The following is a 57,671-nucleotide window of genomic DNA, read 5'->3' on the forward strand; positions in this document are numbered from 1 at the left end:
CATTTGGCCATTATGGAAAAGCAATGTACAATTTATTTAGATACTTAGGTGTCAAAGAATTATCATTTAATCAACCAAAAGGAATGCTTTACAAATCAGAAAATCCATTTAAATAATAGATTAGCAAATGTCGTGAAATTTATAAGCGACTTTATACAGCATAAAACCTGAGTTGATTTATTTAAAAGATAGAATTAAAATCTAGGAGGACGTAAAAATGAAATTATTTATTGATACAGCAAATGTTGAAGATATTCGTGAAGCGAGTGATATGGGTGTTATTTGTGGTGTAACTACTAATCCATCCCTAATAGCAAAAGAAGGTAGAGACTTTAATGAGGTTATAAAAGAAATAGCATCTATTGTTGACGGACCTATAAGTGGAGAAGTTATTGCATTAGATTCAAAAGGTATGATAAAAGAAGGAAGAGAAATAGCTAAGATTCATAAAAACATGATTGTTAAAATTCCAATGACAGAGGACGGTCTAAAGGCTGTAAAAGTACTTTCTAATGAGGGAATAAAAACAAATGTAACCTTAATATTTAGTGCAGGACAAGCGCTTCTAGCTGCAAGAGCAGGGGCTTCTTATGTAAGCCCATTCATTGGAAGACTTGATGATATAAATGCTAATGCTATGGATTTAATAAGAACTATTGTTACAATATTTAAAGTACATGCCATAGACACTGAAATAATTGCTGCGAGCATAAGAAATCCAATGCATGTTACAGATGCTGCAGTTGCAGGGGCGCATATTGCAACAGTACCACTTAAAATTATTAAACAAATGATAAAACATCCATTGACAGATGCTGGGATAGAAAAATTCGCTAAAGATTGGAAAGAAACTTTTGGTAAATAATAAGGAGGTGCACATAATGAATGTAGATAATTTAGCTATTAATACTATAAGAGTACTTTCAGCAGAAGCGGTGCAAAAAGCAAATTCTGCTCATCCAGGGTTACCACTTGGATGTGCGACCATGGCTTATACTCTATGGGCAAAGCAAATGAAACATAATCCCAAAAATTCAAAATGGGAAGATAGAGATAGATTTGTACTATCAGCAGGACATGGGTCTATGCTTCTATACTCACTTTTAAACGTATTTGGATATGACTTAAGTGTTGAAGATATAAAAAATTTCAGACAGTTTGGAAGTAAAACACCAGGGCATCCAGAATATAAACATACAGACGGAGTTGAAACAACTACAGGACCACTCGGACAAGGTATTTGTAATGCAGTAGGTATGGCTATTTCTGAAAGCTATCTTGCAGAAAAATTTAACAAACAAAATTTTAAGGTTATAGATCATTATACATATACTATAGCTGGAGATGGATGTTTAATGGAAGGGATTTCAAGTGAGGCATCTTCCCTTGCAGGAACACTAGGACTTGGAAAACTTATAATGATGTATGATTCTAATAATATATCGATTGAAGGAAGTACCGATATTGCTTTTAGAGAAGATGTCGCTAAAAGGTATGAGGCATATGGTTGGCAGGTTATAAAAGTAGCTGATGGAAACAACACAGAAGAAATAAATACTGCTATAATTGCTGCTAAAAAGGAAGATAAAAAGCCAACAATTATAATAGTAAAGAATATAATAGGATATGGTTGCCTTGCTAAGCAAGGCAAAGCTTGTGCACATGGGGAACCACTTGGAGTAGAAAATATTATTGCATTAAAGGAAAATATAGGATGGGATTATGAACCTTTTACTGTTCCAGAAGAAGTTAAAAAACAAATGGAAGGTTTTAATAAAGTAGCAGCATCTAAAGAAGTAACTTGGAACAAGTTATTTGAAGATTACAAAATAGCTTACCCAGAACTTGCAAAAGAGTGGAAACTTTGGTTTAGTGGTAAAATAGCCACTGATTTATTAGAGGATGAAAGTTTTTGGGGTTTCGATAAACCAATGGCAACGAGACAAGCATCCGGAGTGCTTATTAACAGGTTAGCAAAGATTGTACCAAATATAATTGGAGGCTCAGCAGATCTTGCTCCTTCAAACAAAACATATATGAAAGATAGAGGAGATTTCTCAGCTGAGGATAGATCTGGAGCAAACATGCATTTTGGAGTAAGAGAACATGCAATGGCGGCTATTGCTAATGGAATATATCTTCATGGTGGGTTAAAAGTATTTGTATCTACATTCTTCGTATTTAGTGATTACATGAAGGGAGCCATGAGACTTAGCGCAATAATGAAATTACCAATAACTTATGTACTTACTCACGATAGTATTGGAGTTGGAGAAGATGGTCCAACACATGAACCTATTGAGCAATTAGCTGCTTTAAGAGCTATGCCAAATATGGTGGTGTTTAGACCAGCTGATTCTAAGGAAACAGCTGCAGGTTGGTACCTAGCAATAGCAAAATCAGAAGGACCAGTGTCTCTTGTATTAACAAGACAAACTTTGCCATTATATAATGGCTCAAGTAAGGAAGCTCTTAATGGCGGATATATTCTTAAGGATTCTGTAAAAGAAACACCCGATGTAATATTAATTGCTTCTGGTTCAGAGGTTGAACTAATATTTAAGGCATCAGATGAATTAAAGAAAAAGGGAATAGATGCGAGAGTAGTAAGTATGCCTTCTTTCGAGTTGTTTGATAGACAAAGTAAAGAATATAAGGAAAAGATATTGCCTAGAAATGTAAGATCAAGAGTTGCAGTAGAGGCAGCATCTTCCTTTGGTTGGCACAAATATGTAGGACTTGATGGAGCCGTAATCTCAATTGATCACTTTGGTGCATCAGGTAAAGCAGAAGTTTTATTTGAAGAGTTCGGATTTACAGTTAATAATGTGGTTGATACTGTATTGAGATTGAAAAATAAATAATATAATATTAAAAAAGGATATATTACAAAATATTGAGATATAAGCATATAATAAAATTAATTTAAGCGGCTAAAGTCCTAAATTGCAGGGGACTAAGGCCGCTTAATCTTTTTTGTAATCTCTTGGTATTGTAGAAGATGATATATTTATCAATTGCATTATAAAGATGATAAAATACAAAATTTTCTATAAAAGGTATATAAATTAACTTCTAAAAAGCAAACAAATAGTATATAATAGTATTACGAACATATGTTCTAAGATTTAAAAGTGAATATTAAAGAAAGGAAGAGGGTTATGAGTAGATTGATATTTCATATAGATGCTAATAGCGCTTATTTATCATGGGAAGCTGCTTATAGACTTCAGCGAGGTGAGTTATTAGATCTAAGATTAGTTTCTTCTGTAATAGGTGGAGATGAAGAAAGCAGGCACGGTATTGTTTTAACAAAATCAATTCCAGCTAAAAAATTCGATATTCACACGGGAGAAACTTTATATAGTGCTAGGGCGAAGTGTCCTAGTATTGTAATAGTGCCACCAAGATATTGGTTGTATATGAAGTGTAGTGCAGCTATGAATCAAATATTTGAAGAATATACTCCAAAAATTCAGCGGTTTAGTATAGATGAAAGTTTTCTTGATTTTTCTAACATGGAAGGTTTGTATCCAGATTATATGAAGCTCGCTGAAATTATAAAAGAGCGGATAAATAAGGAGCTTGGGTTTACAGTAAATATAGGGATATCAAATAATAAACTGCTCGCAAAAGTAGCCTCAGATTTCAAGAAACCAAATAGAATACACACTTTATTTCCCAGGGAAATTAAAAGTAAAATGTGGCCATTACCAGTTGAAGATCTATTTATGGTGGGTAGAGCAACGACACCTAAATTGCATGGTTTAAACATTAATACTATTGGAGAATTAGCAAATTATGATTTGAAAATCTTAAAGAATAAATTTAAGAGTCATGGACTAGTTATTTGGAATTATGCTAATGGCAACGAATTTTCCGAGGTTAGAAGGAGTAATTATATTGAAATGAAGGGAATAGGCAATTCTACTACCACACCCTTTGATGTTTATGATAAAGAAACAGCTCATATAGTATTGTTATCATTATGTGAAACAGTATCTATGCGTTTAAGGGATTCAAAGAACTGTTGCACTGTGGTAAGTATAAGTGTTAGAGGAAGTGATATGATATCTTACTCTCGTCAGAAAAAATTGGCGGTAGCAACTGATTCTACTCGTAAAATACATGAAATAGTTTGTTATCTATTTGATAATGTTTGGAAAGGTAATCCAATAAGGCATCTGGGAGTACATATAACAGACTTTTGTGGTAATGATTTTTATCAGTGTTCTTTACTTGATACTTTTAATTATGAGAAAGATAGCAATCTTAATAAAACAATTGATGAAATTAGGCTAAAATATGGTTCTAAAGCTATCAGTAGATCTTGTTTTCTTCATTCAGGGTTAAATAATATGTGTGGCGGAATGGCAGATGGGGAGGAAGAATACCCATTAATGAGCGCAATGCTTTAAAAGGAGGTTAAATAAATGAAAGTTTTAGCATTAGCTATAGAAATGATTTCTTATACAGATAACAAAGGAAACATAAAACCTGTAAGGTTTAGAATGCAAATAGATGATGAACCTATGCAAGTTATAAAAATAGATAAAGTTATAGTAAAGGATACGCAGAGATTTGCAGGTAATATTATGACTGTTTATAAATGCCAAAGTTTGATTGATAATTCTATAAAGTTATTTGAGATTAAATATGAGCTTGCAACATGTAGGTGGATATTGTATAAAATTTAAAGTGAAAAATCATGTAATAAAAGATTGTAAAAAGACACGGTAAAGAATGATGAAGATAAAAACAGTAGTTAATGCCACTGCTTTTATCTTAGCTCTCATTTCTTCTAGTGAAAATTTTTAAAAGCAACTAAGAAAATATATCTGAAAATTCAATTTTAATTTTCTCTATAGGATCATTTATATTATAATTTTTATTCCTGGGAGACATCTGAGATTCTATGAGCTTAATAGGTAATTTGATATTAAATTCACTTCCAACACCCAATTCACTTGTAACACTTATTTCTCCTCCATGCATTTCTACCAATGATTTTACTAATGATAATCCTATCCCATTGCCTTCCACAGTCCCTCTAAGAGAATCATCAACCTGGATATATGTGTTGAAAATTTTGTTTAACATGTTCTGTGGTATTCCAATTCCTGTATCCTTTATTTTTATAAGTATATAGTTTTCATTATCGTAAATATTTACATTTATTATACCGTAAGCTTCAGTAAATTTAATTGCATTTGATAATATATTCAGCATTATTCTTTCCAATTTACATGAATCAAAAGATGTTATTTTTTCCTCTATATCCGTATCAAACACTATAGTTATTTTCTTCGCTTTTGCATAAGTAACTACAGATAGGGTGATGTCTTCAATAGTTTTTACAATATTGCCATTTGCTAATTCTAATTTGAAAAAACCAAGTTCAATCTTATTCATATCTATAAGATTATTAATAAGCCTTATCAATCTATAGCAATTTTGTTTCATTACTTTTGAATATTTAGAAAACATCTCATAATCAGGAACTATGGACTTAGTATCATATTTACTTTCTAGTACCTGTAATGCACTAAAAATAATATTAAGTGGTGTTTTTAATTCATGCGACATAGAAGAAAACATTTCTGATTGATCCATATTGTATTTTCTAGATTCCTCTAATAATTTGTTTTGATTTAAAATACTGTTTTTCATTTTTTTTGCATCTAATTTTAGATTTAATTTTTCATAGCCCATTTGTGAAATTGAATTGGCAATAATAAATATAGTTTCTACAGCCAATTTCAATTTTTGTTCTTCTATAACATTAATTTCTCTAAGTGCCTCTAAAAATCCATTTTCACTAGTAGTTTGTTCTTTTATTGTATTTTTAAAATCTGAAGCTGATGGTTTGTTTATTAAAAATTGCCCGCCCAATATAGTTCCTATATGCTCTCCATTTACTAAAATTGGAGCCGCAAAATCTATCAAACCAGCATGACAACTGCTGATGTATGGTTTACCTGATTTTGCAGCACCTTCTCCACATTTTCGATGAGATTCTGAACATTTATTATTCCCCAATACTGAATTTTGAATAAAATTTGTGCAAAAATTTGTATATTTACTAGGTTTTGTAACAGGATTACCATTTATATCTACAATAACGCTTGCAATGTCCATATTTTTTGAAAAGTTATCTTGAAGCTTCTGGAGTAATTCAACATCTAAAATATCTGTGATTTCTAGTCGTGCTTTATTTATCATTTTCCCCCTCCTAAAACTTTTCGTATATTCTATAATCATATAATTATTTTTTTGTTTTGCATAATTTTCATTATTTCCTATATATTATAACATAATTGTTAATGAAATAATAAAATTAATCTTTCTATGTCGAATGCTAATTTCACGTATGCAAACACAAGTAAACCCATATCATTAGATGTGGGTTTACTATACTTAGAATATATTAATCTTACTTATAATATAAAATAAAATTTGAAGCTTTCTGCTTTAATTTTTCTTAGTAGCATTTTTGTTAACTGTACTATTAACGTTATCTGGAGATATACCCATTATTGTAAACAACTCAGAAAATATCTTTTTTGATGCTGGTACTGCTGTCTGGGCTGCATAATAGTTATCTGAGTTTGGTTCCTCTATAGTAACTATTAAGCTTACTTTTGGATTACTGGCAGGAGCCATGCCTGCAAATGATGATATGTATTTACCGGAGATATAGCCACCGCTGACGCTATCAACTTTATTAGCAGTTCCTGTCTTACCACCTATATGATAACCAGCCATATAGGTTCCAGCGGCAGTTCCTTTTTTAACGACAGTTTCCAAATATGTTCTTAATAAAGCCGATTTACTACTGCTCATTATAGTTCTTTTGTTAAAATTACTATATTTATTGTCCACAACTGTTTTACCGTTTACGTTATGAGATATTTCTTTCATAACATGTGGCGTTATCAATGTACCTCCATTAGCAACTGCATTAAATGCTGCCATATACTGTATTTGGGTAACTGCAACACCTTGTCCATATGACATCGTAGCAAGATCAAGTGGTGTAATACTTTTTAAATCTTTTATTAACCCAGTGCCTTCTCCAGGCAAGTCTATATTAGTTTTTTTACCAATTCCAGCGTCTTTTGCAAACTTATAAAGATTCTCTTTTCCAATCATTTGTCCAAGATTTATAAACCCAACATTGTCGGAATTTTTTAATATATCTGAAAAAGTTTCAACACCATACTTTTCTTTATTATCGTTGTACAATGTTTTATTGCCAATCTTAATACTGCCATTGTTTGTAAAAAGATATTTATCAGTCACAGAATTATATTGGAGTCCAGCAGCAGCCATTATAACCTTGAAGATTGATCCTGGCTCAAATACATCGCTTACAGCTGTATTCCTCCATGTAGCCTCTGCTTGACTACTTGTATTACCCTTTGCATAAGGCTCATTTAAATTATAACCAGGCGAATTTGCCATTGCTAAAACCTCACCATTATTGGGATCCATAATTGTTATACTTACAGATTTAGCACCATTTTCTGCTAAAGTTTCCTTAGCGACTCTTTCAGCTAACTCTTGAACTTGTTCATTTATAGTTAATGTCAAATTCTTTCCATTTATAGGATTAACCGTCACAGCTTCGGTATAAGGCAATTCGTTACTATATCTGTCCAGCTGAACCACTTTCACACCAGGGATACCTGCTAAATAATTGTTATAGCTCAGCTCTACACCATTAACTCCAGAACCATTTAAATTAATATGACCTAGTACCTGAGAGAGAAAAGTATCATTTGGATATATTCTTTTAACATCACTTGAAATTATTATTCCTTTGTATTTCAAATTATTAATAGAATCTACAACCCCTTGCTCAACCTGCCTTTTAAGCGATACGAATTGAAGTAATTTGCCTTCACTATTCTGGGTATTTAATATTTTTTCAACATCGCTGTTTTTAATATTAAGAATTTTTGCCAATTTTTCAGTGGCTTGTCCTTCGGGTATTTTATTATCAACTAAATATTTATTTAATACAGTTAAATCAGCATCTACCCTATAGACATTAATGCTTAATGCCAATTGCAGGCCATTTCTGTCTAGAATTTCTCCTCTATAAGGAGCTATTGGTATACTTTTAGTTTGCTGCTGTACTGCTAGTGTTCTGTAATTAGAACCATGAATGCTCATTACATAAAATAATCTGCCCACTAAAGTGCTAAATAATAAAGAAAATACTATACCTATACTAAAAATCCTTTTACATCGAGGCTTTTTTCTTTTCAATTTGTTCACCAACCTGCCTTATATTTTAGTTTAAAAATATGTATATTAAATCATTTTTCATTAATATATACTACATTATACTACATTACACACAAAAATAACTACAATTAAGATGCTAGAAACAGAAAACTGTTCTATTAAAATTATTTAAGGTAAATATTTAATATCTGATATGTTATAATAAGGTATAGCATGTTGAAGAGAGATAGATGACTTTGAATTGTATAATGAAAATTAGGAGGAGATAATAATGGAAGTAATATCAAGTTTTCAAGTTAATCATATTAAATTATTAAGAGGTTTTTATGAATCAAGGATAGATGGAGATATCATTACTTATGACCTTAGAATGAAAGAACCTAATAGAGAACAAGTTATGTCAACAGGTGCTTGTCATACTATTGAACATATAGGTGCCACATATTTAAGAAATCAAGATATAGCTAAAGATGTTATCTACTTTGGACCTATGGGTTGTAGAACAGGTTTCTATATGATCATGAGGAATATAGATAAGACAAAGGGTCTTGAGGTAGTAAAAGATATGATGAAATTTGTAATAGCATTTGAGGGAGAGATACCAGGAGCACAACCAGATCAGTGTGGTAATTATTCAGATATGGATCTAATAGGAGCAAAGAAAGATGTACAAGAATATCTTGATACTCTTCTTAATGCAACTTCTTTAAATGTAACTTATCCAGAAATAAAATCTTAAGATCTCAACGCTAATTATGTATATAGGCAGTGCTAAAAATTTAATAGAATATCTAAATAAGAAAGATATACAAATTATATTGTGTATCTTTCTTATATTTTATAATGTAGTATATACATTATTTTAAATACATTACAATAAAGGGGGAAAGCTTATATGAGTTTTCAATTACCAAAGTTCGTACCGCCAGATTTCTCGCAGAGTGTTTTTGAGAACGCGCCAGATGTTAAAGTAGGAGAAGTTAAGAAAGATGGAGTTGCACCTATTGGCTTCTTAATAACTTCTATATTTCCTGAATATTTTAAAATTAAAGGACAATGGGTGCTACCAAATCAAACATCTATAGAATGCACTGCAGTTGTTCGTGGTAACAATACCGTAGAAATTGTGGAATTTAGAAATCTTAAAACTCATGACAAAGTTGTTTTAGGGAAAGTTAAAGATGGAAGTGAAGGTGTATATAAGCATACTAGTGGATTTGATAATTTACAAAGTATTGGAACAGGGAGATCTGTTGAATCTTCATTTTCAAGGGATTATAAAGAATTATATGAATTACTAGAATATGAAAAACAAAATAATGGATATATAGTTTGGGTTCTAGGCCCAGCTGTAGTTTTTGATTATGATACTAGAGCCGCTTTATCTGTACTTTGTTCCAATGGGTATGTTGATTCTCTTATGGCTGGGAATGCCATGGCGACTCATGATCTAGAGGGAGGGTTACTAGGGACAGCCCTTGGTCAAAATATATATACTCAAGAATCTGCTCCAATGGGTCATTATAATCATTTAGATCTAATAAATGAGGCTAGACGCGCAGGTTCGATAGAAGCATTACTTGATGAAGGAAATATAAAAGATGGATTTATGAAAACCGCGATGGAGAAGAAAATACCTATAGTCCTTGCTGGGTCTATAAGGGATGACGGGCCACTTCCTCCGGTTTATCATGATGTATCTTGCGGACTTGATGCTATGAAAGAAGAAACCGATAAAGCAACAGTAATAATTTGTCTTGCTACTGTTCTTCATTCAGTTGCAACTGCAAATTTGACTTCATCTTATAGAGTTTGTGATGGAAAAGTAAGACCAATATATTTTTACTGCGTAGACATTTCTGAATATGCTGTTAATCAAGTATCAGTTGCCAGAGAATACATAGGTATTAAAACGATAGTTACTAATGTTCAAGATTTTGTAGTTAAAGTTCAAAAAAACTTATGTTAATATTGCACTAAAATACATTATTATATCAATTAGGGGGAGAATTTAAATGACTTTTGAGCTACCAAAGTTTACACCACCAGATTTCGGACATGAATTTTTTATTAAATCTCCGAACTGCAAAATCAAGAAAGTAATTAAAAAAGGGGTTGCTCATAGTGGTTATCATGCATTATCAATATATCCTGAGTATTTTAAAATAAAAGGTAATTGGATACTCGCGAGTGGAAGCCGTATGGATAGCGTTGCAATTGTTACTCCAAGTGGTGGCATAGATATTGTAGAATTTAGAAATTTAAGAATTGGAGATAATGTTGTCGTAGGAAGATCTGAAGATGGAAGTGAAGGTATATATATGTATACTAATGGTTTTATTACTCAGAAGGGAGAGGCTGATACCTTTGCATTTAGAACCGGGAGATCAAGAGAAACAGCCTTTTCTAAAGATTACGATGAATTATATAAGATTATGCAATATGAAAAGGACCACGAGGGAAAAATAGTTTGGGTCCTAGGACCCTCAATTGCATTAGATTATGAATCAAGAGCTGCTTTTACTTTAATTGTTGAAAATGGTTATGCTCAAGCTGTTTTATCTGGAAATAACTTTGCTACCTATGATTTAGAAAAGGCAATGTTCAAAACAGTTTCAGGTCAGGAAACCTTTGAGTCACGCGAAACTGCTCATTATAACTATATTGCAACTATAAATGAAGCTAGAAGAATAGGAACGCTTAAAGGATTGATAAATTCAGGGTTAGTTAAAGACGGTATATTAAAAGCTTGCCAGGAAAATGATGTTCCTGTAGTACTTGCTAGTAGTATAAGAGATAGGTATACATTACCAGATGTTTATGATAATGTGTATGAGTCTCAAGATGCTATGAGAAAACATACTAGAAATGCAACTATGCTCATATGTTTATCATCAGTACTCCACACGATAGCAGCAGGAAATATGACTCCATCATACACTGTAAAAGATGGGGTTGTTAGACCGGTATATATATATTCTATTGATATACAAGAGTTCTCTGTTAACAAATTATCTGACAGAGGAACATTAGAAGTTAAAACATTGGTTACAAATGTCCAAGATTTTATAACAAATGTAGCGGAAGGATTAATAAAATAATATTTACAATTATGTTTGCTTAAATGATAGGTATTAAAGGTATATATGTTTGTATAAAGAAAGGAAGCTTTTGTAAGCTTCCTTTCTTTCATTATTTATTAAGCTTCTTATTGAAGTCGGAAACAACATCAAGCATGGTAACATTTTTTAGAACATTTTCCATTGATTCTTGTGCATTAAACAATGTTACTTCAATAACAGATTGAATGTTTGCACCTATGGGACAATTTATATTTGGATTTTGATGAACTTGAAATAAACCACCAGTGTCCACTACATCTACCGCTTTGTATACTTCTAATAAATTTATATCTTCAATATGCTTAGTAAGATATGAACCTCCTGTTCCACGTTTCATATCAACAAGTCCTGCACTTTTAAGCATTCCAAGTATTCTTCTAATTACCACTGCGTTAGTATTCACACTGCCTGCAATCATATCTGAAGTTTGCAATGGATTTGGATAAATGGATAGAAGAGATAGTATGTGGACTGCTACAGTGAATCGACTACTTATTTTCATAACCAAACTCCTTTTTAGCTAAATTCAGCTTTTAAATATTATTACATAAATTTATTTTTTCAATAATTTATTTCCTTAATAGAATTTTATCAAGTTCTTCAAAACTGCTATAGCCTTGAGCGATGATTGTCCTTTTGTTTCCTTTTTCAAGAATAACTGTTGGAAAACTCTGTACCCCTAATTTTTGACCTTTTTTAAAGCATTCAAAAGTTTCTTCACTCAATTCTTGTGAAAGAAATATTTCTTCAAAGTCTCCTTTAGAAATACCAAAACTTTCGGCGATTTTAGTATAAACAGTAATATCATTCATATCTTGACCGTTTACGAAAAATGCTTCTTGTATTTTTTTTAGGAAATCAAAGGCCATATCTCTATTTAATTTTTGAAGGAGAAACATTGCCTTTGCACCTGGCAAGCTATCTAGAACTCTATTACCACCCCCTAATACATTTTCATTAAAGGCTTCACCGAAGTGAACACCAGTTAAGGCCTCTACTCTAACGTTGTTGATTTTTATATATTCACCTAAAGAAGTATCCATTTTTTTAACTTCATCACCTACCCACATACCTCCAGGTATTATTTCAAAGTCATATTTATCCTTATGTTTTCATGGATTTTAGTAATAACATCACTAAAACCATAACACCATCCACACATTGTATCCATAACATAATATATTTTATTTTTCATGTCTTGTACCTCCTAAAATATTAGTATCCGATAGTAAATCTTTCACGAGAGAATTTTGGATTTTCAACTTCGTCAACAAGAGCCAGTGCATAGTCCTCAAATGAAATTTTGCTTTCTCCTTGCTCATCTACAATTAAAGTATCTTTGCCAATGTTATATTTCCCAGTTCGGATTCCGGCTTCAAATAGTGCTGCTGGGCTTAAAACTGTCCAGTCAAGTTCATTTTCATTTTTATAAAGTTCTAAGGCACCACTGTGTGCTAAGCCGATTGGTTTCCAGTCAGTAGGAAAGCTTTCTGAATCAACCAGTTTTAAACCAGGAGCAACATATAAACTTCCTGCTCCACCGATAGCGATAAGTCGAGGTACCAAAGCTTTTTTTGTTGCATTTATTAGATTTTTTGTAACAACTAGTAAACTACCTTCGTCGCCTGGCTTAGGTCCAAAGGCACTAATAACAAGGTCATTTCCTTTTATCGCATTTACTAAGCTTTTTTCATCAAACGCATCTGCCTGAATTATTTTTAAATTGTCATGCTCATTTATATATTTTGATTGATTATGGACAATTGCTGTAACCTCATAATTTCTTGATATAGCTTCATTCAATATCACCTTACCTACATTCCCATTTGAACCTATAATTACTATTTTCATATATATCATCCTCCAATTTATAATTTTAAGCATTAAGTTATAACTTAATGATGTAACTATGATGATTACAATTACTGTTGTACTCATTATAGTTACAACTTAAAAGAATGTCAATTATTTTTTTATTTCTAATACAGTTTTATTTAAGGAAGTCTATTATAGAACTTTATTTAATATAATATTTAAAATAATAATATTAAAAAGGTAGGAAATAGATGAACCCTATAAAATTAAATGAGAATAATATTTTTAAAATTATTATTGGGTTATTAACAGTTTTATTATTAACATTAATTATTTCCATTGTATATTATCAAAATAGAAATCCTATAAAGATAACAATGGGAGGACGGTTTTATAAGCAGTTTAGTGATAGGGAAGGAAAAGATACAGATAAATATTTTAGACCATCAAAATTACCTTCTATTAATGATAGGTTTAATGATTATAGATTTTTTGATAAGTTCTACGGTAAAAAGCCCTCTGAAATTACATTACCCAGTAGTCTTTTTAAAACTCCAGAAGACACAATAATTAATTATTTCAGTCTTTTAAGGGAAGCGGCAAATCCAGTGGAAGGGAAAGGAGCAGGCTGCGGAACACTTGGAAATGCTCAAATGCCATATCCAGTGGCATATAATTTTTTATCATCTAAATATAGAGATAAGTTAAATTATACTGAGTACCTTAAATCTTTTGAAAATAATCTTCATATAAATCTAATAAAACTAAAAAAAGTTCCTGAATTAAGAAAAAATTTAAATACAATTAAATACTTTGTTGAGATTGAAACCATTAAAGGGACAGAAAAAAACATCTCTAATTTTGCTTATTATTATGGTTTTATTGAAATATCGAAAGAAGGCAATTTGTATAAGATTTCGGATGTACAATTTTTTGAAGAGGATTTTTTATGTGCACCTTATCATGGTTGGAGTCATAATGCTGAATATGTAGTGGATATTAAATATGGAGATTGGTGTAAACTCGTAAAGGAAAGGTATCCAACAAAACAAGAAGGATATGTAAAAAATATATATTTCAAAGGTACAGATGGTAATGATTATAAGTTTATATTTTTTCAATTAACTAATGATACTGATATAGAGATAGCACAATATGAAAAGGATAAAAAGGAGAATTGGAATTTAATAAAGATTGATCCTGGAAAATGTTTATAGAAGAATATATATACATAATTAATGGTAATTATAGTATAATTATCTAAAGATTTATGTATAGTTTGTAGAATAAAATGTAATAAAGTTTATTAATCTAATTTTTATGGAATTGGAGGAATATTAATGTCCCTTAAAATTGATAAAGATAGCAGTATAACTATTATAAAAAGCAGAGTAGTAAAATTAACGGATGATAAACGTGAAGAAAAATTCCAACAGACCGTGCAAGAATTTCACTATCAAGTATCACAATTGACACATTAACGATAGCATAAATTCTTGTAATCTACAATAAATGCTTCACATTTTTTCATTGAAATATTACCTGAACTATAAGGTTTACCCTCCACGGTTATATAAACTTTTTTCACCATATAATAATCACCAAATGTATTAGTAATACATTGAAGTATCTGATTTTCATAAGCACTGTAGGCATTCATTTCCTGCGTGAATTCCTTTGAAAAGTCAAGGTATACCATATTATCTTTATTTAAATAAAGACTTTTTATTTTAGTGTTATCACTAATTAATTTTCCTACATTATTATTTGGAACTTCTCTTAAATATTTCTCAAATGTTTTTTTTGTTATATCATTTGTATTAAAGGAAAGTTTTTTATCTGTAACATAATTCATACTGTTCTTTCCATTTGGATAATAGAATTTAACTGTTTGAACGAGGGGTACCTTTTTCTCTATCTTACTTAATGAAGAAGTTACGTTACCATCATTTGTGTACATTGTCTTAACTAATCCTATATTAGCTGCATAATAATCTTTGGTTGTGTTTTCTTTTCTCACAGTTGTAACCTCTAAACATTCATAACTAGCTAATGGAGTTTTTATAGCAACTTTAACATTGGTTATAGTCCGTTTACTGCCATCTTTCAATGTCCAAGAAGTACCTTTAATAAGTGGCTGCTTTAGTAAAATTTCAGGGTTATTATTAATTTGGCAAGTGAAATTTTCTCTATAATAAATCTCATTTTTGGAAGAGATAAGTCTTAATTCTCCATCTTTATTTTCGAGTACTTTTATCGCCTCTGTATCACCATTGTTAACTATAATCTGTTCTCGGTTTCCTATTAAATAGTCCACATAGATAGAATAAGTGTTATATTCATTGCCAGCACCAGTGTACATATACTTTGTGCCTTTTTCAAAAGGATAGTAGTCACCTATCTTAGCTGCTCGGGAAGTCAACTTTGAATTGCAAGCTTTAGGCGTTGTACTACTTGTGTTATTTGAAATAGTATTTTTAACTGTTGATCCTTTGTAACAACCAGTTAGTAAAACAAATGCAACAATAACTAATAAAATGCGAATGCTTTTTCTCATATCAGCACATGCCCCCTGTTTCCTTCTTTATATAAATTTAAATTTACACTAATATTGTACCCATTACTATTAGCTATTATAATAAAATACAGTTTTAATTGTGGAAGAGGGCTGTTACATTGATTATTTTTAATATTCATTTGCATAATATTCTAATATATAATTATCTAATATTTGGCTTAATTTTAATACAGATGTATGACTTAAGCCTTTTAATACGATAAGGTTTTCTAATTCTTCTCTTAAGTTTTCTATAGTAAGCATGATATTACTCATTAACATCATTCCCTTCATAACTTATAATAACTTTTTATCAACTAATAGATTAACAATGATTGCACTAAAACAGAAATTTATTCTTATTTATAAATACGTTAGGGAAGTTAAATTTAAGGGGGGAAAACAGTAAAAAAACTAATAATATTTTAATTACGTAAAAGTAGGAAGATGTAGAATTTAAAGATTGACAATTATTTACTTAATGTGTAATATATTGAATATGAATATACATTGTGATCAAATGTATATTTTTAAATCAAACAAAGTAAACGCTTTCAAGTTAACGTGAACAAAATAATAAGAGGGGGTAATCAAATGGTAAAAAAACCATTAACAAGTGATCAAGTTAAAAAAATTTCAAAACAAATAATGTTAGCTGTATTAGCATCATCAGTGGTTATGACAACATGTTTAAGTGCCAGTGCTTCAACCTATAATTTAAATTCTGTATCATTAGAAAACACACAAAGTGTGGGAAATACAGTATCAATATTAGAAAGTAATGGGTGGTTGGAGTCAGCAAATGTTGAATGGGCTGAGGCTAAAGGTGCAACTGGGTACAATGTTTATTGCAAATTAGCAAGTGCAACAGATTCTGAATATAAACAATTAGATAATCAATTAATTAGAAAATATTCATCATATTTTAGAGCCGATGTCTTAGGTCTTTCACAAGGCAATTATGTGATGAAAATAGTGCCTACTATAAATAATAAAGAAGCTAGCTTAGAACAAGTAATTACAAAAACTATTAAAGTAAAAGCAAATACAAGAGAAGGGTTTGCTTTTGCTTCTGGATCACCGATGGGTACAGGCTCAGGTGGATATAAAGATGATGGTACAGTAGCAAGTAATGCTCAAATCGTGTATATTACAGCAAGTAATGTAAATAAAGTAACAGCAAATGTTATAACAAATATTAAGGGAACTGAAACACTGTGTACAGGCATTACTGATATTTTAGCAAAACGTCAAAAGGGTTATGATAAACGACCACTTATTATTCGTATGGTAGGTGAAATCAAAGCTGCTGATATTACTGGTCTTAACAGTACTGGATATTTACAATTAAAAGGGTGTTATAATGTTACATTCGAGGGAGTAGGGGAAGATGCTACTGCTTATGGATGGGGAGTTCTTATTAGAGACTCTCACAATGTAGAACTTAGAAATATGGGTGTCATGTTATTTCCGGATGATGGAATTTCACTTGACACAGGAAATGAAAACATCTGGGTCCATAATAATGATATTTTTTATGGGGCAGCTGGAAGCGATGCTGATCAAGTAAAGGGAGATGGCTCTTGTGATGTAAAAAAATCAACTTATGTTACAGTTGCATACAATCATTTTTATGATTCTGGTAAATGTTCACTTTGTGGTATGAGTGACACGGAAAATTTCTATGTAACTTATCATCATAATTGGTTCGATCATTCAGATTCAAGACAACCACGTATTAGAGTTGGGACAATTCACATTTACAATAACTATTTTGATGGAAATTCAAAATATGGGGTTGGGGTTACAAAAGGTGCGTCAGCTTTTGTAGAAGATAACTATTTCAGAAATTGTAAATACCCAATGTTATCATCGCTACAAGGTTCTGATATTTCTGGTGGAAGTGTAGGGACCTTCTCAGGTGAAGCGGGAGGTATGATTAAGGCATATAATAATAAAGTAGAAGGAGCTACAACGGTTGTTTATTCTAAGGATAATGCAACTCAATTTGATGCATATTTAGCATCAGCAAGAAATGAACAAGTTCCAAGCACATATAAGTCTGTAAGTGGAGGAAATATGTATAATAATTTCGATACAAGTTCATTAATGTATAAATATGTACCAGATGCACGAGAAAATGTAGAAAGTAACGTTACTACCTATGCAGGAAGAGTAGATGGTGGAGATTTTAAGTGGAATTTCACAGATGCTGATGATGTAAAATCTGAAGTAAATACTGAATTAATGACTAAAATTAAGAGTTATAAGAGTGATTTAGTATCTGTTGGAGGAAATTCAGTAAGTGAAACAGCAGCTTCAGTTAATGCAACTACAATTTTAAGTTCTGGTGATAAAGTTACAACAAGTGGTTTAGTTTTAAAAACTGATGCTAACATTGCAAATGCAATTTACACTTCACCTTCAGGGACAACAACAGGGACTGGAACACAAGAAAGTCCAATGTCACTTGAAACTGCAATCGCAACAGTTAAAGCAGGAGGAACCATTTTATTGATGAATGGTACTTATTCTTATAGCAAGCAATTAACAATACCGGTAGGAAACAATGGAACGGCTAACGCATATAAGACAATAAAACCTTGCCAAGGTGCAAATGTAACATTAGATTTTTCATCACAACCATATAATATGATAGATACAAGTTTAAACGCTAGGGGTCTTCAAATGGAAGGGAATTACTGGCACGTATACGGCATAAGAGTAACTGGGGCAGCTGATAATGGTATATTCCTATGTGGTAACAATAATATTGTAGAATACTGTGTATTAGAAGCCAATAGGGATTCAGGACTACAAATTAGCCGCCGTAGTTCTAACCTTGCAACTATGGATTTATGGCCTACTAATAATCAAATCATTAATTCTACATCATTTAATAATTCAGATCCTAAAACTGGAGAAAATGCTGATGGCTTTGGAGCAAAACTAACATGTGGTGAAGGGAATGTATTCGATGGTTGTATTTCATACAATAACGTAGACGATGGTTGGGATTTATTTTCTAAATCAGAAACAGGTCCAATAGGTGCAGTAACAATTAAAAATTGTATTGCTTTTAGAAATGGACAAACAACGGCAGGTAAATACACAAAAAACAGTGATGGTAATGGATTTAAATTAGGTGGTTCAGGTATTGCAGGTGATCACTCAGTTATCAACTGTATTTCATTTGAAAATAAGAACCATGGTTTTACAGATAATTCTAACCCTGGAACAATCACAGTAAAAAATTGTACATCATTTAATAACAGTCAAGCTGATGGTAAAAAGTCAAACTTTGACTTTGCTAGGACATCTGCTTCACATAATATTTTTGAGAATTTAATTTCTTTTAGCAACACAAAAATTTCAAGTGATAAATATATTGGTGTTGCAACAAACTGTAGTTTTCAAAATGGTGGCAAATATTTTTTGATAAAAGATAAACAAAATGTATACTCAAGTAATTTGGCAACTAGAGGGACACTAAACTCAGCAGGTGTTAGCGCAGCAGATTTTGTAAGTATAACATCTCCAGCACTAGGTGCAAATGTTCATAAGTTATGGAGAAATGCAGATGAAACAGTTAATACTCAAGGATTACTAATGATGGCAAATTCAAGTCAATACAAAACAATGGGTGCTGTATTTGGTGCATCAAAATAAGTAAAAGCGAAAACTTATAAATAGTAGAGTTATTTACAGTAATAATTACAACAAAAAAGGTATGGTAAATTAATAATTTACCATACCTTTTTTGTTGTAATTAATATTGTTTTAAGAAAGTAACTAAGTATCTCTGTTACTAAAGTTAAAATAGTTCCAACTGCAATTGTAAATAGATAACCTATAATACTGGTTAAGTCACTCGCCCAGGTGAAGTATTGAGCAGCACAATAAACATATAAATGATAGCTACTATGGTACAAAGTGTATAAATTATGAAGAAAATCCGGTTACCTAAAAAACCATCTAAAAAAATATTCAAGAAAAAGCTAATGCTTTAGAAATGGTATCACAAGGCAATGAGGAGTTCGTAAAAGAAGTAATTAGGAATAATTGCGTAATTATGAGAAATTAGTAGATATAGTTAATTTTTTGTTTATGTAAAGGTAACTAATGTGACTTGTGTTAGTTGACTAGTGTTTATTATGTATGATAATCTTAAGCAGAACTTGTCATATAATGTTATAATATAGGAAAAATGAAAGAAAAAAAGGACATAAGGGGGTTTGAACGATGAAAAAGTCAAAAATAGGAAAAATTATTTTTAGCATTTCTTTAATTAGTTGTTTGATAGGAGGTGGCTCTCTGACGTTTGCAAAAAATGTTAGCGGGGATTACAAGGAAACTTATGACGTTTCCCATATGACTCGTACTGACATGCTGAAAATACCAAAGCAACAAAGTAGTGCACAATTTAAGGTGCCTCAATTTGATGCATCTACAATAAAAAATGTTCCTTCGGCAAAAGGGTACGATAAGAATGGTAATTTAATAGATTTAGATGTATGGGATAGCTGGCCGCTTCAAAATGCGGATGGAACAGTAGCAAATTATCATGGATACCACGTACTTTTTGCTTTGGCTGGAGATCCTAAAGATGGAAGCGACACGTTTATTCACTTGTTTTATCAAAAGATAGGTGACACATCCATTGATAGCTGGAAAAGTGCTGGTAGAGTATTTAAGGATAGTGATAAATTCGTTCTAAACGATCCTTTCCTAAAAAATCAAGCAGAAGAGTGGTCAGGTTCTGCAACATTAACATCTGATGGAAAAGTTCGCTTGTTTTATACAGATCGAGATAGCTGGGCACCAGATTCTGAACATTATGGTAAACAAACATTAACAACGGCTCAAGTCAATTTATCTAGGCCGGATGTTAATACGATTAAGATTGATGGCGTAGAAGATTTAAAATCTATTTTTGATGGTGGAGACGGTACAATCTATCAAAATGTTATGCAAGGTATATCACAGAATGATAATCATACATTAAGAGATCCTCATTATGTTGAAGACAAAGGTCATAAATATCTTGTCTTTGAAGCTAATACAGGAACAAAAGATGGTTATCAAGGTGATGAATCTCTATTCAATAAAGCTTATTATGGTGGAAGTAAAACTTTCTTCCAAGCAGAAAAAAATAAACTGTTACTAAGTTCTAAAAAACAAATTGCATCATTAGCGAATGGTGCACTAGGTATTATTGAATTAAACGATGACTATACTTTGAAAAAAGTAATGAAACCATTGATTACATCTAATACAATAACAGATGAAATTGAACGTGCCAACGTATTTAAAATGAATGGTAAATGGTATTTATTCACAGACTCAAGAGGAAGTAAAATGACTATTGATGGAATAGGTGCAAAAGATGTATATATGTTAGGATATACCTCAAATTCATTAACAGGATCATACAAACCTTTAAATGGAAGTGGACTTGTATTAAATATGGATCGTGATCCTTCTGACCTCACATTTTCTTATTCTCACTTTGCTGTGCCACAACCTAAAGGTAATAAAGTGGTACTAACAAGTTATATAACAAATAGAGGTATGTTTGCAGATCAACATGCTACCTTTGCGCCAAGCTTCTTACTGAATATTAAAGGATCAAAGACATCTGTTGTACCAAATAGCATTCTTCCACAAGGACAAATGACGATTGATACCCAAGAACAAAAAAAATAAAATTAAAGCCTTGAATTGAAAAAACATAAATAAATTTTAAAAGTGCCGATTGAATATCGGCACTTTTTTTACATATAATATTTACGTTCTTATGTATTAAAATCATTTAAAAGATTACAACGGTAGTCAGAATGTGAATCAGCAAAGTGGAGGTGTTTATTTGCGAAAAATAAAAATTGATAGAAAAGTATATAAATTACTAGTAATTTTAATAATATCTATAGGGATGTTATTAATTATATTCTTAATTTACCATCATCCAAAGCCAACATATCGGTCAACGTATCATTTCACAACGATTGACAAATGGATGAATGATCCGCAAAAACCTATATTTTTTGGCGGAAAGTATCATTATTATTATCTTTATAATAGTGACTATCCAAATGGCAATGGTACCGAGTGGCGACAGGCGACATCAGAGGACTTAGTACATTGGAAAGATGAGGGTGTATCCATTCCTAAATATACAAATAAAAATGGAGATATATGGTCGGGGTCGGTTATCATTGACAGCAAAAACACGGCAGGTTTTGGAATGAAAGCCATTGTGGCAATAGTAACACAGCCATCCACAAATGGTGGTCACCAGGAACAATTTCTTTGGTATAGTACGGACAAAGGAAAAACATTTAAATCTTATAGTGACCAACCCATTATACCAAATTTAGGTTCAAAAGATTTTAGAGATCCGAAGGTCATTTGGAACCCTCAGACTGACAAATGGGTAATGCTTTTGGCAGAAGGGACAAAGATTGGCTTTTATGAGTCTGATAATTTAAAAAATTGGCACTATACAGGTGGATTTTTAACACAAAATATAGGCATTGTAGAATGTCCAGATCTCTTTAAGATGCGGGCAAATGACGGGACGTACAAGTGGGTTTTAGGAGCAAGTGCCAATGGTAAATCTACAGGAAAACCCAATACTTATGCGTATTGGATCGGCAATTATAATGGAAAAGAATTTGTTACTGATAAAAGTGAACCACATTGGCTTGATTATGGCTTTGACTGGTATGCAGGCGTGACATTTGAGGATGGCAGTAGCAGTGATAAATTCACAAAACGTTATGCTTTAGCTTGGATGAATAATTGGGATTATCAAAACAATACCCCAACAATGAAGGAGGGATTTAATGGAACGGATTCGATTGTGCGCCAAATAAGCTTAAAGAAACAAGTTGATGATACGTATAGTCTGATCTCACAGCCGGTTGAAACCTTGGATAGTCTGATAACATCCACAGACCATTTTAATCAAATTCAAGTGAGTGGATCAAAAACACTGAAGGTTCAAGGCGAAGCATACCAACTTGATGCAGATATAAGTTGGTCGAATGCAAAGAATGTAGGGTTTAAACTTCGAGAATCAGCGGATAAGAAGTGTCATATTGATGTAGGTGTTTTTAATGAAGGTCAATATTCTTATGTCAATAGAGCTTTTACAAGTCAACCCGATAAAAGTGGGAAATATATTCAAAGCACAGCGCCATTTGATACAAGCAAGAAGAAAGTTCATTTAAAGATTCTCGTTGATAAAACAAGTATAGAAGTATTTATTGATGATGGTAAGGTTACTTACTCAAGTGAAGTGTTTCCTAATTTAGATGATAAAGGAATAACGCTTTTTTCTATTGGCGGTAAATCAATCTTTAAAAATGTTATAATCAAACACCTTCGTTCGATTAATAGGTGAACAGAGAAAATATAAATTTACTGCAAGCCTTTCGAATGTAGTTATGTAAAATTAATCAAATACAAGCTAGGAATACTATTATATATCTGTTATAATAGAAGCAAATATCTGAATATTTTGAAAGTTTTAGACCGAATTCAGCATAATGCTGGGGTATCGCATCCAATGGAAAATAAATCTAAGAAGTTTAACAGTGCATGAGGCAACTATTCACATGATGAAGAGGGGGATTATTATGAAAATTCAATTCTATGGAGCAGCAAAAACTGTTACAGGTTCATGTCATATTTTACACATAAACGGAAAGACTGTTTTGCTTGATTGTGGTTTATATCAGGGCAAAGGTGAAAAGGTATTTGCAAATGAGGAATTTGGGTTTAATCCTAAAGAGGTAGATTATGTGATTTTATCACATGCCCATATAGATCATAGTGGAAGAATACCTTTACTTTATAAGATGGGATTTAAAGGAGAGATTTTATCAACGCAGGCAACAATGGATTTATGCAGTATTATGCTTCCTGACAGTGGGCACATTCATGAATCTGAGGTTGAGTGGAAAAATAAAAAAAGAAAACGTCAGGGATTAAAAACTCTAGAACCACTTTATACAGTTAAACTGGCTGAACTTTCTCTTAATCTTTTTAGATCAGTTCCATATGATGAGATGATAGCAGTTTTTGATGGGTTAAAAATAAGATTTAGGGATGCAGGGCATCTTTTGGGTTCTGCCATTATTGAATTATATATGACAGAAAAAAATCAAGAAGAGGTAAAACTTGTGTACAGTGGTGATTTGGGAAATATAAATAAGCCAATTTTGAAAGATCCAACTATCATTAATTACACCGATTACTTGATAATAGAAACCACATATGGCAATAGGGTTCATCCTGAGATTCAGGAAGATTTAAAGGAGTTATTAAGAATAATTAAGGAGACCTTTGCAAGAGGGGGAAATGTTATTATACCTTCATTTGCAGTGGGTAGGACTCAGGAAATTTTATATGAATTAAATAAATATGTAGAAAATGAAGAATTGAAGGATATTAAGGTTTATATTGATAGTCCTTTAGCTATTCAGGCAACAAAAATATTTGAAAGTCATAATGAGAATTATGATAATGAGGCTAAAGAACTTGTAATGAAGGGTGAGTATCCTTTTAGATTTGATGGTTTAAGATTCTCAGTTTCTGCAAACGATTCAATGGAAATAAACAAAATTCAAAGCAATGCAATAGTTATTTCTGCAAGTGGAATGTGTGATGCAGGTAGAATAAAACATCATCTTAAATACAATTTGTGGAGAGAAGAATCATCAATTGTTTTTGTAGGATATCAGGCAGAAGGAACCTTGGGACGAAATATAGTAGGAGGAGCAAAAACAGTTAAAATATTTGGAGAACCCATTGCTGTTAAAGCTCATATTTATAACCTAGAGGGGTTATCAGGACACGCTGATAGAAACGGATTATTAAATTGGATAGAAAGTTTTATGGAAAAACCAAAAGAAATCCTGCTTGTTCATGGAGATGAGAAAGCACAGGAGAACTTTAAACAGTTATTGGATTCTAAGGGTTACAGTTCTAGAATAGTTGCAAGTGGGGAAGAATTCTATATAAACGAAAAAGATGATAAAATTAACAAAACTTATAAAATTGAAAAAACTTATGGAGTCGATAAAGCTTATAAAACTTATAAAGCTGATGAAAACTTAAGAAAAAAATTGATAAAAGACATTAAATCAATAAATAATATTGAAGGGTTAGAAAAGGGAGAATTGCTTGATCTTATAAAAGATATTATTTATGATGAAAAGGAATATGACAATGGTCAAATAAAAAACAACACTGTAAAAAAATAGTAAATATAAGGGGATAAGCGACTTAGTAGGGTCGCTTTTTAATGTGAGGAATAATTAATGGATTATAGACCTATGATATAATCATTAGTTTAATAAATGTGTTATTATTTTAATGTATTACTAAACAATGTTAAAGTTTACTAAATAAGGAGGATTTAAAATGAAAACAGCATTAAAAGAAAGAAAGGATGTAGATAAGTCACTTACTTGGGATTTATCTTCACTATACTTAGCGGAGAAGCAATATGATTTAGCGTTGCGAGGGTTAGAAGAACTTACGCTAGAAATAGAAAAAAACTATAAACAAAAACTAAACAACGCTAGTATTATAAATGAGTGTTTGGATAAAATGAAACTTATAATGGAAAGTGAAGATCTTGTAGAGAATTATGCAAGTCTTCAAGTTTCTACTGATCAATCTAATGTAGAAAATCAAGCTAGATATATGAAATCTATTAATGTATTAGCTGATTTAGAGAGTAGACTAAGCTTTGTAGAAAGTGAAATTAATGAGCTAAATGATAAAATAATAGAGGAAGCAATTGAAGGATCAAAAGAAAACAGCCATTATTTAAGTGATATAAAAAGGTTTAAAAAACACTCGTTACACCCAGAAGTTGAAAAGGTATTAGCTGCTTTGTCAGGAACACTAGATTCTTCATATTCTACATATGAGACAAGTAAATTAAGTGATATGGATTTTGAAAATTTTATTGTAGATGGCATCGAATATCCTCTTAGTTATGTACTTTTCGAGGATGAATGGGAATATGAGACTGATACTAAAATTAGAAGAGCAGCTTTTAAAGCATTTTCCTTAAAACTCGGGGAATATAAAAATACAGTAGCAGCCCTTTATCAGACTCATGTTCAAAAAGAAAAAACAATAGCAACTCTTAGAGGATTTGATTCTGTTATAGATAGTTTATTATTTCCTCAACAGGTAGAGAGAGAATTATATGATAGACAAATAGATATAATCATGGAAAAGTTAGCACCGCATATGAGAAAATATGCAAAATTGCTCCAAAAAATTCATAATATTAATGAAATGACATTTGCAGATTTAAAGCTTGAAGTAGATCCAACCTATGAGCCAACAATATCTGTGGAGGAATCAAAAAAATATGTTGAGGGAGCATTATCGGTTTTAGGTGAAGATTATGTAGAGATGGTAAAAAAAGCTTATGACGAAAAATGGATCGACTTTGTTCAAAATAAAGGGAAATCAACAGGTGGCTTTTGTGCTACTCCTTATGGGAGTCATCCTCTAATTTTATTATCTTGGACTGAGAAAATGAAAGAAGTATTTGTACTTGCTCATGAATTAGGTCATGCAGGTCATTTTACGCTAATTAACAAAAATCAAAATATTTTTAATGCTCAGCCATCATTATATTTTATAGAAGCACCATCTACTATGAATGAGATGCTTATGTCAAATTATCTTATGAAAACAAATGATGAGCCTAGATTTAAGAGATGGGTTTTATCTTCTATGATAAGCCGTACTTACTACCATAACTTTGTAACACATTTATTAGAGGCAGCGTATCAAAGAGAAGTTTATAAAATAATAGATGCTGGCGGAAGTGTGCAGGCCGAAAATCTTAATGAAATAAAAAAAGGGGTTCTTAAAAAATTCTGGGGAGATTCTGTGAAAATTGTTGATGGTGCAGAACTTACATGGATGAGGCAGCCACATTATTATATGGGACTTTATCCATATACATATAGTGCTGGACTTACAATAGCTACGCAGGTAAGTAACAGAATTTTAAAAGAAGGTAAGCCGGCTGTAGATGATTGGAGAAAAGTATTAAAAGCAGGAGGAACTAAATCGCCCATAGAGCTTGCTAAAATGGCAGGAGTAGATATAACAACTGACAAACCTCTATTAGATACTATAGAGTATATAGGAAATATAATTGATGAAATAATAAAACTTACAGAAGATATGGATGTTATTGACTAAAATTTGGGCATACTAGGTGTAGTTGTGGCGTCTATTGTTAGGGATACGTTTGTATGAATCAAGCCTTTTAGTATGATGAAAGACTAGCTAGGTATATAATAATATATCTGTTATAATAGGAATAAATATTTGAATATTTCGAAGAATTAGATGAAATTAAAATCAAAACATTATTATTTTAAAATAAAAAAGTAATAGAAATAAGATTATGAGGATGTGGGTTAAATGAGCAAATTAGAAAAAATAATTGAGTATAATGAAAATTTTGTAAAAAATAAAGATTATGAAAAATATATAACAACTAAGATACCTAAAAAGAAAATGGTGATATTAACCTGCATGGATACTAGATTAACAGAATTATTACCAAAGGCTATGAATATAAAAAATGGTGATGCAAAAATAATAAAGGATGCAGGAGCAACTGTTATGCATCAGTTTGGTGGTGTAATGAGAAGTATATTAGTTGCAGTATATGAATTTAAAGCTGAAGATATTTTTGTAGTAGGGCATCACGGTTGTGGAATGAGTAATTTAAATACAACAGAGGTTGTTAATAAAATGATGGATATGGGAATAAAAAAAGAAACATTGTTAACATTATACAATGCAGGAATTGATGTTAAGCGTTGGCTTCATGGTTTTGAATCAGTTGAAGCCTCTATAAAAGAAAGCGTAAGTAGGATAAAAAGTCATCCTCTACTTCCAGAAAACATAAAAGTACATGGGCTTATTATGAATCCAGAAACAGGGGAAATAGAAGTTGTGATAAATGGTGATGAATAGGTACAAAATAAGAATAGGATGTGAAATTTGTGGATAGTGAAAAGCAACAATTAAGTGTTGAAGTGGCAAGACTATATTATCAGTCAGATTATAGCCAACAACAGATTGCGTTGCAACTTGGAATATCAAGACCGACTATATCTAGACTTCTTCAATATGCTAAAAAAAAGGGTTATGTAAAAATTAGTATTATTGATCCATTTGATGATTTAGAAAAATTAGCCTATGAATTAAAAGAAAAATATGAATTAAATGATGTTCATGTTGTTTTCTCACCAAAGGATGATTATGTTTCTAGCAGAGAATATATCAGTAAAGAAGCAGCAGAATATTTACAAGGAACTATAAAGAATGGAGATATTATTGGGGTAAGTTGGGGAACAACAATGTATGAGGTCGCAAAAAGACTTATGCCACAAAGTGTTAAAGGTGTAGAAGTAGTTCAGCTAAAAGGTGGAATTAGTCATTCAGATGTAAATACATATTCCTCAGAAACAATTGCTCTTTTTGCTGAAGCTTTTAAGACAGTTCCAAGATATTTACCTCTGCCTGTAATTTTTGATAATGCCATCGTCAAACAAATGGTAGAAGAGGATCGTCATATAAAAAGTACTATGGAAATGGGTATTCAAGCCAATGTAGCCATCTTTACCGTTGGTACTGTTCGTGATGGAGCTTTACTTTTTCGTCTAGGTTATTTAAATGAAAAAGAGAAAAAGATTTTAATGGAAAAAAGTGTAGGAGATATTTGTTCACGCTTTTTTGATGAGAATGGTGAAATATGTGATGAACAAATTAACAATCGTACTATAGGAATATCCATAGATGAGCTTAAACAAAAGGAGAAATCTATTTTAGTTGCAGGTGGCAAACTGAAATTGAAAGCTATCAAAGGAGCATTAAAAGCTAAAAGTGCCAATATACTAATTACAGATCAATATACTGCAAAGAGACTTTTAGAATAATATTTGAGCATAATTTCATGTATAGCTTTACAAAATTTCAAAAAAGCCTTATTATAAAATTATAATAAGGCTTAAAAAGGAGGGTTATAATTAATATGGAATATGAAAAATTAGTTTCACAGGCTTTACAGGCAAGAAAAAATGCATATGCTCCTTATTCTAATTTTAAAGTTGGTGCAGCTGTACTAACTGATGACGGAAAGATATTTACAGGGTGTAATATTGAAAATGCATCATATGGTGCTACTAATTGTGCTGAAAGAACAGCTATATTTAAAGCCGTTTCTGAAGGTTATAAAACTATTAAGGCAATTGCTATAGTAGGAGTACAAAATGACTATACTTATCCTTGTGGTATTTGTAGACAAGTAATAGCTGAATTTGCAACAGACGATACTAAAATAATTTTAGGTAAAAATGATACTGAATATTTAGTTAAAACATTAGATGAAATATTACCAGGAGCTTTTACTAAGAAAGATTTAGGCAAGTAAGAAAATATCCTGTTGATGGTTAACACGAATAATCAAACTTAAAAGCATATTTGTATAATTGTTTAAAGTAAAACAATTATACAAAATATGCTTTTATTTTCGAAATTTAGTTATATGATTTTATAACTACTTTATCCTTAATATAGAAGTTTAAAATAGTTAAAATCTAATTATAAAGTGTCTTAAAAAATATAGTGAACAAAATTTCGAATTAGTCTTTACAAATGTTCAAATAAGATTTATTATAAAAGTATAATAAAGAAAAAAAGGAGATTTACAATGAATATTGCTACAATTATTGATCATACAGAACTTAAACCAGATGCAACTAAGGAACAAATATTACAATTAATAAAAGAGGCAAAAACAAACAAATTTGCATCCGTTTGTGTAAATCCAAAATGGACTAAAGAGGCAAGCCTAGGATTAAAAGATAGTGGAGTAAGTGTATGTGTTGTTATAGGATTTCCACTTGGTGCAAACACAACTGAAACAAAAGCATTTGAAGCAAGTGATGCTATTAAAAATGGAGCAACAGAAGTCGATATGGTTATTAGTATCGGTGAACTAAAGGATAAAAATTATACATATGTTGAAAGTGATATTAAGGCTGTTGTTGAAGCTGCAAAAGGAAAAGCACTTGTAAAAGTTATTATTGAAACTTGTCTTCTAACAAAAGATGAAAAAATAAAAGCTTGCCAGATCGCTAAAAAAGCAGGAGCAGATTTTGTAAAAACGTCAACAGGATTTTCAAAAGGTGGAGCAACTGCTCAAGATGTTAAATTAATGCGTGAAACAGTAGGGGCAGAAATGGGTGTCAAAGCTTCAGGTGGTATTCATACCAAAGAAGAGGCTATACAAATGATTAATGCTGGTGCAAATCGTATTGGAACAAGCTCAGGTATTTCTATCATTTCATAACAAATGAAAAGGAAATTAACAATAATATTATTTATTGTTAATTTCTAAAATAATTTACTTTTGATGTAAACGTTATATGAGCTATGCAAATATTTTAGGGGGGAATAAAAATGAAATATATTATTGGAATCATCGGTTTAATTGTTGTTTTAGGCCTTGCATGGATTACTAGTACTGATAAAAAAAAGGTGAAATACCGACCTATTGTTGTAATGGTTATTTTGCAATTTATACTTGGGTTTATATTGCTAAATACTGGTGTTGGTAATTTTTTAGTAGGTGGAGTAGCAAGTGGGTTCAGTTTATTGCTTAAATGTGCTGCTGAAGGCGTAAATTTTGTATTTGGTGGATTAGTCAATGATAACCAATTTACATTTTTTATAGGTGTTCTTTTGCCAATAGTATTTATTTCTGCTTTAATTGGAATTCTACAGTATTGGAAGGTATTACCGTTTGTAATTAAATATATCGGATTAGGTTTAAGCAAAATTAATGGTATGGGTAAGCTCGAATCATATAATGGAGTAGCTGCTGCTATTCTTGGTCAATCAGAAGTGTTTATATCAGTTAAAAAAGAACTAGATCTATTACCAGAGCATCGTCTTTATACCCTTTGTGCGTCAGCTATGTCAACAGTGTCTATGTCAATAGTTGGTTCTTATATGGTTCTTTTAAAACCTAGATATGTTGTAACAGCACTTATTTTAAACTTATTTGGTGGATTTATCATATGTTCAATTATAAATCCATATACAGTAACAGCAGAGGAAGATATATTAGTAGTTAAAGAAGAAAAAAAGCAATCATTCTTTGAAATGCTTGGTGAATATATTATGGATGGATTCAAAGTAGCTATCATAGTTGGAGCAATGCTTATTGGATTCGTAGCCATAATTGCTATGATTAATATGGCCTTCAAAGGTGTTTTTGGTATTTCTTTTCAAAATATACTTGGATATGTATTTTCACCATTTGCTGTTTTAATGGGGGTACCTTTTAAGGAAGCAGTACCTGCTGCAAGCATAATGGCAACAAAATTAGTATCAAACGAATTTGTTGCAATGACTAGTTTAGCAAGTATACATTTAACCGCAAGAACAACAGCTATTGTTTCTGTATTCTTAGTTTCTTTTGCAAACTTTTCATCGATTGGAATTATTGCAGGGGCAGTAAAAGGACTTAATGAAAAACAAGGTAATGTCGTTGCTAGATTTGGTCTAAAACTATTATTTGGTGCAACGTTAGTTAGTGTATTAACAGCAACTGTTGTTGGTTTAATTGTATAAGACAAAAGAAAGAAGGGGTTAAAATGGAAAAATTTAAAAGGATTCATATTATAGTGATGGATTCAGTCGGTATTGGTGAATCACCAGATTCAAAGGATTTTGATGATTTCAATGTTAATACATTAGCTCATATTGCTGAGAAGAAAAATGGACTTAATATGCCCAATATGGAAGCCTTGGGATTATCAAACATTTATGAAATAAAAGGCGTAGAAAAAGCAATTCATCCAAAAGCTTATTATACAAAAATGCAAGAAGCCTCTTGTGGGAAAGATACAATGACAGGTCACTGGGAGATGATGGGATTATATATCGATAAACCGTTTCGTGTTTTTCTAGATGGTTTTCCAAAGGAATTAATTGAAAGGATTGAGACTTTTTCTGGTAGAAAAATTATAGGAAATAGACCTGCTAGTGGAACAGAAATCATAAAAGAACTTGGTGAAAGGCAGCTTAAAACAGGAGAGTTAATAGTATATACATCGGGAGATTCTGTGCTACAAATTGCTGCAAATGAAGAAATTATACCCTTAGATGAATTATATAAAATTTGTGATTATTGTCGCGAGATAACACTAGATAATCCATATAAGTTAGGAAGAATTATTGCTAGGCCATTTGTTGGAAAAACTGCATGTACTTTTAAGAGAACTTCTAATCGTCATGATTATGCGTTAAAACCTTTTGATAAAACAGTAATGAATTATTTGAAAGATGATAATCTAGATTCTATTGCAATTGGAAAAATTTCGGATATATTTCTTGGAGAAGGAGTTACAAAAGCAATTAGAACTACATCTAACATGGATGGTATGGATAAATTAATAACATTATTAGATGAGGAATTTCATGGCATTAGTTTCCTTAATCTAGTGGATTTTGATGCAGTTTATGGACATCGTCGTGATCCAACAGGTTATGGTGATGCATTAGAAGCTTTTGATAAAAGGTTACCTGAAGTCTTCGAAAAATTACAAGAGGATGACTTATTATTAATTACAGCAGATCATGGAAATGATCCAACTTATCGAGGAACAGATCATACAAGGGAATATGTCCCACTACTTGCTTATTCAAAACGGTTCAAGGAAGGTAAAGATTTAGGAGTACGCAAAACATTTGCTGATATAGGGGCAACTGTTGCTTATAATTTTAATGTTAAGATTCCAAAATATGGCGAAAGCTTTTTAGAAAAATTAAAATAAAAGGGTGGTAATAAAAATGAGAATGGTAGATGTAATTTCAAAAAAACGTGATGGTAAAGAATTAACAACTGAAGAAATCAATTTTTTTATAGAAGGTTATACTAAAGGAACTATTCCTGATTACCAAGCAAGTTCCCTTGCAATGGCTATTTATTTTCAAGACATGAATGATCGTGAGAGAGCAGATTTGACTATGGCTATGGTTAATTCTGGCGAAACTATTGATTTATCAAAAATCGAAGGTATAAAAGTAGATAAACACTCAACAGGTGGGGTAGGTGATACAACAACGCTAGTACTCGCACCATTAGTTGCGGCTTTGGATATACCTGTTGCTAAAATGTCTGGACGAGGACTTGGACACACTGGTGGAACTATTGATAAATTAGAATCTATAAGTGGTTTCCATGTAGAGATTACAAATGATAAATTTATTGAATTAGTTAACCGTGACAAAGTTGCCGTCATTGGTCAAACAGGGAACTTAACTCCTGCAGATAAGAAATTATATGCACTTCGTGACGTTACTGGAACTGTTAACTCGATTCCACTAATAGCTAGTTCTATTATGAGCAAAAAAATTGCATCAGGAGCTAATGCAATAGTTCTAGATGTTAAAACAGGTGCAGGAGCTTTCATGAAAACGGACAAAGATGCAGAAAATTTGGCTCATGCAATGGTTCAAATTGGTAATAATGTAGGAAGAAATACCATGGCGATAATCTCTGATATGTCACAACCTTTGGGATTTGCAATTGGTAATGCACTTGAGGTAAAAGAAGCCATTGATACATTAAAAGGAGAAGGGCCTGAAGATCTTACAGAACTTGTCCTAACACTTGGAAGTCAAATGGTAGTACTTGCTAAAAAGGCAAAAACATTAGAGGAAGCAAGAAAAATGCTTCTTGGAGTAATAGAAAATGGTAAAGCAATAGACAAATTTAAAGTATTCATTAAAAATCAAGGTGGAGATGAATCAGTTGTAGATAACCCAGATAAATTACCACAAGCTAAATATAAAATTGATGTACCTGCTTTAACTAGTGGTTTTGTATCTAATATGGTAGCTGATGAGATTGGTATTGCAGCAATGTTACTTGGTGCAGGTAGGGCAACAAAAGAGGATAAAATTGATTTAGCAGTAGGCCTTATGCTATGTAAAAAAGTTGGCGACAAGGTAGAAAAGGGTGAAACTATTATAACTATCTATGCGAACCGTGAAAATGTAGAAGATGTAAAAGCAAAAATATATGAAAATATTTCTATTAGTGATCATGCAACTAAGCCAACATTAATTCATGAAGTTATTACTAAGTAGTGTGTGGAAAGGGAAAGTGTATAGATGCTTTAAATTCTAGCGCTATAAGTATTGGGTTACTATCAGGGGTTTGGATCATACTAAGTACTAAACTTGGACTTATGGCTTGGGTTGGGTTTATGGGATGTACTAGTTATTATGCTGCTGGAAATAGATTTGTAAAAGGCTGGAAGAAATCAGTGATATGTAATATATCTGGAATTATTTGGGCGATGATTGCTATTCAGTTTTCAAATATGATTCCTATACCAGAACCAGTAGCTGTTATGACTACCATTATTTCATTTTTTATAATTGCGCAAGCTAAAATTCCATTTTTATCATTTATTCCTGGAACTTTTGTAGGCTGTGCTTCAACTTTTGGAATGAATGGAAATTGGAAGGCTACAATAATAGCTTTATTAATGGGATCAGTCTTAGGAATACTATCAGATGTTGGTGGAGTTTCAATTAAAAAACTAACTGAGAGAAAATCAGATAAGACAATATCACAAGTTTTATAAAAAAATTATTGAGCAAGTTAAAAATAAAGTTGACATCATATGAATGATGTTAACTTTATTTTTATTTAAAAAGTTAATAATTTTTAATTAAGTTGGCTTTAGATATCCTAAATTTAACAAAGATATAAAGTAATTAATTTATCAAACGATATATTAGTTGAAGGAGAACGAATTTATAGTAATACATATAAGATTAAAATACGACAAATCTAGATATTAACAATATAACAATTAGTAGTAAAAATGATATTGATTGGAGTGATAAACTTGATTAAAAAATTGTCTTTCAAAATGAAATTATTATTTACCATTTTACCAGCAGTAATAATTGGAATGTTAGTTCTAAGTTACACGGCCTTTTATCAGTTTAAGAAAACTATGGAAAGCGAAATTATTAGCAGTAGGGTAGAAACAACGAACGGCCTGTCAGAAAATATAAATTCTTGGTTAAATGGAAAGCTTCTTGAAGTAAGAAGTTCTGCAAATACACCTACAGCCAAATTAATTAATTCAAATTTAGGCGCTGTTGATAAATTTAATTCAGAGAGAATTAAGTTTTTAGAAAAAAATTATCCTGGTGAATATGATAACGCAGCGGCCACATTATTTAATAATGATGGAAAATCTAGGGCGCAATATTCTAATGGAAAACTTGTAAATGGTGATGTGTCTGAAAAACCATGGTATAAGGATTTAATGAGTGGTGCACCATATCTTATATCAAATCCAGTAGTATCAAAAGGGACTGGTAAAACTTTAGTAGTAGTGGGGGTTCCAATAAAAGATCCATCTGACAAAACTATAGGAACAATTATATCAGGAGTTAATCTTTCTTATATTCAGGATAAAGTTAAAGCTTTTAAATTTGGGAAAAAAGGATATAGTTTATTAATTGGAAAAGATGGAACAATTCTTGTACATCCAGACAAAGAATTAGTGATGAAAAAGAAAATATCAGATATAGCGGATGCAAACATGCAAGCCTTAGGTAAGGATATGCTTCAACAAAAATCGGGTATATTCAGATTTAGTAACGATAATGGGAAATACATAGTATTTTATAATAAAGTTCCTTTAGCTGGTTGGAGTGTAGCTAGTGTAGTAGATGAAAGTGAACTTTTTGCTCCTGCTCAAAGGATGATGATAACTTTACTTTTAATTACGTTATTAATTGGGGTTATACTTGCTTTTATAATTGTGTTAATTGCGAAACGAATAACATCACCTTTAACTAAATTATCTGAGTTCTCTGAACAAATTGCTTTAGGGAATCTTAGTAATAAATTAACTATGAATCAAAATGATGAAATTGGGCAAGTGGCAAATAGCCTGAATGGCACTGTAGCTAGCTTGAAAGATATGATAAGATCAATAGGCGAGTCAGCTAGTGAAGTTGGCTTACTGTCAAATAATTTGTCATTAACAACAAAAGAATCTGCACGTGGAACGGAGGAAGTTTCTCAAACTATGCAAGAAATAGCTAGTGGAGCTATTAAGCAGGCTGAAAATGCGGGTAAAGTAACAACGATAACAAGCGAGTTAGTAAAAGATATAAATGAGGTTCTAGAGCAGTGCAGGTATATGACAAATGTTGTAGAAAAATCTATGAAAGTAAGTAATTCTGGTGCACAAGGTATCAAAGATGCAGTAGAGAGTATGGAAACTATAGCTAAAACTAATAGCTATAATGTTGAAAAAACACATGATTTATTAGAACAATCAAAACAAATTGGGCAAATAGTAGATGTAATAAGTGATATAGCTGAACAGACTAATTTGCTGGCGCTTAACGCAGCAATAGAGGCTGCAAGAGCTGGAGAGCATGGAAAAGGGTTTGCTGTAGTTGCAGATGAAGTGAAAAAACTTGCCGAGCAGTCAGGTGAGGCTTCAAAGCGTATAGTAGAACTTATAAATGGAGTTCAGAAGCAAGTTGAAACCATAGCTGTGACAATGGATAAAGGTACAAATGAGGTAGTGAGTGGTGTTCAAGTTGCAATTCAAGCTGGTAAAAATTTCGATGAGATAGAAAAAGTTTTCGGTGAACTAGCTTCTACTGTACGTAATATGTCACAATCTACAAGTGATATGTCTAAGAAATCAGATGTTACAGTTGAAGCTATAGATAGCTTTGCTGCTATATCAGAAGAAAATTCTGCTGCTACAGAACAGGTTACAGCATCCACTGAAGAGCAGACAGCTAGTATGTATCAAATAGGAGAAACAGCCAATAAATTGGATGACTTGGTTGAAAGACTTAAGGAAACGGTTAATAAATTTAAATTATAAGATGCCAATTGGCATATATAATGGTGAAAGAGGTCGGCTAATCAAATAATGATTAGCCGACCTCTTTATTGTAATAGATATTTCTAATTTATAATATGCATATTGAGTGGCATCATTAGATGCTTTACTAATATATTGTATGCAGTATCACCATCGCCTTGTTTAAGATAATGGAAAAATTGCTCATGCTCATCCAAAGTACTGTCAATACGTCCAGTAAGAGAGAGAGCTGTTGACGTTGTTAATTGGATTAAATACATAAGCCTTTGAAATGTTTTACTAAATTCACTATTGTCTACATAATTAATTAATGCAAGATGAAAATTGTGGTCATAATCCATAAAAGATTTATGAGAGTCATTAGAATCTTTTGTATTTTTCATACGATCTAACAACTTATTTAAAGTTTTTATTAATTGCTGGCCTTTTTTGCTTTCTATTTCACTTGCAATTACATGAGTACAAAATCCTTCTATTGCGCATCTTATTTGAATTGATTCTAACATATCTTTTTCATTGAGTTGTCTTATCATAAATCCCTTGCTTGGAATAATTGTAATATATCCATCTTGGCTAAGGCATTGAAGAGACTCTCTAATAGGAGTTCTTGAAATACCTAATTCTGCCGCTAGTTTTGTTTCCGAGTATAGGACATTATTATCCAATTTTTTTGTAAGAATCTGTTCTTTTACATAATTATAAGCCTGAGATTGTAATGAACTTTTTGTATCAATATTTAAATTAGTCATGGTGTGCACTCCCTTATATTACTATCATATACTAAAAAATATTTAAGGTCAATAAAAAACGCTTGACAGTATACCGACACGCCGGTATACTGGTATTAAGAAAGCAAATGGTATTAAAAGTTAAATTTTAAGGAGGAAATATTATGAACTCATGTAAAATTGGAGATTTAAGAGTAATTGATTTAACAAAGGTATTGGACCCTAAGACAGAAAGTAGAAGGTGTGGACTTACTAGATTTAACACAGGTGGACCAATTCCAGATTTTCATACAATTATGGATTTAACAAGTCATTTAGGAACTCATGTTGAGTGTCCATATCATCACAATGATGATTGGTCAGATGTAGAGTCACTTCCAATTACTACATTTATGGGAAGAGCAATTTACGTTAACATTACACATATGAAACCTAATGAAAAAATTAAGGCAATTGATTTGGAAAAGGCTTGTGGGGATAGAATTAAAGAAGGCGATATCGTAATATTAGATTCTCCTATGAAGCTAACTCCATTTACACCAGCATCTAATACCATAGACGATAAAAGACTATTTATCTGTCGTGAGACTGCGCAGTGGTTGAAAGAGAAAGGAGTAAAATGTGTTGGTTTTGGTGATGGTGTATCAATTGAAAGCAATAATGAAGATGTAAAAGCGTTTCACGATGTATTGATGGAAGTAAATGTTGTATTTTTAGAAGTGTTAAAGAATTTGGAAGAGTTGTCTGTAGATACATTCTTTATGTCATATTCTCCACTTCCGATTAAAGGTTTGGATTCATGTCCAATTCGTGCATATGCAATTGAAGGATTAATAGAATTTTCTAAATAATGAGGGGTGTAGGTATGAAAATAGCGGTAATCGGTGCAGGTGCAATGGGGTCTATCTATGGCAGTTACTTATCAAAACATAATGAAGTTTATTTGGTGGATAATAAACAGAATGTTGTAGATGCAATTAATAAAGATGGATTAAAACTTCAGGAAAATGGTTTGGACGTATTGTATAGACCCAAAGCTGTTACTTCCGTAGAAGGAATTGGGAAGGTTGATTTGCTTATCCTATTTGTAAAATCCTTATATTCAAAAGTTGCCTTAGAAGAAAATAAAGGAATGATTGATAGTAAGACGTATGTTATGACACTTCAAAATGGTTCTGGTCATGAAGATATTATTTCAGAGGTAGTTTCAGTTGAACGTATTATTATCGGTACAACAGAGGATAATGGTGCAATTCTTAAACTAGGACATGTTAGACATGGCGGAACTGGAAGAACGAATATTGGAATGCTTGTTGAGGACAAAGATAAAATACTTAATACAATAAAAAAATGTTTTGACGATTGTGGTTTTGATACAAAGGTTCACGATAATATTCAAAAATTAATATGGGATAAGTTATTTACAAATGTATCACTTAGTGCAATTACTGGTGTGTTACAAGTGAGAATGGGCTTTATTGCTGAAAATCCTAGTGCATGGAACTTGGCAAAGCAATTAATAAAAGAAGCAATAGCTGTATCAAATGAAATGGGACTCGTATTTGATGAAGAAATAGTACTATCAAAGGTTAAGAAAGCTTCAGAGGGTTCCCCTAATGGTTGTACTTCTATTTATACAGATTTAAATAATGGAAGACTAACAGAGGTAGACACAATAAGTGGATCAGTTGTACGTGCTGCTAAAAAATATGGAGTAGAAGTTCCGTCTCATGAATTTATTGTGAATATGGTTCATGCTATGGAACAACGAAACAATTTAAAAAGTTAAGCAATTAATCTTAAAATAACTGAAATAATGGGAGGTTTAACATGATATTTTCATCTATTTATTCAAAGGATGACGTTTCTAAGTATCCAAAAGCTATTCAAACAGCAATTAAATATTTAAAAGAAAACGATTTTACAACTATGAAAGTAGGAGTTTATGAAATTCAGGGAAAGGATATTTACGCACAGGTATTTGATGCACAGACAGAACCAATCGAAAAGAAAAGACCAGAAGTTCATGAAAAGTATGTAGATGTTCAGTTCATTGCTTCTGGGAAAGAAAGATTGGGATTTACGCCTGATATGGGCAAATATGAAGTTGATGAGAGAATCGATGATAGAGATTTGATTTTTTATAAGGACGTTGAAAATGAAGGATTTATAGAAGCTACCCCAGGATGCTATTGTATTTTCTTCCCAAATGATGTGCATAGGCCAGCAGTAATGGCTGAGGAAGCTATGATTGTGAGAAAAGTTGTTGTAAAGGTAAAAGTAGCATTATTATACTAAAGAAGATTTATTTTTCTGTTTTATGTAAAATGAAATCGGTTTAATAATCAAGGCAGGAAATTGTAAAGGTTTAATACTGAAACGCTTTGAATTTAAAAGGTATATTTTTATTTAAGAAAAGGAGATGTAAATATGAGTAAAAATACAAAAACACTTTCAAATATTCCATGTCAACGTTGGTTTCGTATTATTCCACCAATTATCATTGTTTATATTGTAGGTTTTATGGATCGTACTAATATAAGTTTTGCGATAGCGGGAGGAATGAGCAAAGAGTTAGGAATGACTGCAAGCATATCTGGACTCGCTGCAGGTATATTCTTTATTGGATTCCTTTTTCTTCAAGTTCCAGGAGGATTACTTGCAGAACGTAAGAGCGGTAAGAAGCTTATAACTTATGTAGTTATAGTATGGGGTATTATAGCCACACTTGGAGGGTTTGTTCATAATGTAAATCAATTACTTATAGTTCGTTTTTTATTAGGAGTCTCAGAAGGGTGCGTTTTACCATGTTTGCTTACAATGCTAAGTCATTGGTTTCCCAATGAAGAAATTGGAAGGGCAAATGCTCTTTGTATAATGAATGTGCCAATAGCATCTATTATAACAGGACCACTTTCTGGATTTATTTTAGCTAGCTATAGTTGGAGATATGTTTTTATAATAGAAGGAATATTATCCTTATCGGTTTTATTTGTATGGCTCCCAATGATTAGTGATAGACCAGATGATGCTAAATGGATTTCCAAAGAAGAAAAAGATTATATAAATCAGAAAATGCTAGAACAACAAGAAAGTGTAAAAGGAAAAATATCAGAAAAAGTTGGCTTTAAAGATATATTCCAAAGCAAAAATATGTGGAAGTTGGTACTATTAAATCTATTTTATCAAACTGGAATATATGGATTTTCATTATGGTTACCTACAACGCTTAAAAATCTAACTAATTCAGGAATGGCCATGGTTGGTATTTTGTCTATATTTCCTTATATAGGCACTATAATTGGATTATATGTATTTGCTAATCTCTCAGATAAAAGTAAAAACAGAAAAAAATATATAATCATACCTATATTAAGTTTTGCTTTATGTTTATATTTATCTGTTCTATTTAAACAACATATGTGGGTTTCATTTGCATTTTTGGTTGGTTGCGGAGTGTTTTTACAGGCAGCAGCGGGAGTGTTTTGGACAATTCCTCCAACTTTGTTTAGTGGAGATATGGCAGCAGCTTCTCGTGGGATTATAAATGCTTTAGGAAATTTAGGCGGTTTTTTAGGGCCATATATAGTAGGATGGTTTATTCAAAAATACAACTATGATTTTGCAATATACTTTCTTGTATGTTCACTAATAACAGCAGCTTTAATTACGCTATCTTTACCAAAAAAATTAGGTGGAACTACTAAAATAAAGAATAAAGAATCAGTTCTAAATGTAAAAATTTCATAAGTACTTAAATGCAAAAGGGGATAGAATTAACATGTTCTAAAAAAACATAAAAATATACACAAAGGGATTCCCAAATAGGAATCCCTTAAAACATATCTGGATTAAAACATATTTTTTTCTTCTTTGAAACATATAATAAGCATATGAAAATAATAACTAATGAAATGATTAATGTAGTGATAATTCCATAATATTCACCTGCAAAACCACTCGAGGAAACATGTTTTATTAGTATCCCCAAATAAGCCCAAAATATAACTATACCATAAGGGATATCTTTATTTTTTAGCGTTGTAGCCATGCCAATAATAAGCCCAACTAATAAAATAACTATTGTCCAGATTTGCTCAGATATGTCCCAACCATTCCAGCCTAAACTAACAAGCAGTGTGGTGGCATTAGCTATTGTTGCTACAGTAATCCACCCAAAATAAACGCTAAAAGGAAGTTTTACAAATAACTTTTCCTTTGAGGTTAGTTCTATGGAGTTTATTTTATTATTAATTTTAATTAAGCAAACCAGTATTACTACCATTAAAATCATGGAAAGTGGAAGAACTTTATACTGCCAGCTAAATATCCATGTTGCATTGGTTAGTGAAGATATAATAAAATAACCATCAATAAGTTTAACTATAGCTTTAGTATCAGTTCCATTAAAAAGTCCCAGTTGATAAACTACAAATCCAGCAAGTAATAAGTATATTATTCCCCATATTGCAAATGTAACGCCAGCAGGTGCAAATAGATTAGGATATGAATCAGAAACTCCACCAGTTGTTATTCCATTAATCGGTAAAATATTTGCTAATGCATTAACAGCAATCATGAGAACAAAACTAAGCACAGTAAAAGTTTTTAGAATTTTTACTCCTCTTTCCTTAGACATTATTAAATCACTCTCCAATGTTATTATTTATAAAGATACTCTTAGTTTACTAAACTTTCTCATTAAATACACCATAAATATAATTCGATTTTTAACATTAATTTTATCTGCACACTTCGTTTTAAGTTATCATATATTAATTATTTAAAACCTTTTGAAAAGTCGATAATAGCAATGTGCTTGAGAGAGAAATGGTAAGGAAAAATGTAACAGTAAATAATAAGTATGGTATTATTATAAACGGACAAAAAACCGAAAACATAGTTCATTGGGGAGCGATATAATATGAAAATTTTTATAAAGAAAAAATGGAAATATTCTTTAATGATTATTCCAATAATAATTATAATAGTTATAGCATATTCAAGGGATTATTATAGAGCCATGCCGGAAGCTAAAATTATGCTCCGATCAAATGATAAGGTTAAATATAATGGTTCACCTTGGATTGAATATACTGTTAAAAACAAAATAGTTACGAAAGGACTAATTATATATCCCGGTGGAAAAGTTACACCTGAGGCTTATGCACCTTTAGCTGAGAAAGTAGCGGAGTCTGGTTTTAAAGTTGTAATTGTACCAATGCCATTGAATCTTGCTGTGCTTTCTCCTAATAAGGCAGAAAAAGTAATAGGAAAATATCCGCAAATTAAGCAGTGGTATATAGCTGGACATTCCCTTGGAGGGGTTATGGCAGCGCAATTTGCATACAAAAACTAAGATAAAATTAATGGATTAATACTCTTAGCGTCATATCCTCAGAAAAGTAACAATCTATCATCAAGTGTAGTAAAAGTTTTGTCAATGTATGGGACTAAAGATGGGTTTGTTGGAAAGGATAAGATTGATGAATCTAGAAAACTATTGCCTAAAAGCACAAAATTGATTCCTATTAAGGGAGGTAATCATTCTCAAAATGGTTGGTATGGATTTCAAAAGGGGGACAATACAGCGACAATAACAAGAGATGAGCAACAAAATATTATAGGTAAAGCTATAGTTAAATTTATTAGTGAAAATTAGGGAGTGATTTAACTTAGTTTGATGTTAGAGTTAGATAAAAATAGAGTTATTGGATAAATGTTTATCCAATAACTCTATTTTATCTAAATATTAATAATTCATAAATAATTTGCAGTATATATTATGATTCCAATACTGAGTTAGTATCATCTTCATCTATAGCATCTTGTTTTGATTTTATTGACATGTTGGAGATTACAAAAGCTAGTAAAGTAGGTATAAACCATGAAAATCCAGCACTAGCTAGAGGGATAAATTTAATGAATCCAATGCTACCAGCATATACAGCATTTATGGTGTCTAAAATACTTATAATTAGTGTTGTGTATATAGTTATAGCAACGACTTTATTATTTTTAACTTTATCACCAAGCAATGTAATGACTATTAGAACAATTACAATTGGGTATAAAATTTGTAAAACAGGACCTGCAAATGTAACTATACTATCAACGTCGTTTGTAGCTATCAATCCACTTACTACAGCCATAATAATAGCAGCGGTTTTGTAAGATAATTTATTTTTTGAAAGATTAGCAAAGAATTCTGCTCCACTTGCAAGTAAGCCGATAGCAGTTGTTAAGCATGCAAGTGCTACACATAAACTAAGAACAACTGAACCAATACTTCCAAGGTCTAATTTAACAAGCCCTGTAACTAGACTAGTTCTTGCTATATTTTTGGGAAACAAAGTACTTGTTTGTGTACCAAGATACATAAGTCCACCATATACAAAGGCTAAACCAGTTACGGCGACTATTGCTGATTTTATTGTCATCTTCATTATATCTTTTGCATTTTTGTAACCTTTTGCTTTAACAGATGAAATAATTATTCCTGCAAATATAACAGAAGCCATAACATCCATTGTTTGATAACCTTCTATTAAAGCTTTTGAAAATCCATTTTTGTAAGATGTATTTACAATTGGTCCAATAGGATCTATTATTCCTTTAAATATAATTATAGCGAGCATTAATAAAAGTGCTGGTGTAAGTATTTTACCAACGTTATCAATTATTGAAGAAGGTTTAAGTACAAATGCAAGCGCTATTAAAAAATACAATATAACTATTATGTTTTGTGATACGGATGGAAATAAAGGATGTATTCCAAGTTCAAAAGTTGTTGCAGCGGTTCTTGGAATTGCAAGTAACGGTCCAATAACAAGAATTAAAGCTACACTTGTTATTACAGCAAATTTTTTGCCTACTCTATTTGCCATCTTTTCGTAAGTACCATTAATCTTAGCACAAGCGATTATTCCAATTAGCGGAAGGCCAACTCCTGTAATGAGGAAACCTGTAATAGATGTAAAATAAGCACTTCCTGCTGCTTTTCCGAGGAATGGTGGAAAAATTAGGTTCCCAGCACCAAAAAACATTGCAAATAGTGCAAAACCTATAATTAGAGAATGTTTTGTTGAACTTTTCATTTATATGTACCTCCTGATGAATATGTTATGTAAAAAACATGTATTTATTAGTGTATTGCTGGGCGAGAGTGTAGGGGTTATTAACTAAAAAGGTGGCTTTTTTATGCATCTTAAATTTTACATATATGTATTATACCATAAATAGTATTGGTATGTGCATTATTAAATTTGACACAAGTATCTATCTGCTTTATAATTTAATGAAGATTAAAAATATAATTATTTAATTGAAAAAAATGGTAAAAATAAAGGAGCGAAAAATTAATTGATAAGTATTATTAAAACGGCAATTCTAACTATATTAATATCATTTGCATCAGGATTATTGCTTGATTATTATAAGAACTTAGGTCCTAGAATATTATGTAATATACGAAAAGGTAAACCTAAAGATACAGATATAGATAGCGAAGAAAATTGTGGATATGTTATTACGGTTAAGAATCCATCAAATAGGACAATTCATGAGTTAACTATAAATATAGGATCACAAACCAAGTTAAGGAGTACAGATGCCAAAATAACAAGAGGTTTAAAATTTGATTCATCAATAAATGATAACATTTTAGAGGTTTATATCCCATTTATAAGTAAGGGGGATGAGTTTTCAGTTACAGTTTATTTAGAAAATCAACATAATAAGCCTGTTATTGTAATTAAATCACCAGAAAACTTTAAGGAAATATATTCTGGGGAACAAAATGGAATCCTAGCGTTATTGCTAAATATACCGATGAATATAAAACACCTAATATTAAAGGAAACGAAAAAATCTGAAGAAGTACAATCTGAAGAAGTCCATTCTGTTGATAAAGATGATTTTACAACAGTTATGAGTAAGGTAACAGGTGAGGAACAAACAATAAATAAAAGTAATAGAGAAGTATTCCCTGAAAATAAAAAGCTTAGCAAGAATAAAAAGAAAATAATTATTGTAGCAATAATTTTAGTTATGATTGCTGGAGTTTCTGGGAAAGTTTATTCTAAAATGACTGCTGAAAATACACCAACTCCAACTGTAAAAACGGTTGTTCCTCAAAAGTCAACAGTTGAAAAAGAGTCATCAAGACAATCAACTAGAACTAAGGATACAAAAAAAACGGTAGATAAAACAAATGAAACTACAAGTACCAAAAAATCGGTCGACAAAACAAATGAAACTGCAGGTACAAAAGCAGCAACAGAAAAATCAACTAAAACTACAGGTACAAAAGAATCAACAGCAGGAACTACACCTGCGGCTGGATCAAAAGAAGGAACAACCGAAACTACACCTGCAGCTGGATCAAAAGATGGAACCACCGGAACACCAACATCTGGAGCGACAGATGGAAAAACTGAAACTACACCGAATGCAGGATCAACAACGGAGACTACACCTGCATCAGGTACAACAGGTGGCACAACGGCTAATTAAATTATCAGTAATATTAGCAGGATTTATAGAAAAACATCCCCAAAATAATATTTTAAAATACAATGAGTTGAATGTAATATAACTTAAATAAAAAAGCTAAATCTTAATAATATGCTCTCTTTAAAGTGGATAGATTAGAAAATCAGTCCACTGTAAAGAGAGCTTTTGTTATGTGAAGAGTCAATAATTTATCAATTAGATACTACTAAAAAAAAATAGGTATATAGAAAATTTTAATATGTTCGATAACTATAATATAAGGATAGTAATCATTATAATCATAAAAACATAATTGAAACAAAATATAGTGATTATAGTATTAGAAATAGTTTAAAGGGGTAGATGTAATTATGAAAGATGTAAAAGTTTTAATTGTTGATGACTCACCTTTCCAAATAGCATTATTAACAGATGTTCTCACTGAAAGTGGATTTGATGTAGTTGGTGAGGCGAAATCTTTAGAAGAGGTTATTGAGGAAGTTACAAGAGTTAGACCAGATCTAGTAACAATGGATATGACTCTTCCAGGAACAGATGGATTTGAATGCACAAGAGCCATCCACAAAATTGATAAGGATATTAAAGTTATAATTGTTAGTTCGATGATGGATGATGAGCTTGTAAGAAAAGCCAAAAAAACTCATGTGTGTGGATATATTCAGAAACCTGTTGATTCAGAAGAATTATCTTTATTAGTAAATAGAGTTATGGCAGATGAAGAATTGTATCTAGAACTTGAGAAATTATATTCAGATGTATTTAAAGAGGCTTTATTAAATATTTTCAATAAGCTTACAAAGACGGTGCCAGAAATTACAGATGAAAGTAATGATAATATTGCTATACATAGTGAAGGCATATCAATAGTTATGGGGATTACAGGTAAATATTCAGGTAGACTAATTTTGGATATGGCCTATGAAACAGCTTCGAGTCTTGCAACAATATTATTAAAAAGAGATCCTAAAAGTAGTGAAGAGTTGCTTAATGTTATGTCAGAAATAGCTAATATGTTTGCAGGAAATGCATGCTCAATGATAAATAAGAAAAACAAATTGTTTGGTCTAAGGGTTGCACCACCAACAATATTTCATGGTGAGTCAATAAATATATCAAAGGCAGAACTAGAGAATACCTTCTCTGCTATTGTAAAATCTCAATTTGGAAATTTGACTATAAATATAGGTTTTAATAGAGGTGAAGGGGAATGGATGTCAATCATATAAATCCAGTTTTAGAATCATTCAACATAATACTACCACAATTAGGGTTAAATGATATTAAAAAAAATGGAATTAGTGTAAAAGGTAAATATATAAAAAGCAAAGGCGTTGTGATTATTATTGGAATAATTGGAGATGTTAAAGGTAATATCATTTATGGTATGAGTGTTGACACTGCAAAAAAAATTGCCTCAATAATGATGATGGGAGCACCTGTAGATAACTTTGATGAGTTGCCACAAAGTGCTATCTCAGAACTTGTTAATATGTTAACGGCAAATGTCGCAATGAATTTTTCAAAGGATAATATAAATATAGATATCTCTACACCAACCTTGATTGAGGGTGATTTTACAGCAAGTAGTAATGCTGATAAAGTTCTTTGCGTTGAGATGAGTGTAGATGGAATGATTATTGAAGTTAATATATCCTTAGAAAAGAATACAATATAGAGGTATATATTGTAAATGGCAAAAATAATAATCAAAAGAGAGCGAATTATATTAGATTCGCTCTCTTTTGATTTGTTGTTATATAATTTAAATTGTAATCAATTCATATTCATTACTGCCTAAATTTAATTTTACAGCATGGTCAATTGCTGCTTTCCAATTAGTTTCAGGGCTGACATTAGTGAAATGGTCATGATTTTTTTCAACAGCTTTATCTAGAATACTTCCTGGTATAACAGGCTGTGCATTTACAGCATCAGCGCAAGCAACATCTAGTGCAACAGGATCAAAGGAGGCAAACATACCTACATCTGGAACAATTGGCACATCGTTCTCTCCATGACAGTCACAGAAAGGTGATACATCAATGACTAGACTTATATGGAAGCTTGGGCGACCATTTAGAACTGCACATGAGTATTCAGCAATTTTTTTGTTCAAAATATCATTTGACTCATCTGATGCAGGAAGAACAGCATCCATAGGACAGACACCAATACATCGACCGCAGCCAACACAGTTATCGTGATTAATAGTAGCCTTCTTTTGCGTTACTGTAATAGCATTGTGGGCACAGTTTTTAGCGCATTGACCACAGCCTATACAGTCGTCATGTGAGATATATGGCTTTCCACTACTATGCATCTCCATCTTACCTGCACGAGAGCCACAACCCATACCTACGTTTTTAAGAGTACCACCAATACCAGCTGCTTCATGTCCCTTGAAATGAGTTAAAGTAATAAATATATCTGCATCCATGATAGCATGACCAATTTTTGCCTCTTTCACATATTCACCACCTATAACAGGAACTAAAACTTCGTCGGTGCCTTTTAATCCATCTCCAATTATAATGTGACACCCTGTAGAGAATGGAGAAAAACCATTCACATAAGCAGAATCAAGATGGTCAAGTGCATTTTTTCTACCACCAACATATAAAGTATTGCAATCAGTAAGAAATGGGTTTCCACCTAATTCCTTTACAATATCTACTATTGTTTTAGCGTAATTTGGGCGTAGGTAAGCTAGATTGCCAGGTTCTCCAAAATGAATCTTAATAGCCGTAAATTTTTTATTAAAATCAATTTGACCGATCCCGGCTGTTTTAATTAGACGGGTCAATTTTTGTTGCAAATTTTCTTTAAGTGTCGCATGCATATCGGTAAAATATACTTTCGATTTTTCCATGTTTAATAACCTCCAAGGTTTTTATCTTTTTATTCTTAAATAAGAATAGCTTTAGTATTTTAATTGGGTTGATTTACTAGTGTGCTTACTCATTAACCTTCATTATATATGATATTACAAAAAAAGAAAACATGCACCTTTATGATACATACTATACAAAAGGTGCGTGTTAATATTGAAATGATTATTTTTAACTTTTTTTGTCTAATCTGGATTCATTATCTGAAACAGCCTCTTTATTAAAAGTATCACCAAGTGCTCCACCAACGCTCCCACAGGTTTTTGAGCTGTAGTTGCTCCAGTCACCATCTTCAGGTGTTTTTATTCCCATAAGTCTAGCTTGCTGAGTTCTATTTTTTGCTCTATTTATTATTTCATCCATAAAAACACCATCCTATTTTTATTGTATATTTTAGTGTTTGAATTTTGTTTATAAATTATGTAAGTAAGATAAATCATATTTATAATTTTTAGTTAATAATTTCAGTTATTGGATATAATTAAAAGTTATAGGATAGAAGACAATATACTTAACTAATACAAACTTGGGGGTTGATTAATCAATGCCAGATATGTGGATGTGTGTAGGGAATATACGAGGGGCTACAGAAGGAAAGTTATTTTTAAGTTATGGAGAAGTTTTTACAGTGATAAATAAAATTAGATTAACTAGCATAGATAAAGATATAAAACTATTTGTAAGTAATGATGAAATAAATATATTCTTTAAGCATATAGAGACCAGCTACCTAGTATATGGGGTTTGGATAACAAAAGGTTATAATAACTGTTTAAGAAAACTATTTAACTTAAAGCCTAAAAAAAAATTGAGTTATAGTAGAGTGGATCTAGATATTTTTGATAAGGTTACTCTACATAGAATTTACATAGAACTATTATTATATCTTTACAAAGTAAAATCAGATGAACTCCTTATACAATTTTCTACAATAATAAGATATCAATTAGAGTCCTTAAAGATGATTTATAAAAATAAAGATTTAGTTAATTTCGATGAAGAGTTTGAGCAGACAAAAATACAGTTTAGGAAAATATATGAGTTCTGTAATTCAATAGAACTTAAAACTAAGCAAATTGAATTAGAATATAGAAGAAAAGTAATTAAAGAACAATTGGAAAAAAGAAAAGAAATAAATAAATTAAATATATTAATGTTAGATGAAATTAATAAAATGAAAGATTAATTAAATATTTAGGATAAATTAGATTTATTTTAAAGTTAACTGTACAAAAAAGCAATAATAGTTATATAATTGTAATAGTTAAAGAAGGGAGATAATTATTTAAGGTTCTAAATTTGTCAGATCGAAATATATTATTAGAGGGGGATATTTATGAAATGTAAAAAATTAGTTAGTTTAGTTATGTCCATGTCAGTTATTGCTATGGTATTTGCGGGGTGTTCAAGCTCAGACAAATCTGCTACCAAACCAGCTACAACTACAAAAGTAGCATTTAAAGACGGAATGGTTACAGATACAGGAGGTGTTAATGATCAATCTTTTAATCAAGGATCATGGAAGGGACTTCAGTCATTTGCTAAAAACAATCCAGGTGCTCAGGTTAAGTATTTAGAATCAGTCCAGAGCTCGAATTATCCGTCTAATTTGAACCAGTTTGCTAACAATAAGTATGATCTTGTGTGGGGAATTGGTTATTTAATGGAGGATGCAGTAAAAGCTTCTGCAAAAGCGTATCCTAATGTAAAATTTGCAGTTATTGATGATGCAATGACACCACATCAGAGTAATGTTACTGGTGTTATATTTAGAGCGCAAGAATCATCTTTTCTTGTTGGATATATTGCAGCACTCAAGACTAAAACTAACAAAGTTGGATTTATTGGTGGAATTACGGGAAATGTAATTGATCAATTTGATTATGGTTTTAGAGCTGGCGTTGCATATGGTGCAAAAGAACTTAAAAAAACTATTACTGTTAATGTACAATATGCAAATTCGTTTAGTGATTCAGCTCTCGGCAAAGCAATTTCTCAGAATATGTACTCAAAAGGCGCAGATATTATATTTACAGCTGCAGGAAATGTTGGACAGGGTATGGTTGCTGAGGCAAAGAGTGAAAATAAGCTTTGTATAGGCGTTGATATGGATCAAGCATATCTTGCACCAAACAATATGCTTACTTCATCATTAAAAAATGTTAGTAACGTGACAGAAGCAGTTTCAAAGCAAGTTAAAGATGGAGTAAATGTTGGAGGAAAGACACTTAGTTATGGTCTTAAGGATAATGGTGTTGGAGTTCCATATACAGCACAAGCTATAAAAATGTGTGGACAGGATGTTCTTGACAAAACAAAGAAAGTTTCTGCAGATATTGTGAGTGGTAAGATTGTTCCTCCTTATAATAAAGCTACCTTTGCTACTTACAGTAGTACATTAAAATAATTATTAAATAGTAATATAAAAAGAATGAATAGATTTAATTAAATACACTAAATTGTGAAAACTCATGATTTAGTGTATTTAATATAAGATATAAAAAAAGGAGAATAAACCATGGAAGATCAACAATATGCTGTGGAAATGAAGTCTATTTATAAATATTTTGATGATTTTTGTGCTCTTTCCTCGATAGATCTTAAGATTACTAAAGGAAGTATACATGCACTTTTGGGTGAAAATGGGGCTGGCAAGACAACTCTTATGAATATCCTTTATGGACTTTATACACCCGATAGTGGACAAATACTTATAAGTGGCGAGAGTGTGGAAATGAAAAATCCAAATGTTGCAATAGAACATAAAATTGGAATGGTCCACCAGCATTTTAAGCTTGTGGGAAAGTTTACAGTAATTGAGAACATTATTCTTGGGAAAGAAGTAGTTAAGGCCGGCTACATTTTAGATATTGCTAAAGCACGTAATGAAGTTAAAAAATTATCCGAAATATATGGACTTGATGTTGATCCTGATGCGAAAATAGAGGATATATCTGTGGGAATGCAGCAAAGGGTTGAGATTTTAAAGGCGCTATATAGAGGTGTAGAAATTCTTATTCTTGATGAGCCTACTGCGGTTTTAACACCTCAGGAAATAGAAGAGCTTATTAAGATCATGCATAATCTTACTGAGGATGGTAAAACAATAATTATTATAACTCATAAACTAAAGGAAATTAAAAAATCCTCACAGTATTGTACGATCATTCGCCGTGGGAAATATATAGATACGGTTGATGTAAAAAATACTACTGAGCAGGAGCTTGCTTCCATGATGGTGGGAAGAGAAGTTAATTTAAAGGTTAAAAAGACAAAAGCTAAACCTGAAGATGTTGTATTTACAATAGATAATCTTATTGTTGAAGATAGCAGAAAAATAGAAAGAGTAAAAAATTTCTCTCTTGAAGTTAGAAAAGGAGAAATAGTTGGTATTGCTGGCATTGATGGTAATGGCCAAAAGGAGCTTGTTGAAGCAATAACTTGCCTTAAAAAAGTGAAATCGGGTAAAATTTCTATAAATGGAGTAGAATTACAAAACACAACGCCACATAATGTCATTGAGCATGGAATTTGTACCATACATGAAGATAGACAAAAGAGGGGGCTCATTCTTGATTTTCCGGTGAAGTATAACTTTATAACTGAAAAATATAATAAGTCTAAATTCTCAAAGCACTTTATTTTAAATAATAAAGCAATAAATAAATTCACCCAGGATTCTATCAAGAAGTATGATATTAGACCAGAAGATTGTGCATCAAAACCTGTGGGTGCATTGTCTGGTGGTAATCAGCAAAAGGTAGTAATTGCAAGGGAACTTTCTAATGATCCGCTGCTTCTTATTGCATTTCAACCAACAAGGGGACTTGATGTAGGAGCTATAGAGTTTGTACATAGTACGCTTGTGAAACATCGTGATAGTGGGCATTCAATTTTGCTTATTTCTTTTGAACTTGATGAAATTATAAATGTTGCTGACAGAATTTGTGTTTTATATGATGGACAGATAGTAGCCGAGTTTTTACAAGGTGAAGTCGACGAAAAGCTGATTGGTCTTTTAATGGCAGGAGGGGAAAAGAAAAATGAAATATAAAATTGCTCAATTGCTAAATAAGGCGGTCACCAAAATAATTCTTGCTATAATACTTGGTTTTATAGTGGGAGCAATTGTACTCGCCTTTGCTGGTTATAATCCATTTGATTGTTATTCTATGATGGTTACGAGTATTTTCTCAAGTCCACTCAATATAGTTCAGGTTATGATTTTGACAATGCCAAATATTCTAACCGGTCTTAGTGTTGCTTTTGCATTTAAGACAGGACTTTTCAATATAGGAGCTGAGGGTCAATACCTTGTGGGAGCAATGGCAGCTGTTATAATTGGTAGCAAACTCAACTTGCCACCAGGTATAAATATAATCGTAATAATGCTTGTCGCTATTCTTGCTGCTGGGTTGTATGGAGCCTTTGCTGGACTGCTTAAAGCAAAGTTTGGTATTCATGAAGTTATAACAACAATTATGCTAAACTGGATAGCCTTATACTTTAATAATTATCTAATATCAGTACCAGGAATCGGAATAAAAAATACACAATATTCTGTTGCTATTAATCATAATGCCTGGACCAATTTACTTGTGAATTGGAAAGAAACACCACATGGGCAGGCTTTTTTAGCAAGTCATCAAACACTATCCACAATATTACTTGCAACCGATATAAATTATGGAATTATTATAGCTATAGCTGTTGCCATACTTATATGGTTTGTATTGTATAAAACAACATTTGGATACCAGGTTAGAGCTGTAGGACTTAATAAAGATGCAGCTGAATTTGCTGGAATTGGCGTTAAGAAAAATATTATTATGACTATGTTTATTGCTGGTGGGCTTGCAGGACTTGCAGGTGCTCTCCAAATGGCAGGTTCTCTTCCTCATGCACTAGTAACTCTCGCATCTGCACCAGGATATGGATTTAATGGCATAACTGTGGCACTTATGGCTAATAGTTCACCTGTGGGATGTATATTTACGGCACTTCTTTTATCAGGGCTTCAGTTTGGTGGAAGCACAATACAGATGAACCTTGGTGCACCGTCAGAGGTAGTTAATATAATGATTGGTGTTATTGTGTTCTTTGTTGCAGTAGCCTCTATGTTTACTATGATATCCGAAAAGATGAAGAAGAGGAGGGTGAAAAATGGGCACTAGTATATTACTAGCATTAAGTATTACGCTTATGTATTCTGCACCGTTAATGTTCGCTGGTCTTGGAGGGGTAATATCCGAGAATGCTGGTGTAGTAAATATCGGTATTGAGGGAATGATGACAATTGGAGCATTTGCAGGAGCAACGGTGGGTTATTTCACGGCGAGTCCATGGCTTGGTTTTCTTGCTGGAGGACTAGCAGGAGGACTGCTTGCTTTAATACATGCGGTTGCGTGTATTTCTTTTAGGGCAGATCAAACTATATCAGGTGTTGCTATTAACTTCCTTGGACCAGGAATTGCACTATTTCTTGGAAGAAAATTATTTGAAGGAAGTACAATGACAAAACCAGTTCCGAATCTAATGCCAACTTTATTTGGTGACTATGCAACGAACTCATCAAACTTATTTTTAAAAACATTAAATGTGAGACTTACTATACCTATAGTTTTCATTTTTGTTTTTATTATGTGGTTTGTGTTATATAAGACAAGTTTTGGACTTCGAATTAGATCAGTAGGTGAAAATCCAGCCGCTGCAGATACTCTTGGAATAAATGTAAATAAAGTAAAGTACCTGTCTGTATTTACATCGGGAATTCTTTCTGGATTTGGAGGAGCTGCAATGACTTTGGCTGTGGTTAACTGTTTTACACAATCTACTATATCGGGGCAAGGCTTTATTGCTCTTGCCGCAGTTATTTTTGGAAAATGGAAACCACAGGGTACAATGGCTGCATGTCTCCTCTTTGGATTTGCTCAGGCTTTGGTTGTAATTCTTGGTGGAAGTACATCGATAATCCAGATTCCACCATCAATCCTATCAATGCTACCTTATGTTTTAACCTTGATTATATTAGTCGTTTTTGTTGGGAACTCCACAGCTCCTAAGGCTGATGGTATACCTTATTATAAGGGTAAATAATCACGAAACATATCTATACAAGTTAATTAGACCCTCTGGTATTTTATTACTGGAGGGATTAATATTGTAAGCGACTCAGGAGAGATTTAATTAAAAGGAGAACTTAATGAAAAATAGTAATAATAATTTTTATGCAAAAGGGAGAAGTAATTTTTAAACCTGAATTTGTACAAAAGAAATTATAGATAAATAGAGCTTGCGGATAATAATCTGCTAGCTCTATTTATCTATTGATTATTTCTAAATATCTTTAGGAAGAGTAGATTCCCTTATTATTAATTGATATTCTGAGTAAGTTTTTTTGTTTATCGGATATTTTTCGTGTAATATGTCAATGAATAGGTGGCCGGATTTTTGTCCGAGTTCAAACAGATTTTGGTCTATTGTACTTAAAGAGGGCGTAGTAAGCGAAGAAACTTCAATATTACTAAAACCCATAATAGATACTTGCTCAGGTATTTTTACACCATATCTTAAGAATTCCCTTAAAGCACCAATAGCGATAGTATCAGAAGAACATATAACAATATAGGGATATGGTAAATTTCTTTCAAAGAGCTCCTTTGCAGCAGCTTTCCCTCCAGAATAACTATGACTACAATTAATAATATTATCATTTGAAAAATCTAAATTGTGTTTTTCAAAAAAAAATTTGAATGCATTTATTTTTACAGTTGTAGTTTTCCAAGTGGGGTCTCCCAGAATATATGTATTAAGATTATTTCCAGGCTTAAAATAGGATAGAGTATCATAGACAGCCTTACCTTCATCAACTAAGATTGAGAACATCTTTTGCCCTCCCTTTATAAAGCTATTAACTAAAACAATTGGGTGAGTGTTGCTTAAATTTATTAGGAAACTAGCATTATTATCGTTAGAGGGTCTGCTTCCTACTATAATAAAACCATCCACAAATTTTTCAACAAGCATTTCTATTTCTTTTTTCTCAGTATCTGCATTATTTGCTGTAGAGCATAGTATAAGTTTATAACCATTTTTTTGACAGGCAACTTCAATACCTTTAACAACCTCTGCAAAAAAAGGATTTACTATATCTGCGATTATTACACCGATAGTTTTCATACTAATATTATTCATTCCTCTGGCGTATGCATTTGGAATATATCCTTTATCTTTTATTATTTCTAGAATTCTTTGTTTGGTGTCCTCTTTAACTGAACCATTTTTATTTATAACACGAGATACAGTAGCCACTGATACTCCGGCATCCCTTGCTAAGTCATACATAGTGTAACTCATAAAGCACATCCTTTAATAATATAAAAACGTAAATTACTACTTTTTTATATTATATATCAATCATGATTAGAATGAAAGTATAACAAAAATGTAACTGGTTACAATTTTATTTAAAATAGTATTTACAATGTTTAATTTATAGGCTATTATATGTGTAAAGGTTTAAATGATTAAAACGTTAGGCTGATATGTATCAAAGTAATTTAATAGTTGTGGTTTTTATAATTTAAGTACAAATATGAAGTAAAATGTAACTGGTTACATAAAATACAATGAATAAATAAAAAAATACTAATTATTAATTAGATAGGGGTGAGTTTTTATGAATGTGAGTAATAAAATAGAAAAGGTTGATAACAAAGGTGAATATATTGATATTGTTACTGATGGAGGAAAATTCAGAATTATGTTTTTGAAAAGTGATATAGTTCGTATAAGATGTACCTTTGATAAGGAGTTTTCAAAAGAGGCATCTTATGCATTAGTTATGACAGCATGGGAAGATAAAATGGATTCTGTAATGTCCGAAGAAAGAAAAAGAATAAAACCTTATATAGCAAAATTTGAGGAATTTAATGAATATATTTGTTTGAAAACAGATTTGCTAAAGATAAATATAAATAAGGAACCTTTTGCAATCGAAATATTTAACAATGAAGGTAAGTTGTTACATTCGGATTTAAAAGAAAAGTCTTATTTAAAAGATGAGAATGGAAGGTTAAGTCATTACTCCTGTATAAATGACAATGATTCTTTTTATGGATTTGGTGAAAAGACAGGATATATAAACAAATCCAAAAGACGAATGAGAATGAATAATGTGGATACTTTGGGCTATGATTCACAGCGGTCAGACCCACTTTATAAACATATACCTTTCTATATAAAACTTAATAAAACAAATAAAATTGCATGTGGATTATTTTATAACAATTCATATTCATCTATTTTTGATATGGGTTGTGAAAGAAGTGGGTACTGGGATAAATATAGTTATTTTTCTACTGAAGGTGGCGAGTTAGATTTATTTTTCATGTATGGACCAGATATTAAAGATGTAGTACGTAGTTATACAGACCTAACTGGAAAAACAGCATTACCTCCATTGTATTCCTTAGGATATTTTGGCTCAACTATGTTTTATACGGAGTTACAAAATGATTGTGACAAAGCGATTTTGGACTTTATTGATAAAACAAAGAAAGAGGATATTCCATGTGATGGATTTTTTCTATCTTCAGGTTATACCACAGGAGATGACGGAAAAAGGCATGTATTTAACTGGAATAATAATCGCTTTTCATGTCCTGAAAAATTTGTAAATAAGATGAAGGAAAGAGGCGCAGATATTTCTCCAAATATTAAACCTGGCATGCTTATAACTAATCCCTTATATGAGGAGTTTAAATCTGCAAAGGCTTATATAATGG

General features: G+C 31.6%; 50 protein-coding genes and 1 pseudogene (1 of these 51 running past the window's edge). 37 read left to right on the forward strand and 14 right to left on the reverse strand.

What is annotated here, in order from left to right; translation table 11 throughout:
• The first annotated feature begins 217 nt into the window (after positions 1-217).
• Complete coding sequence (gene fsa / locus KPL54_RS07825) at positions 218-865, forward strand: fructose-6-phosphate aldolase (RefSeq protein ID WP_216106041.1); 648 nt, start codon at positions 218-220, stop codon at positions 863-865.
• 16 nt (positions 866-881) lie between these two features.
• Complete coding sequence (tkt, locus tag KPL54_RS07830) at positions 882-2,864, forward strand: transketolase (RefSeq protein WP_216106042.1); 1,983 nt, start codon at positions 882-884, stop codon at positions 2,862-2,864.
• Positions 2,865-2,925: 61 nt separating this feature from the next.
• Here the strand turns inward: tkt and KPL54_RS07835 are convergent, their stop codons facing one another.
• A complete protein-coding gene (locus KPL54_RS07835; RefSeq protein WP_216106194.1) occupies positions 2,926-3,069 on the reverse strand; it encodes an IS3 family transposase in 144 nt (47 codons plus the stop codon).
• A 92-nt stretch (positions 3,070-3,161) separates the two neighbouring features.
• Here KPL54_RS07835 and KPL54_RS07840 point away from each other — a divergent pair, with 92 nt between their 5' ends.
• Both KPL54_RS07840 and KPL54_RS07845 read left to right on the forward strand, forming a co-directional pair.
• Positions 3,162-4,418 carry a DNA polymerase Y family protein gene (locus KPL54_RS07840; RefSeq protein WP_216106043.1) on the forward strand — a complete coding sequence of 419 codons (1,257 nt, stop codon included), beginning with the start codon at positions 3,162-3,164 and terminating at the stop codon, positions 4,416-4,418.
• A 15-nt stretch (positions 4,419-4,433) separates the two neighbouring features.
• Positions 4,434-4,697, forward strand: a complete 264-nt coding sequence (locus KPL54_RS07845) for a hypothetical protein (RefSeq protein WP_216106044.1) — start codon at positions 4,434-4,436, stop codon at positions 4,695-4,697.
• A 127-nt stretch (positions 4,698-4,824) separates the two neighbouring features.
• On the opposite strand, the gene KPL54_RS07850 is transcribed toward KPL54_RS07845, so the two are convergent.
• A complete protein-coding gene (locus KPL54_RS07850; protein WP_216106045.1) occupies positions 4,825-6,222 on the reverse strand; it encodes a sensor histidine kinase in 1,398 nt (465 codons plus the stop codon).
• Positions 6,223-6,471: 249 nt separating this feature from the next.
• Positions 6,472-8,274 (reverse strand): peptidoglycan D,D-transpeptidase FtsI family protein, encoded by a 1,803-nt coding sequence (locus KPL54_RS07855; RefSeq protein WP_216106046.1) that lies wholly within the window; start codon positions 8,272-8,274, stop codon positions 6,472-6,474.
• 250 nt (positions 8,275-8,524) lie between these two features.
• On the opposite strand from KPL54_RS07855, the gene KPL54_RS07860 reads away from it, so the two are divergent.
• The 3 genes from KPL54_RS07860 to KPL54_RS07870 all read left to right on the forward strand — a co-directional run bounded on the left by KPL54_RS07860 (position 8,525) and on the right by KPL54_RS07870 (position 11,354).
• A complete protein-coding gene (locus tag KPL54_RS07860; protein WP_216106047.1) occupies positions 8,525-8,992 on the forward strand; it encodes an S-ribosylhomocysteine lyase in 468 nt (155 codons plus the stop codon).
• A gap of 156 nt (positions 8,993-9,148) precedes the next feature.
• Positions 9,149-10,222 carry an ornithine cyclodeaminase family domain gene (locus KPL54_RS07865; RefSeq protein WP_216106048.1) on the forward strand — a complete coding sequence of 358 codons (1,074 nt, stop codon included), beginning with the start codon at positions 9,149-9,151 and terminating at the stop codon, positions 10,220-10,222.
• Between the two features lie 46 nt (positions 10,223-10,268).
• Positions 10,269-11,354, forward strand: a complete 1,086-nt coding sequence (locus tag KPL54_RS07870; RefSeq protein WP_216106049.1) for an ornithine cyclodeaminase family domain — start codon at positions 10,269-10,271, stop codon at positions 11,352-11,354.
• 91 nt (positions 11,355-11,445) lie between these two features.
• Here KPL54_RS07870 and KPL54_RS07875 read toward each other — a convergent pair whose 3' ends face one another.
• From KPL54_RS07875 to KPL54_RS07885, 3 genes are all read right to left on the reverse strand, one after another.
• Positions 11,446-11,877, reverse strand: coding sequence for an Rrf2 family transcriptional regulator (locus KPL54_RS07875; RefSeq protein ID WP_216106050.1), 432 nt, complete (start codon positions 11,875-11,877; stop codon positions 11,446-11,448).
• Between the two features lie 67 nt (positions 11,878-11,944).
• Complete coding sequence (locus KPL54_RS07880; protein WP_216106051.1) at positions 11,945-12,445, reverse strand: DsbA family protein; 501 nt, start codon at positions 12,443-12,445, stop codon at positions 11,945-11,947.
• A 145-nt stretch (positions 12,446-12,590) separates the two neighbouring features.
• Positions 12,591-13,226: an NAD(P)-dependent oxidoreductase gene (locus KPL54_RS07885; protein WP_216106052.1), complete on the reverse strand. Its 636-nt coding sequence runs from the start codon at positions 13,224-13,226 to the stop codon at positions 12,591-12,593.
• Between the two features lie 215 nt (positions 13,227-13,441).
• Here KPL54_RS07885 and KPL54_RS07890 point away from each other — a divergent pair, with 215 nt between their 5' ends.
• On the forward strand, positions 13,442-14,407 hold the full coding sequence (locus tag KPL54_RS07890; RefSeq protein WP_216106053.1) for a hypothetical protein: 966 nt from the start codon (positions 13,442-13,444) through the stop codon (positions 14,405-14,407).
• 123 nt (positions 14,408-14,530) lie between these two features.
• Complete coding sequence (locus KPL54_RS07895) at positions 14,531-14,671, forward strand: hypothetical protein (RefSeq protein WP_216106054.1); 141 nt, start codon at positions 14,531-14,533, stop codon at positions 14,669-14,671.
• On the opposite strand, the gene KPL54_RS07900 is transcribed toward KPL54_RS07895, so the two are convergent.
• Together KPL54_RS07900 and KPL54_RS07905 are read right to left on the reverse strand one after the other, a co-directional pair.
• A complete protein-coding gene (locus KPL54_RS07900) occupies positions 14,668-15,747 on the reverse strand; it encodes a GerMN domain-containing protein (RefSeq protein WP_216106055.1) in 1,080 nt (359 codons plus the stop codon). The two genes, KPL54_RS07895 and KPL54_RS07900, sit on opposite strands and share 4 nt — an antisense overlap.
• 129 nt (positions 15,748-15,876) lie before the next feature.
• Positions 15,877-16,023: an aspartyl-phosphate phosphatase Spo0E family protein gene (locus tag KPL54_RS07905; protein ID WP_216106056.1), complete on the reverse strand. Its 147-nt coding sequence runs from the start codon at positions 16,021-16,023 to the stop codon at positions 15,877-15,879.
• A gap of 318 nt (positions 16,024-16,341) precedes the next feature.
• On the opposite strand from KPL54_RS07905, the gene KPL54_RS07910 reads away from it, so the two are divergent.
• The 14 genes from KPL54_RS07910 (at position 16,342) to KPL54_RS07975 (ending at position 36,755) form a co-directional block, all read left to right on the forward strand.
• Complete coding sequence (locus KPL54_RS07910) at positions 16,342-19,416, forward strand: pectate lyase family protein (RefSeq protein ID WP_216106057.1); 3,075 nt, start codon at positions 16,342-16,344, stop codon at positions 19,414-19,416.
• A 573-nt stretch (positions 19,417-19,989) separates the two neighbouring features.
• A complete protein-coding gene (locus KPL54_RS07915) occupies positions 19,990-21,453 on the forward strand; it encodes a glycoside hydrolase family 68 protein (RefSeq protein ID WP_216106058.1) in 1,464 nt (487 codons plus the stop codon).
• Between the two features lie 160 nt (positions 21,454-21,613).
• Complete coding sequence (locus tag KPL54_RS07920; RefSeq protein ID WP_290444334.1) at positions 21,614-23,152, forward strand: glycoside hydrolase family 32 protein; 1,539 nt, start codon at positions 21,614-21,616, stop codon at positions 23,150-23,152.
• A gap of 235 nt (positions 23,153-23,387) precedes the next feature.
• Positions 23,388-25,016 (forward strand): MBL fold metallo-hydrolase RNA specificity domain-containing protein, encoded by a 1,629-nt coding sequence (locus tag KPL54_RS07925; protein ID WP_216106059.1) that lies wholly within the window; start codon positions 23,388-23,390, stop codon positions 25,014-25,016.
• A 160-nt stretch (positions 25,017-25,176) separates the two neighbouring features.
• The gene (gene pepF, locus KPL54_RS07930; RefSeq protein WP_216106060.1) at positions 25,177-26,991 is read left to right on the forward strand and encodes an oligoendopeptidase F; all 1,815 of its coding nucleotides are present in this window, start codon (positions 25,177-25,179) and stop codon (positions 26,989-26,991) included.
• A gap of 225 nt (positions 26,992-27,216) precedes the next feature.
• Complete coding sequence (locus KPL54_RS07935) at positions 27,217-27,777, forward strand: beta-class carbonic anhydrase (protein WP_216106061.1); 561 nt, start codon at positions 27,217-27,219, stop codon at positions 27,775-27,777.
• A 29-nt stretch (positions 27,778-27,806) separates the two neighbouring features.
• The gene (locus tag KPL54_RS07940) at positions 27,807-28,742 is read left to right on the forward strand and encodes a sugar-binding transcriptional regulator (protein WP_216106062.1); all 936 of its coding nucleotides are present in this window, start codon (positions 27,807-27,809) and stop codon (positions 28,740-28,742) included.
• 95 nt (positions 28,743-28,837) lie between these two features.
• A complete protein-coding gene (locus tag KPL54_RS07945; RefSeq protein WP_216106063.1) occupies positions 28,838-29,236 on the forward strand; it encodes a cytidine deaminase in 399 nt (132 codons plus the stop codon).
• Between the two features lie 279 nt (positions 29,237-29,515).
• Positions 29,516-30,157: a deoxyribose-phosphate aldolase gene (deoC, locus tag KPL54_RS07950; RefSeq protein ID WP_216106064.1), complete on the forward strand. Its 642-nt coding sequence runs from the start codon at positions 29,516-29,518 to the stop codon at positions 30,155-30,157.
• Positions 30,158-30,267: 110 nt separating this feature from the next.
• Positions 30,268-31,443 carry a NupC/NupG family nucleoside CNT transporter gene (locus tag KPL54_RS07955; RefSeq protein ID WP_216106065.1) on the forward strand — a complete coding sequence of 392 codons (1,176 nt, stop codon included), beginning with the start codon at positions 30,268-30,270 and terminating at the stop codon, positions 31,441-31,443.
• A gap of 23 nt (positions 31,444-31,466) precedes the next feature.
• Positions 31,467-32,648, forward strand: a complete 1,182-nt coding sequence (deoB, locus tag KPL54_RS07960; RefSeq protein WP_216106066.1) for a phosphopentomutase — start codon at positions 31,467-31,469, stop codon at positions 32,646-32,648.
• A 16-nt stretch (positions 32,649-32,664) separates the two neighbouring features.
• Positions 32,665-33,966: a pyrimidine-nucleoside phosphorylase gene (locus KPL54_RS07965; RefSeq protein ID WP_216106067.1), complete on the forward strand. Its 1,302-nt coding sequence runs from the start codon at positions 32,665-32,667 to the stop codon at positions 33,964-33,966.
• Positions 33,966-34,469 (forward strand): DUF1097 domain-containing protein, encoded by a 504-nt coding sequence (locus KPL54_RS07970; protein WP_268037955.1) that lies wholly within the window; start codon positions 33,966-33,968, stop codon positions 34,467-34,469. Before KPL54_RS07965 ends, KPL54_RS07970 begins: the two co-directional genes overlap by 1 nt.
• Positions 34,470-34,739: 270 nt before the next feature.
• A complete protein-coding gene (locus KPL54_RS07975) occupies positions 34,740-36,755 on the forward strand; it encodes a methyl-accepting chemotaxis protein (RefSeq protein WP_216106197.1) in 2,016 nt (671 codons plus the stop codon).
• A gap of 83 nt (positions 36,756-36,838) precedes the next feature.
• On the opposite strand, the gene KPL54_RS07980 is transcribed toward KPL54_RS07975, so the two are convergent.
• Positions 36,839-37,504, reverse strand: coding sequence for a GntR family transcriptional regulator (locus KPL54_RS07980; RefSeq protein ID WP_253203390.1), 666 nt, complete (start codon positions 37,502-37,504; stop codon positions 36,839-36,841).
• A 143-nt stretch (positions 37,505-37,647) separates the two neighbouring features.
• On the opposite strand from KPL54_RS07980, the gene KPL54_RS07985 reads away from it, so the two are divergent.
• From KPL54_RS07985 to KPL54_RS08000, 4 genes are all read left to right on the forward strand, one after another.
• A complete protein-coding gene (locus KPL54_RS07985) occupies positions 37,648-38,334 on the forward strand; it encodes a cyclase family protein (protein ID WP_216106068.1) in 687 nt (228 codons plus the stop codon).
• A 14-nt stretch (positions 38,335-38,348) separates the two neighbouring features.
• Positions 38,349-39,272 (forward strand): ketopantoate reductase family protein, encoded by a 924-nt coding sequence (locus KPL54_RS07990; protein ID WP_216106069.1) that lies wholly within the window; start codon positions 38,349-38,351, stop codon positions 39,270-39,272.
• 41 nt (positions 39,273-39,313) lie between these two features.
• Positions 39,314-39,781 carry a YhcH/YjgK/YiaL family protein gene (locus KPL54_RS07995; protein WP_216106070.1) on the forward strand — a complete coding sequence of 156 codons (468 nt, stop codon included), beginning with the start codon at positions 39,314-39,316 and terminating at the stop codon, positions 39,779-39,781.
• 132 nt (positions 39,782-39,913) lie between these two features.
• Positions 39,914-41,233, forward strand: coding sequence for an MFS transporter (locus KPL54_RS08000; RefSeq protein WP_216106071.1), 1,320 nt, complete (start codon positions 39,914-39,916; stop codon positions 41,231-41,233).
• Positions 41,234-41,318: 85 nt separating this feature from the next.
• Here KPL54_RS08000 and KPL54_RS08005 read toward each other — a convergent pair whose 3' ends face one another.
• The gene (locus tag KPL54_RS08005; RefSeq protein ID WP_216106072.1) at positions 41,319-42,122 is read right to left on the reverse strand and encodes a tryptophan-rich sensory protein; all 804 of its coding nucleotides are present in this window, start codon (positions 42,120-42,122) and stop codon (positions 41,319-41,321) included.
• A gap of 402 nt (positions 42,123-42,524) precedes the next feature.
• Between KPL54_RS08005 and KPL54_RS26015 the strand changes: the two are divergent.
• A pseudogene (locus KPL54_RS26015) lies at positions 42,525-43,145 on the forward strand (alpha/beta fold hydrolase).
• A gap of 121 nt (positions 43,146-43,266) precedes the next feature.
• Here the strand turns inward: KPL54_RS26015 and brnQ are convergent.
• Positions 43,267-44,580 (reverse strand): branched-chain amino acid transport system II carrier protein, encoded by a 1,314-nt coding sequence (brnQ, locus tag KPL54_RS08020; protein WP_216106074.1) that lies wholly within the window; start codon positions 44,578-44,580, stop codon positions 43,267-43,269.
• A gap of 265 nt (positions 44,581-44,845) precedes the next feature.
• On the opposite strand from brnQ, the gene KPL54_RS08025 reads away from it, so the two are divergent.
• From KPL54_RS08025 to KPL54_RS08035, 3 genes are all read left to right on the forward strand, one after another.
• Positions 44,846-45,997: a hypothetical protein gene (locus KPL54_RS08025; protein ID WP_216106075.1), complete on the forward strand. Its 1,152-nt coding sequence runs from the start codon at positions 44,846-44,848 to the stop codon at positions 45,995-45,997.
• A 350-nt stretch (positions 45,998-46,347) separates the two neighbouring features.
• Positions 46,348-47,223 carry a response regulator gene (locus tag KPL54_RS08030; protein ID WP_216106076.1) on the forward strand — a complete coding sequence of 292 codons (876 nt, stop codon included), beginning with the start codon at positions 46,348-46,350 and terminating at the stop codon, positions 47,221-47,223.
• Positions 47,205-47,672: a chemotaxis protein CheX gene (locus tag KPL54_RS08035; RefSeq protein WP_071612482.1), complete on the forward strand. Its 468-nt coding sequence runs from the start codon at positions 47,205-47,207 to the stop codon at positions 47,670-47,672. Before KPL54_RS08030 ends, KPL54_RS08035 begins: the two co-directional genes overlap by 19 nt.
• An 87-nt stretch (positions 47,673-47,759) precedes the next feature.
• On the opposite strand, the gene KPL54_RS08040 is transcribed toward KPL54_RS08035, so the two are convergent.
• Together KPL54_RS08040 and KPL54_RS08045 are read right to left on the reverse strand one after the other, a co-directional pair.
• On the reverse strand, positions 47,760-48,866 hold the full coding sequence (locus tag KPL54_RS08040) for a DUF362 domain-containing protein (RefSeq protein WP_216106077.1): 1,107 nt from the start codon (positions 48,864-48,866) through the stop codon (positions 47,760-47,762).
• A 190-nt stretch (positions 48,867-49,056) separates the two neighbouring features.
• On the reverse strand, positions 49,057-49,248 hold the full coding sequence (locus tag KPL54_RS08045) for an alpha/beta-type small acid-soluble spore protein (RefSeq protein ID WP_216106078.1): 192 nt from the start codon (positions 49,246-49,248) through the stop codon (positions 49,057-49,059).
• 181 nt (positions 49,249-49,429) lie between these two features.
• Here KPL54_RS08045 and KPL54_RS08050 point away from each other — a divergent pair, with 181 nt between their 5' ends.
• The 5 genes from KPL54_RS08050 (at position 49,430) to KPL54_RS08070 (ending at position 54,981) form a co-directional block, all read left to right on the forward strand.
• Positions 49,430-50,071, forward strand: a complete 642-nt coding sequence (locus KPL54_RS08050) for a hypothetical protein (protein WP_216106079.1) — start codon at positions 49,430-49,432, stop codon at positions 50,069-50,071.
• Between the two features lie 150 nt (positions 50,072-50,221).
• Complete coding sequence (locus KPL54_RS08055) at positions 50,222-51,292, forward strand: BMP family lipoprotein (protein ID WP_216106080.1); 1,071 nt, start codon at positions 50,222-50,224, stop codon at positions 51,290-51,292.
• A 111-nt stretch (positions 51,293-51,403) separates the two neighbouring features.
• Positions 51,404-52,939 carry an ABC transporter ATP-binding protein gene (locus KPL54_RS08060; RefSeq protein WP_216106081.1) on the forward strand — a complete coding sequence of 512 codons (1,536 nt, stop codon included), beginning with the start codon at positions 51,404-51,406 and terminating at the stop codon, positions 52,937-52,939.
• Positions 52,929-54,059 (forward strand): ABC transporter permease, encoded by a 1,131-nt coding sequence (locus KPL54_RS08065; protein ID WP_216106082.1) that lies wholly within the window; start codon positions 52,929-52,931, stop codon positions 54,057-54,059. Before KPL54_RS08060 ends, KPL54_RS08065 begins: the two co-directional genes overlap by 11 nt.
• Entirely contained in the window at positions 54,049-54,981 is a 933-nt protein-coding gene (locus KPL54_RS08070; protein WP_216106083.1) for an ABC transporter permease, read from the forward strand. The genes KPL54_RS08065 and KPL54_RS08070 overlap by 11 nt, the downstream gene beginning before the upstream one ends.
• 240 nt (positions 54,982-55,221) lie before the next feature.
• On the opposite strand, the gene KPL54_RS08075 is transcribed toward KPL54_RS08070, so the two are convergent.
• Complete coding sequence (locus tag KPL54_RS08075; protein WP_216106084.1) at positions 55,222-56,241, reverse strand: LacI family DNA-binding transcriptional regulator; 1,020 nt, start codon at positions 56,239-56,241, stop codon at positions 55,222-55,224.
• A 322-nt stretch (positions 56,242-56,563) separates the two neighbouring features.
• Between KPL54_RS08075 and KPL54_RS08080 the strand changes: the two genes are divergently transcribed.
• Positions 56,564-57,671: the 5' portion of a glycoside hydrolase family 31 protein gene (locus KPL54_RS08080; protein WP_216106085.1), read on the forward strand. The gene runs 1,388 nt beyond the window's last position; the window shows 1,108 of its 2,496 coding nt (coding positions 1-1,108); it begins with the start codon at positions 56,564-56,566; its stop codon lies off the right edge, out of view.

Source organism: Clostridium estertheticum, assembly GCF_018861295.1.
Lineage (GTDB): Bacteria > Bacillota > Clostridia > Clostridiales > Clostridiaceae > Clostridium_AD > Clostridium_AD estertheticum_D.

Coding starts and splice junctions, on each gene's coding strand:
- fsa (WP_216106041.1), top strand. CDS start 218: ATGAAATTATTTATTGATACAGCAAATGTTGAAGATATTCGTGAAGCG.
- tkt (WP_216106042.1), top strand. CDS start 882: ATGAATGTAGATAATTTAGCTATTAATACTATAAGAGTACTTTCAGCA.
- KPL54_RS07840 (WP_216106043.1), top strand. CDS start 3,162: ATGAGTAGATTGATATTTCATATAGATGCTAATAGCGCTTATTTATCA.
- KPL54_RS07845 (WP_216106044.1), top strand. CDS start 4,434: ATGAAAGTTTTAGCATTAGCTATAGAAATGATTTCTTATACAGATAAC.
- KPL54_RS07850 (WP_216106045.1), bottom strand. CDS start 6,222: ATGATAAATAAAGCACGACTAGAAATCACAGATATTTTAGATGTTGAA.
- KPL54_RS07860 (WP_216106047.1), top strand. CDS start 8,525: ATGGAAGTAATATCAAGTTTTCAAGTTAATCATATTAAATTATTAAGA.
- KPL54_RS07865 (WP_216106048.1), top strand. CDS start 9,149: ATGAGTTTTCAATTACCAAAGTTCGTACCGCCAGATTTCTCGCAGAGT.
- KPL54_RS07870 (WP_216106049.1), top strand. CDS start 10,269: ATGACTTTTGAGCTACCAAAGTTTACACCACCAGATTTCGGACATGAA.
- KPL54_RS07875 (WP_216106050.1), bottom strand. CDS start 11,877: ATGAAAATAAGTAGTCGATTCACTGTAGCAGTCCACATACTATCTCTT.
- KPL54_RS07880 (WP_216106051.1), bottom strand. CDS start 12,445: ATGTGGGTAGGTGATGAAGTTAAAAAAATGGATACTTCTTTAGGTGAA.
- KPL54_RS07885 (WP_216106052.1), bottom strand. CDS start 13,226: ATGAAAATAGTAATTATAGGTTCAAATGGGAATGTAGGTAAGGTGATA.
- KPL54_RS07890 (WP_216106053.1), top strand. CDS start 13,442: ATGAACCCTATAAAATTAAATGAGAATAATATTTTTAAAATTATTATT.
- KPL54_RS07895 (WP_216106054.1), top strand. CDS start 14,531: ATGTCCCTTAAAATTGATAAAGATAGCAGTATAACTATTATAAAAAGC.
- KPL54_RS07900 (WP_216106055.1), bottom strand. CDS start 15,747: ATGAGAAAAAGCATTCGCATTTTATTAGTTATTGTTGCATTTGTTTTA.
- KPL54_RS07905 (WP_216106056.1), bottom strand. CDS start 16,023: ATGAGTAATATCATGCTTACTATAGAAAACTTAAGAGAAGAATTAGAA.
- KPL54_RS07910 (WP_216106057.1), top strand. CDS start 16,342: ATGGTAAAAAAACCATTAACAAGTGATCAAGTTAAAAAAATTTCAAAA.
- KPL54_RS07915 (WP_216106058.1), top strand. CDS start 19,990: ATGAAAAAGTCAAAAATAGGAAAAATTATTTTTAGCATTTCTTTAATT.
- KPL54_RS07925 (WP_216106059.1), top strand. CDS start 23,388: ATGAAAATTCAATTCTATGGAGCAGCAAAAACTGTTACAGGTTCATGT.
- pepF (WP_216106060.1), top strand. CDS start 25,177: ATGAAAACAGCATTAAAAGAAAGAAAGGATGTAGATAAGTCACTTACT.
- KPL54_RS07935 (WP_216106061.1), top strand. CDS start 27,217: ATGAGCAAATTAGAAAAAATAATTGAGTATAATGAAAATTTTGTAAAA.
- KPL54_RS07945 (WP_216106063.1), top strand. CDS start 28,838: ATGGAATATGAAAAATTAGTTTCACAGGCTTTACAGGCAAGAAAAAAT.
- deoC (WP_216106064.1), top strand. CDS start 29,516: ATGAATATTGCTACAATTATTGATCATACAGAACTTAAACCAGATGCA.
- KPL54_RS07955 (WP_216106065.1), top strand. CDS start 30,268: ATGAAATATATTATTGGAATCATCGGTTTAATTGTTGTTTTAGGCCTT.
- deoB (WP_216106066.1), top strand. CDS start 31,467: ATGGAAAAATTTAAAAGGATTCATATTATAGTGATGGATTCAGTCGGT.
- KPL54_RS07965 (WP_216106067.1), top strand. CDS start 32,665: ATGAGAATGGTAGATGTAATTTCAAAAAAACGTGATGGTAAAGAATTA.
- KPL54_RS07980 (WP_253203390.1), bottom strand. CDS start 37,504: ATGACTAATTTAAATATTGATACAAAAAGTTCATTACAATCTCAGGCT.
- KPL54_RS07985 (WP_216106068.1), top strand. CDS start 37,648: ATGAACTCATGTAAAATTGGAGATTTAAGAGTAATTGATTTAACAAAG.
- KPL54_RS07990 (WP_216106069.1), top strand. CDS start 38,349: ATGAAAATAGCGGTAATCGGTGCAGGTGCAATGGGGTCTATCTATGGC.
- KPL54_RS07995 (WP_216106070.1), top strand. CDS start 39,314: ATGATATTTTCATCTATTTATTCAAAGGATGACGTTTCTAAGTATCCA.
- KPL54_RS08000 (WP_216106071.1), top strand. CDS start 39,914: ATGAGTAAAAATACAAAAACACTTTCAAATATTCCATGTCAACGTTGG.
- KPL54_RS08005 (WP_216106072.1), bottom strand. CDS start 42,122: ATGTCTAAGGAAAGAGGAGTAAAAATTCTAAAAACTTTTACTGTGCTT.
- brnQ (WP_216106074.1), bottom strand. CDS start 44,580: ATGAAAAGTTCAACAAAACATTCTCTAATTATAGGTTTTGCACTATTT.
- KPL54_RS08030 (WP_216106076.1), top strand. CDS start 46,348: ATGAAAGATGTAAAAGTTTTAATTGTTGATGACTCACCTTTCCAAATA.
- KPL54_RS08035 (WP_071612482.1), top strand. CDS start 47,205: ATGGATGTCAATCATATAAATCCAGTTTTAGAATCATTCAACATAATA.
- KPL54_RS08040 (WP_216106077.1), bottom strand. CDS start 48,866: ATGGAAAAATCGAAAGTATATTTTACCGATATGCATGCGACACTTAAA.
- KPL54_RS08045 (WP_216106078.1), bottom strand. CDS start 49,248: ATGGATGAAATAATAAATAGAGCAAAAAATAGAACTCAGCAAGCTAGA.
- KPL54_RS08050 (WP_216106079.1), top strand. CDS start 49,430: ATGCCAGATATGTGGATGTGTGTAGGGAATATACGAGGGGCTACAGAA.
- KPL54_RS08055 (WP_216106080.1), top strand. CDS start 50,222: ATGAAATGTAAAAAATTAGTTAGTTTAGTTATGTCCATGTCAGTTATT.
- KPL54_RS08060 (WP_216106081.1), top strand. CDS start 51,404: ATGGAAGATCAACAATATGCTGTGGAAATGAAGTCTATTTATAAATAT.
- KPL54_RS08065 (WP_216106082.1), top strand. CDS start 52,929: ATGAAATATAAAATTGCTCAATTGCTAAATAAGGCGGTCACCAAAATA.
- KPL54_RS08070 (WP_216106083.1), top strand. CDS start 54,049: ATGGGCACTAGTATATTACTAGCATTAAGTATTACGCTTATGTATTCT.
- KPL54_RS08075 (WP_216106084.1), bottom strand. CDS start 56,241: ATGAGTTACACTATGTATGACTTAGCAAGGGATGCCGGAGTATCAGTG.